Below are 56967 nucleotides of genomic sequence, written 5' to 3'. Positions count from 1 at the left end.
CGGCTCGCCCGGCTCTCTGCGCGCCACCGGTGGTGGCGCCCGCTGGTGGGCACCCTGGTCGTGGCCGTGCTCTACGTGATCGCCGTGGGCGTCCTCTACGGCGTCGTCGACGAAGTGGGCTCCCGGAAGGGTTACCCCCGGGACCCCGACGGTTGGGTGGAGTTCGGTCCCGTGCCGGACACCGCCGTCGACCTGCTGCTCATAGCCCTGGCGACCCCTGTCGTGCTGCTGGCGGTGCGCTGGCTCGGCCGGCGGCCGGCGGGCTCGGTCTCCTCCGTGGCCGGGAGGCTCCGGCGGCGCTGGCTGGCCCTGTGCATGCTGACGGCCCTGCCGATCGTCGCCCTGGCGATGGGCGGCATGTTCCTGCTGCCCGCCGACGGCGACGACGAGTTCCGGTGGGCGGGAGGGGAGGTCTTCGGGCCCGCGCCGGCCATGCTCGTCGTCCTGGTTCCCTTGCAGGCGGCCGCCGAGGAGTACGTCTTCCGGGGCTGGCTGACGCAGGCCGTCGGCGCCTTCGTGCGCTCGCCCTGGTGCGCGTTCCTGCCCCAGGCCGTCCTGTTCGCCGCCGCCCACGGCTGGGGCACCCCCTGGGGATTCGCCGACCTCGTGGTGTTCGGGGCGGCGGGGGGCTGGCTGACCTGGCGGACGGGCGGTCTGGAGGCGTCCATCGGGCTGCACACGGTCAACAACGTCCTTGCCTTCGCCGCCTCGGCGGCCACCGTCGACGGGCTCAGGAGCGACGAGACCGCCGCGGACGCGACCTGGCCGCTGGTCGTACTCGACGTCGCGAGCGTCGTGCTGTACACGGCAGCCGTGGTGTGGCTGCTGCGCCGCCGGTCACTGGACCGGACCGCCCCCGCACCACTCCCGCCCGTCCGGCCGCCCGCCCACGGCGCCCCGTACACACCTGTCACCGGCTTTCCCGTGGCGCCGCCCTGGGCAGGGCCTCCGATGCAGGGCACGCCCGTTCCGCCCCCGTACCCCGGCACCGAAGCGGACGTCGCCGACCGGCCGTGAGCGGCCGCTGCCGGTCAGGGGAAGACGGCGGCCGACTCGAAGCCGCCCGCTCGTCCCGCTCCCTCGCGCGCACCGGCACCAGGCCGTCAGGGACCGCAGGGCGCTCGGCGCAACCGCATCCGATCGATAGCCTGCTGATCGACCGACGTGCGCAACAGCGAGGTGAGAGATGCAGTTCACCACCCGACCCACCCTCCAGGGCACCTTCGGCATGGTGTCCTCCACCCACTGGCTGGCCTCCCAGTCGGCGATGGCGGTCCTGGAGGACGGCGGCAACGCCTTCGACGCGGCCGTGGCCGGCGCGTTCGTGCTGCATGTGGTGGAGCCGCACCTGAACGGGCCCGCCGGCGAGGTGCCGATCCTGCTGGCCCCGGCCGGCGGTGAGGTACAGGTGCTGTGCGGGCAGGGCGTGGCCCCGGCGGGCGCGACGGTCGCGCACTACAGGGGGCTCGGTCTGGACCTCGTCCCCGGTACCGGACCGCTCGCGGCCGCCGTGCCCGGCGCCTTCGACGCCTGGCTGCTGCTCCTGCGCGACCACGGCACCAAGCCCCTGGAGGACGTGCTGAAGTACGCCATCGGGTACGCCGAGCACGGGCACGCGCCCGTGGAGAACGTCGGCGCGACCGTGGAGAGCGTCCGGGAGCTGTTCGAGACCGAGTGGACCTCCTCGGCACAGGTCTACCTGCCCGGCGGCCGGGCGCCCCGACCCGGTGAGCTGCTGCGCAACCCCGCCCTCGCCGCCACCTGGAAGCGGCTGCTCGCCGAGACCGCCGGGGCCGGCGACCGGGAGGCGCGTATCGACGCGGCGCGCGCGGTGTGGCGCTCCGGCTTCATCGCCGAGGCCCTGGTACGGCAGTCCCGGCGGCCCACCCTGGACACCAGCGGCGAACGGCACACCGGCACGCTCACCGAGGCCGACCTCGCCGGCTGGTCGGCGAGCTACGAGGCACCGGTGACGTACGACTGGAACGGCTGGACGGTGTGCAAGGCGGGCCCCTGGAGCCAGGGCCCCGCCCTCCTCCAGCAGCTGGCCCTGCTCCCGCCCGAGCTGCCCGCCCACGGCTCGGCCGACTACGTCCACCTGCTCGTCGAGGGCTGCAAGCTCGCCATGGCCGACCGCGAGGCCTGGTACGGGGACGCGGCCGAGGTGCCGCTCGCCGAGCTGCTGTCGGACGGCTACAACACCGGGCGGCGGGCGCTCGTCGGCCCCAAGGCGTCGTACGAGCTGCGCCCCGGCAGCCCCGGCGGACGCACCCCGCGCCTTCCCGTGCACGCGCGCGTGGAGAGCGGCGAGGACACCGCGTTCAACCCGATGGGCGCGGGCGAGCCGACCGTCGCGGAGCTGTCCGGCGAGCCCCGGCCGGCCGCCGACGGCAGCACCCGCGGCGACACCTGCCACCTGGACGTCGTCGACCGCTGGGGCAACATGATCGCGGCCACGCCCAGCGGCGGCTGGCTGCAGTCCAACCCGGTCGTGCCGGAGCTGGGCTTCCCGCTCGGCACCCGGCTGCAGATGACCTGGCTGGAGGAGGGGCTGCCGAACTCCCTCACCCCCGGCCGCCGCCCCCGCACCACCCTGACCCCGTCCCTGGCACTGCGCGACGGCATCCCGGTGCTCGCGTTCGGCACGCCCGGCGGCGACCAGCAGGACCAGTGGCAGCTGCACTTCCTCCTCGCCGCCGTCCTGCGGGCCCCGGTCCGCGGCGGCCTCGACCTGCAGGGCGCCATCGACGCCCCGAACTGGCACAACGACAGCTTCCCCAGCTCCTTCTACCCGCGCGGCCGCCGCCCCGGGAGCGTGACCGTGGAGTCCCGGACGGACGCGGACGTGATCGAGGAGCTGCGGCGGCGCGGCCACGACGTCACCGTCGGTCCCGGCTGGTCGGAGGGCCGCCTGTGCGCGGTGGCCCGGGACCCGCGGACCGGTGTCCTGTCGGCCGCCGCGAACCCGCGCGGGATGCAGGGGTACGCGGTGGGCCGCTGAGTCCGCTGAGTCCGCTGAGTCCGCTGACTCCGCCTGCGCCGCTGCCGGGCGCTGTGGCACCCGCTCTTCATCCCGATTCCACCCTGCGTCCATGGGCCCGGCGGGGATTGTCAGTGGCGCGTGTTCTCATGGACGCATGATCGGAGACACGGAAACCATCGAAGAGTTTCTCATCCGCTGCTCGGCCGACGTCGAGGAAGCGGTCCGCAAGGCCGCCGCGGCCGAGATCCTGCCCCGCTTCCGCCGCCTGGCCGAGCACGAGGTCGACCAGAAGAGCGGACCGCACGACCTGGTGACCGACGCCGACCGCCTCGCCGAGCGGCAGCTCACCGAAGCCCTCGGGGCGCTGCTGCCGGGCTCGGTGGTGGTCGGTGAGGAGGCGGTGCACGCCAACCCCGTGACGTACGAGGCGATCCAGGGCGACGCGCCCGTCTGGATCATCGACCCGGTCGACGGCACCCGGCAGTTCGTCCACGGCGACGACGGGTTCTGCACCCTGGTCGCCTTCGCCCACCGGGGCACCGTCCTGGCCTCCTGGACCTACGCCCCCGTGCGCGACCAGTTCGCCACCGCCGTCCGCGGACAGGGCGCGTTCCTCGACGGCGAGCGGCTGTTCGCGGGCCCGCCGGCGCCCGGCCGCGACCTCGCCGTCGCCACCTCCCACCCCGACTACACCACCGACGAGCAGAAGCGCGCGCTGCGCGCCCTGTGGACCGACGGCCTCGCCCCGCGCCCCTGCGGCTCGGCGGGTTTGGAGTATCTCGCCGTGGCCCGGGGAGAGTTGGACGCCGTCGCGTTCTCCTGGGAGGCCGCCTGGGACCACGCGGCGGGCCTGCTCCTGGTCGAGGAGGCGGGCGGCGCCCACCTCACCCTGACCGGCGAGCCGTTCCGCGTGACCGGCGCCAACGCACTGCCGTTCACCGCCGCGAGGGACGCCGCCACGGCACGCCGGATCGCGGAGCTGCTGCGCACGGCCCCCTGAGGCACCCGGCCCGGGGGAGTGTCGGTCCTGCGGCATATCCTGATCCTGAGTGGCCATCGGCTGACGAAGGGGTCCGAAGGTGCCGTCGATGCTCGATGTGGTCGTGGTGGGTGCGGGGCCGAACGGCCTGACCGCAGCGGTGGAGCTGGCCCGCCGGGGCTTCTCCGTCGCCCTGTTCGAGGCACAGTCCACCGTCGGCGGCGGCGCCCGCACGGAGGAGCTGACCCTGCCCGGCTTCCGGCACGACCCGTGCTCGGCCGCCCACCCCCTCGGCATCAACTCGCCCGCGTTCCGCGCGCTGCCCCTCGACCGCTACGGCCTCGAGTGGCTGCACGCCGACCTGCCCATGGCGCACCCGTTCCCGGACGGCACCGCGGCCGTCCTGGCCCGCTCCGTGGCCGAGACGGCCGCCTCCTTCGGCCCGCGTGACGCGGGCGCGTACCGCAGGCTGGTCCGGCCGTTCCTGTCCCAGTGGGACACGCTCGCCCGGGACTTCATGTCCCTGCCGCTGACCGCGCTGCCGCGCGACCCGGTCACCCTCGCCCGCTTCGGCCTGGCCGGGCTGCCGCCGTCCACCCTGCTGATGCGCCGCTTCCACGACGAGCGGTTCAAGGCCCTCTTCTCCGGCCTCGTCGCCCACGTCATGGCCCCGCTGAACGGCCTGGCCACCAGTGCCGTCGGCCTGGTCTTCGCCCTGGCCGCGCACGCCCGCGGCTGGCCCGTGGCCCGCGGCGGCTCCCAGGCGATCTCCGACGCCCTCGCCGCCTACTTCGCGGACCTCGGCGGCGCCCTGCACACCGACTACGAGGTCAAGCGCCTGGACGACCTGCCGCCCGCGCGCGCGTACGTCTTCGACACGTCACCCACCGCACTCGCCCGCATCGCCGGCTTCGGCGGCTACTACGACCGCTACCGCTACGGCCCCGGCGTCTTCAAGATCGACTACGCGCTGGACGGCCCGGTCCCCTGGACCGCCCCCGAGGCCCGGGTCGCCGGCACCGTGCAGATCGGCGCGAGCCAGGCCGAGATCGGCGCCGCCCTGCGGGCCGCCTCCCGAGAGGGCCGCGCCCCCGACACGCCGTTCCTGATCACCGTGCAGCCCAGCGTGGCCGACCCCACCCGCGCCCCCGAGGGCAAGCACGTCTTCTGGGCGTACGGCCACGTCCCCCACGGCTGGCAGGGCGACCTCACGGATGCCATAGAACGCCAGCTGGAGCGCTTCGCCCCCGGCTTCCGGGACCGCGTCCTGGCCCGCGCCACGGCCGGCCCGGCCGAGATGGCCGCCCGCAACGCCAACTACGTCGGCGGCGACATCGCCTGCGGCGCGGCCTCCGGGCTCCAGCTGCTGCTGCGCCCCAGACTGTCCCTGTTCCCGTACCACACCCCGCATCCGGCCGTCTTCATCTGCTCCTCGGCCACCCCGCCGGGACCCGGCGTGCACGGTATGTCGGGGCACAACGCGGCCAAGGCCGTGTGGCGAAGGCTGAGGCAGACATGACCACCATCACCCTCGTCCAGGGCGACATCACCCGGCAGAGTGCCGACGCGATCGTCAACGCCGCCAACTCCTCGCTCCTGGGCGGCGGAGGCGTCGACGGCGCGATCCACCGGCGCGGCGGCCCCGCCATCCTGGAGGAGTGCCGCAAGCTGCGCGCCTCCCACTACGGCAAGGGCCTGCCCACGGGTCGTGCGGTCGCCACCACGGCGGGCAACCTGGACGCCCGCTGGGTCATCCACACCGTGGGCCCGGTCTGGCAGGCCGGCGGCGATGACTCGCTTCTCGCCTCCTGCTACCGGGAGTCGCTCCGCGTGGCCGACGAGCTGGGTGCCCGGACGGTCGCGTTCCCGGCGATCTCCACCGGCGTGTACCGGTGGCCGATGGACGATGCGGCTCGTATCGCGGTGGAGACGGTGCGGAACACTCCGACAGCAGTCGAAGAGGTGCGGTTCGTCCTCTTCGACGACCGGGCGTACGAGGCGTTCGCCCGGCAGGTCGGCTGAGGGGAGCGTCCCAGGACCCATCAGTCGACGTCCGCGTCGACCCGTGCTGCCGGCCCCGTCCGCGCGCCGCGCACAGAGGTGTCGAGGCCCCCGGCCAGCCGCAGTGTCGCAAGGGCCGCGAGCCCCGCCGCGATGCCGAAGGTGAGGGCGGCCGGGACGCCGTTGCCGATGCGTCCGGCCGCACGGCGGACACGGGGTGCTCGTCCGCCGACTCGGCTGACGGACAAGGGCCTTGACCTACCCGGTGTACACGCCGGTGCTCTCGGCGTGTTCGCGCAGTGCGATCCGGGCCAGCTTCGTCAGCATCATGCCGTTGCGGATCCGGACGACGTAGTCGACGGGGAGTCCGTGCATCCGGGTGCCGGGGCCGCGCAGGGGATGCCAGTCGAGGACGAAGAGCGTGTGTTCGCCCCAGGGGATCAGGTTCATGGCGATGCGGGCCGCGCCGAAGGGGTCCGCCTTCGCCTCCAGTTCCAGCCGGTGCTGCGGCTCGCAGATGCGTACGACGCAGGTGTCGTCGAGGGTCAAGGGGCCGACGCCGACCCGGACTCGGAGACGCGCGCCCACGTCCGGCCAGTGCCGGTCGGCGGCGAGTACCTGCTGGGTTCCCGTCACCCACTCCCCGTAGCGATGGCCGTCGGACAGCAGGCTCCAGACCTCGGACGGCGAGCTGAGGATCAGACGGCGGTTCCGGGCCATGCCGACCACACTCCTTCCACGGGGTGGGGGACGGGGCGGGCAGCACGCTCCTCGACCCCGGCCGCGCGGCCCGCCCCGGGCTTGCGGAGCCGGCCTGCGGCGGTGCCGTGCCCCTCCGGGACGCCGCGCGGGGAGGCAGAGCTGCTCGTACGGTGAAGGAAGGACGCCCTTTTCATCCGTTCGGGCGCACCCTTCAGGAGGTTGAACTCATGACAACCGCCGCAGAGATCATGCATCCCGGGGCCCAGTGGATCCCGGAGACCGAGACCCTCGACCGGGCCGCGCAGCTGATGGCGCGCCTGAACGTGGGCGCGCTGCCCGTCAGCGACGCCGACGAACGACTGTGCGGCATCGTCACGGACCGCGACATCGTCGTGAAGTGCGTGGCCAAGGGCCACGACCCGGCGAAGGTGACCTGCGGCGATCTGGCGCAGGGCACACCGCGCTGGATCGACGCGGACGCGAGCGTGGACGAGGTGCTGAACGAGATGCAGAGCCACCAGATCCGCCGGCTGCCGGTGATCCAGGACAAGCGCCTCGTGGGCATGATCAGCGAGGCCGATCTGGCCCAGCACCTGACGACCGGGCAGATCGCCGGCTTCGTGGAGAGGGTCTACGCGTCGAGCTGACCCTCTCGCCCGGGCCTTCCCGGTCAACCCAGGACCAGGCGCTTCTGGTTCTCGAACTCCTCGTCCGACAGAACTCCTTGGGCCTTCAGGTCGGCGAGCTGCTTGAGCTGGTCGATCTTGTGGGTCATGTCGTCGTCGGGCGCGACGGGCGCGACGGGCTGCGGTGCGGTGGGAGCCGGCGGCGCCGGCTCCTGCTGCTGTTCGTAGTCCTGCCGCGCCCAACGCCCCGCCTGCCGCCGTGAGACACGGTTGGACACGGCGGTGGCGGTACCGGCGACGACGGCCGTCCGTGCGACGCCCCGAAGCAGTCCGGGCATGTTCACTCATCTCCCCTGGGTCGGGCCTGAGCCGAGCCGAGTCGGGTGCAGGTCAGGCCACCGTCTCTTCCGTGGCCTCCAGCGCTGCCAGCAGGGCCTGCACGGGGATACGGCCGCTCGCGACGAGCTGCGCCCCGCTGCGCCTGAGCGCGATGGCCAGGGGCGCGGCCCACAGGTTCTCGTACACCAGCACCGCCGCCGAGTTGCCCGGCTCCAGTGCGTTGCCGGCCTCGTCCAGGTCACTCTGGTCCAGCACACCGGCCGAGGCTCCCTCGAAGACGGCCAGATCGACCTCGTCGCCGAGGTCCCGCAGCTCCATCGCGACGACCGAGCCGTCGGTCTCCTTCCGGACGAAGGCGAGGTCGATGATCCGGATGATGGCGCGCTCGGAGAGATCGACCAGCAGGGGGAACGCCTCGCCCGTCATACGGCTGCCGGGGAACTCGATGACCACGTAGTCGACGGGGCCCATCTCTTCGATGCCGTTCATGACCACTCCTCGGGAACGGGGGAAGCGCGGACCGTCCGCCCGTCCGGGTGGCGGCGCCCCCGCGCCGGCGGTCGTCAGCCCTCCCGGCCATTGCAGCACGCGGCGCGGGGCCTCGCATGTTCCGTGTTCCGGGGCCCCCGCGCCCCTGCTTCCGGGGTGCCGCCGGGCGCGCGGGCCCCCACCCTGGTCGCAGGGAAAGGAGCACCGCCATGCCGACCACCGCAGGGGCGCCGACCGCGACCGGGCGCCGGCCGCCGCGCCGCAGTGCCCTCGCGGGACTCTGATGGCACGGGGCGGGCACGGGAAGCGGCGTCCGGAGCCGGGGTGGTGGCAGCGGCGGGTCACCACGCTCGTGGCCCGGGCGAAGTCGATGCACCGACAGGCGGAGACCCGGTTTCCGGTCGTCACCCACCTCGCGGACCGCATGGTGTCCGTGAACATCTTCGACTCCGCCACCCGGCTGGCCGCGCAGTGTTTCCTGACCGCCGTCCCGCTGCTGTTCGTGGTAGCGGCCTACGCTCCGCCGACGTTCAGGCGCCAGCTGGTCAGGTCCGTGCACGCGGTGCTGGGCCTGACCGGTCCCGCCCAGGCCCAGCTGGAGCAGGCGCTCCAGCCGACCACGCAGGATCTCCGGCAGGCCACCGGAGTCATCGGCGGACTCATGGTGCTGCTGTCCGCCACCGCCGTCAGCCGGGCGATGCAGCGGCTGTGCAAACGCGCCTGGGAGATCCCCCGAGCGGGCACCCGTGTCGCCCCCTGGCGCTGGGTGGCCTGGCTCCTCCTGTGGCTCGGGGCGATGCTCCTCCAGGGCCCGATGCGCGGCGGGTTCGGCCTGGGCGCCTGGCTGGGCATCCCCCTCGCCCTGATCCTCCAGGTCGGCCTGTGGTGGTGGACGCAGCATCTGCTGCTCGGCGGCCGGATCGGCTGGAAACCCCTGCTGCCGGGCGCCGTCATCACGGCGGTCGCTCTCGTCGTCCTGACGAGCACCGCGCCGGTCTACATGCCCCGGGCCCTCAACCGGGCCCTGGCCGACTACGGCTCCCTCGGTTCCGTGTTCCTGCTGCTGTCCTGGCTGATCGTGGTCTGTGTCGCGGTCGCCGTCAGCATCAGCGTGGGCGCCGTCGTGGCCCAGGAACCCCTGCTGGCACGCCGCCTGGGCAGCCCGCCGCCCCGGCGGGGCCAGGAGACTTGACGCTGCGGCCCCCTCGTCCATTCGGCCTGCCCAGCGCGCGCAGTCTCCGCCGGGCTGACGCAATGGGGATGTTCAGGCAACCCACCGCGTCGGAGGCCCCGTGACCGAGCCGCCCGCCCCGCAGTCCCCGGGACCGGACCGTGAGCCCGCGGCCCGTGGCGAGGCAGAGGCACGCCGTGACGCGGGCGGAGCCGCCGGCCGGGTCGCCCGCAGCACCGCCTCGGCCGTGCTCATCGTGCTGACCTGCATCCTCGTCCCCGTCGCGCTGCTCGCGACCTGGGTGGAGGACATCGCACTCGACACCGACCGGTATGTCTCCACCGTGGCGCCGCTGGCCATGGACCCCGCCGTGCAGGACGCGGCGGTCCACCGGATCACCGAGGCGGTCGGCGCCCGGGTGGACGGTCCGCAGGTCGCCTCCGACATCGCCGGCTGGCTCCAGTCCCAGGGCCTGCCGCCACGCGCCGCCGACGCGCTCAAAAGACTGGGGCCGCAGATCGACTCCGCCGTGAACGAGGCGGTGACCAAGGTCGCCACCCGGGTGGTCGACAGCGACGCCTTCGAGACGACGTGGCGGTTCGCCAACCGAGAAGCCCACCAGGCCGTCGTGCACGCCCTGACCGGCAAGGGCCGCGGCGCCGTCGGGGTCAGCGACGGCACGGTCACCCTGGACGTCGGTACCGCCGTCGAGCGGGTGAAGAAGGAGCTGGTCGACGCGGGGCTGAAACCCGCTGACAAGATCCCGGACGTGGACAAGCAGATGGTGCTCTTCCAGTCCGACCAGCTCGCCAAGTTCCGCAAGGGCGCCCGCCTGCTCGACATCGTCGGGAACTGGTTCCCCGTCCTCGTCGTGCTCCTCGGCGCCCTGGGGGTGTTCCTCGCCCGACGGCGACGCCGGGCCCTGGCGCGCACCGCCCTGGGCGCCGCCCTCGCCTGCCTGGTGGTGGCGATCGGCCTGGTCGTGGCACGCCGGTACTACCTCGACCACCTGCCGCCCCAGGTGCAGTCCAAGGCCGCCGCGGCCGCCGTCTTCGACACCCTGCTCCGCTTCCTGCGGGTCAGCCTGCGGACGGCCGTCGTGCTGGGCGTCGTCATCGCCCTGGGGGCCTACCTCGTCGGGCCGGGACGGCTGCCCGTGGCCGTCCGGGGCGCCTCCGAGCACACCGCGGACTCCGCCGCCAGGTGGGCGGCCGCTCACCACCTCCGCACCGGGCGTGCCGGCACCTGGGCGCTGGCCTACCGGCGGGGCTTCACCCTCGCCGCACTGCTGGTCGTCGTGCTCGTCTTCGCGCTCTGGAACCACCCGACGGTGCTCACCATTCTGCTGCTGGTCGTCGTCCTGCTCGCCGTCCTCGCCGTCCTCGCGCTGCTGGCGGCCTCCGGCCGCACCGAGAACAGCACGGTACGGCCGGCGCCGGAGCCGCCCGCCGACGCGCCATGACGGGAAGGCGGCAGGGCCGCCGGTCCGGTGCGAACTGCGCAGGGGCACGAAGGCTGCGATTCTGATCGGGTAGAGCGTCTGATCGGGCAGAGCGCCGCCCACAGCCGCATGGACCGTGGTGGTGATCCAGTGGCCAGGAACGAGAACACACGGGGACCGGCCGTCGTGTACGCCGATCCGCTGGGGGAGCCGTTTCTCCGGACACGGTTCGCCCCGCCGGGCCGGCCGGCCACGTTCCTGAGCCGCCCCCGGCTGGTCAAGCATCTCGACCAGGCCCTGGACACCCCGCTGACGATGGTCAACGGCTCGGCCGGGGCGGGCAAGACCCTGCTGGTCGCGGACTGGGCCGCCGGGCTCGGTCAGCCGGTCGCCTGGTTCACCAACGAGGCGGGCGACCAGGGCGCGGGCACGTTCTGGGCCTACGTGCTGCAGGCCCTGCGCGCCGTCGGCGTACCGCTCCCCGCCGACATCGGCTGCCCCGCCGACGCGAGCCGGGTGGACCACAGGCTGCTGGCGCGCCTCGCCGACGAACTGAGCGGCCATGACCGGCCCGCGCTCCTCGTGCTGGACGAGTTCGACCGCCAGAACGACCCCGAGACAGCCGAGCAGCTGGAATTCGTGCTGCACCACTCCGGGCCGGGACTGCGGCTGATCCTCGTCACCCGGACCGAACCGCTGCTGCCGCTGCATCGCTACCGGGCGGCCGCGGCGATGACCGAGATCCGGGACGCCGAACTGGCCTTCACCCCCGACGAGGCGGCCGACCTGCTGGATCTGCACGGCCTGCGGCTTCCGGCCGAGGCCACGCGCGCTCTGGTGGAGCGCACCCGGGGCTGGGCCGCCGGACTGCGCCTGTGCGCCATGGCCGCCCGGGAGAACGAGGATCCCGAGGCGTACCTGAGGGAGTTCGAGGCCGGCCGGAGCACGGTCGCCGACTTCCTGCTCGCCGAGGTGCTGAAACAGCAGACCGCCCGGACGCAGGACCTCCTGCTGCGCGTCAGCGTCGTGGACCGTTTCTGTCCCGAACTGGCGCAGGCGCTCACCGGCCGCGGAGGTCTCGACGAGGTCCTGGCCGGGCTGCACCGGCAGAACGCGTTCGTCGAGGACCTCGGGCACTCCTGGTACCGGCTGCACCCGCTGTTCGGCGAGATCCTCCGCGCCCACCTGCGGGCACGCCATCCGGAGCTGGAGCCGGAGCTGCACCGGCGCGCCGGGCAGTGGCTGCGGGCCTCGGGGGCCCTGCCGGAGGCGCTGGCGCACGGCGCCGCCGCGGGCGACTGGGAGTTCACCGCCCGCGCCTTCGTCGACGACCTGGCGATCGGTCAGCTCTTCTCCGGCCTGCGCGCGGACGACCTCGCCGACCTGTTCGCGCGGATGGGCCCCGAGGTCGCGGGCGCGGCGCCCGACCTGGTGCGGGCGGCCCGCGACCTGTCCGCGCACGATCTGGACGGCGGCCTGACCCACCTGCGCCGCGCCGAGGAGTACCTGAGGGCCGAGGAGCCCGATCCCGCGGTCCGGATGAGCTGTGTCCTGCTGGAGGCCCTGGCGGCCCGGCTGACCGGGTCGCCCTCCCGGGCCGAGAAGGCCGTGGCTGCGGCCGGGGAACTGCGCCACGAGGTCGCGCCCCGGCTGCTGGCCAAGCACCCCGAACTCACCGCCCTCCTGCTCACCCACCTGGGGTCGGCCCGGGTGTGGGCCGGCAGCTTCGAGGACGCGCGGGCCGCGCTGTCCGAGGTGGTCGGCTGCCCGAGCGGCGTCGCGACCGCACTGCCCCGCCAGGACTCCCTCGGACACCTGGCGCTGATCGACTACCTCAACGGCTGGCTCGCCAGGGCCGAGAGCGAGGCGCTGGCGGCCATGACCGAAACGGAACAGTTCGGTCTGCACCGGCCCTTCGGCGCGGATCTCGGACGGCTGGTGCTGGCCGCCGTGGCCGTGGACCGGGACGATCTCGCACAGGCCCAGGCGCTCCTGGACGAGGCGGCCGGGGCCGGGCCCGACGCGCTCGACCCGGTGACGGCGGCGGGCAGGTCCCTCGTGACGGCGCGACTGCTGCTGGCGCGCGGTGACCCCCAGGCCGCCGTGGCGGCCGCCGACCCCGCCGTCCGGGCCGATGTGACCTCCCCGTGGGCCGAGGTCCACACGGCGCTCGTCACCTCCGCCGCCCATCTGGCCGAGGGCCGGCCGGACACCGCCGCGAAGGTCCTCGACGACGTGCCCCACAGCGCCGAGCCGCCGTACGCGGCGGAGATCGCGTGGGCCCAGCTCGCCGCGGGTCAGCGTGACACGGCCATCGACCTGGTCGACCAGGTGCGCACCCGCAGCCGTACCGGCCCGGGGGTGAGCGTCTGCGCCGCGCTGGTGCGCGCCCGCGCCGCCCAGGAGGCCGGGGACGTCGCCACCGCCCGCAAGCTGCTCGCCCGGGCCCTGCTGGAAGCCCGGCAGGAGCGGCTGCGGCGCCCGTTCCTCGAAGCCGGACCGCGGATCCGCCGCCTGCTGGACACCCCGCCGCTGCAGAGTCTGGCCGCGGGCTGGCTCACCCCGGGCGGCCCCGTACCACGGCACGGGCCGGGAGCCCACGAGGAGCGCGGACCGCTCGTCGTCGAGGAGCTGAGCGGACGCGAGCGCGAAGTGCTGCGGCGACTGGGCCAGATGATGTCCACCGAGGAGATCGCCGCCGACCTGTACGTCTCCGTGAACACGGTGAAGACCCATCTCAAGAGCGTCTACCGGAAGCTCGGCGTGAACCGGCGCGGTGACGCGGTACGGCAGGCCCGGGAGCGCGGACTGCTGTGAGCCTGTGTCGGCTGATGCGAGCCTGTGCCGGCCGTACGCCTCGCCTGCAGCGGGTGCGGCGCAGACCGGGCACCTCCGATGCGATGGAGACGGCGTCCGGGCACGCCCGGGCCGCCGCCGACGACGGGCCCGAGCCGGCGCCCCGAGGACTCGGCGAGGTGGAGACGTGGGACATTGGCGCGCACTGATGGTGCTCGGGACGGCCCAGTTCCTGATGGTCCTGGACACGTCCGTCATGAACGTCTCCATCAGCCAACTGGTCGAGGACTTCGACACCGAGGTCACCGCCATCCAGGCCGTCATCACGCTGTACGCGCTGGTCATGGCGGCATTCATGATCATCGGGGGCAGGCTCGGCGACATCCACGGTCGCCGGCGCCTTTTCCTGCTCGGCCTGGTCGTCTACGCGACCGGGTCGGCCCTGACCGCCCTGGCGCCCACCCTGTGGGTCCTCGTGCTCGGCTGGTCCGTCATCGAGGGACTCGGTGCCGCCATGGTCTTGCCGGCCATGGCGGCCCTGGTCGCCGAGGCCTACCGGGGCAGCGACCGTGCGGTCGCCTACGGCGTGATCGGCGGACTGGCCGGTGCCGGCATCGCGGTCGGCCCGCTGCTCGGTGGCTGGGTGACCACGTATCTCACCTGGCGGCTGGTCTTCGCCGGCGAGGTCGTGGTGGTCCTCGCCGTCCTGTGCTGCCACCGGTGGATCACGGAGTCCCCGCGGACCGGACCGCCGCCCCGGCTGGACGCGGTCGGCGCGGTGCTCTCGGCGGCCGGACTGGGGCTGGGCGTGCTCGGGGTGCTGCAGAGCAGCACCTGGGGCTGGGTGCAGCCGCGCAACCCGCCCTTCACCGTCCTCGGCTTCGCGCCCACCCTGTTCGTCGTCGCCGCCGGGGTCGCCGTGCTGGCCCTCTTCGTGCACGCGGAGCGCAGACGCGAGGCCACGGGCGCCGACCCTCTCGTACACCTGTCCCTGTTCGGTGTACCGGCTCTGCGCTCCGGCCTGCTGACCCTGGTGAGCCAGAACCTCATCCTGCTGGGGCTGTTCTTCGCCATCCCGCTGTACCTCCAGGTGGTGCAGGGGTTCGACGCCTTCCAGACCGGACTCCGGCTGCTGCCGGTGTCCCTCACGATGCTGGTCACCTCCCTCACGGCCGCCCGGCTCGGCCGGACCCTGGGACCGCGCCGGGTCGTACGGCTGGCCCTGCTCACGCTGGCAGCGGCCATCGTGTGGCTGCTGGCCACCATCGACCCCCTCATCGACGACGCCCAGTTCGCCGGGGCCATGGCGGTGCTCGGCATCGGCATGGGGCTGCTCGCCTCGCAGCTGGGCAACGTCGTCCAGTCCAGCGTGGGCGAGGCGGCACGCAGCGAGGCCGGCGGCCTGCAGTTCACGGCGCAGAACCTCGGCTCGGCGCTGGGCACCGCGCTCATCGGGTCGATCCTCATCGGCGCGCTCGCGCACGCGTTCACCACGCAGGTGGAGAGCCATCCTCGCCTGTCGGACCGGACCAAGCAGCAGACCGGTGTCGCCCTGGAAGCCGGCATCAGTTTCGTCTCCACCGACCAGGTGCGCTCGGCGGCCGAGGACGCCGGGCTGCCGCCGTCCGAGGTCGACGCCGTCACGGACTCGTACGCCTCGGCACAGCTCGACGGCCTGAAAGCGGCGATCCTCGCCACCGGCGCGATCACCCTCGCGAGCCTCCTCGTCACGCCTCACCTGCCGACCGCGCCGGCCCGCCGTCCGCAGCCGTCGAAGAGCGGCGCACCGGCCGGCGCCGACGAGTGAGTGCGAAAGGGTAACGATGTCCTCGACCGAAGCCGGCACGGCGCGGGAGCGCCGGGCCGAGCGCCGCGCCCACGCCGACTACACGGGTGCCGTGTACGGCTCGATGCTCGCCGCGTCGGTGGTGATCGGTGCCGGCGCCCTGGGCGAGTTCCCCCGCGTGCAGCTGGTGGTCCTGCTGCTGCTCACCGGCCTCGTCTTCTGGATCGGGCACGTGCACGCCCAGCTGTTCGGAGCACGCCTCGCGCAACGGTCCCTGGACGCTCCCACCGTGTTGCGGGTGTGCCGTGAGGAGTGGCCGATCGTCAAGGCGGCCGTCCCGCCGGCCCTCGCCGTCGCGGTGAGCCCGCTGCTGGGCCTGGACGTGGCGGGCACGGTCTGGCTGGCGGTCGCGGTGGCCGTGGCCGGGCAGGTGGGGTGGTCGGCGGCCGGAGCACGGCAGGCGGGGGCCTCCTGGCGGTTGGTGACGGTCAGTGCCGCGATCAATCTGCTGCTCGGCCTCGTGATCATCTCGTTCAAGCTGGCGCTGACGCACTGAGCCGTGACGCACTGAGCCGTGACGCGCTGCCCCGGGTGTCCCTATCACCTGTGCCGGGTGAGGCCGGGTGCCGCCGTGCGGAGCAGGATCGCAAGAAGACCGCAGCAGGCCCGCGGCGGGAGAACGGCACATGCGCTACGAGATCCGTGTCGATGGACTCATGTCGGAGACGCTGACCAAGGCCTTCCCGGAGCTGGAGCACGTCATGATGTCCGGTCAGACGGTGCTGTTCGGCCGCGTCATCGACGAGGCGCACCTGTACGGCCTGCTGGTCCGCTGCCAGTCGCTGGGGCTCAGGGTCGTCGAGCTGCGGCAGCTGCCGGAGTGACCCGGCCCGCACGGCACCGACGCCGCACCCCTCACGGCCCCGCCGCCACGATCCGGCCCGAGCGCGCTGCCTCGCCCAGCGCCTCGAAGTCCCGCTCGTTCTGGTCCGCATAGGCCTGCGCGAAGGCGGACAGCGCCCGGTCGAAGCGGTCGCCGCAGCCCAGGTAGGCGGCGATGGCGACGGGATCCCCGGAGCGGGCGTGGGCCCGGGCCAGGGAGGCTCCGCACACCTGGGCGAACAGGTTCAGCAGATCCGGGTCCATGGTGTCCGGCCGGGCGATGCCCTTCCAGTCGCGCAGCTGGCGCACGTAGAAGTCCCGGTCGCGCCCGTCGAAGCCCACGATGTGCGTCCAGCCCAGGAAGATGTCGCTGGTCGTCTGGATGAGCCGCTGCCCGGCCACCACCCGGCGGCCCTGGTTGTCGTAGCGTTCGCCCTCCGTGTGCGCCGCCAGCACCGACTCCCCGGCCTCCTTGGCCTGGAGCAGCAGGGGATCGTCGTCGTCCCGGCCGAGCAGGAGCACGATCCAGCACCGGGTGCCGACGCTGCCGACGCCCACCACCTTCCGGGCCATGTCCACCAGCCGGAAGTGGCGCAGCAGGTGCTTCCGGTCCGCGGGCAGGGTGCGCGCGTACCCCTCCAGCAGCGTCTGCAGCTCCCTGTCCTCGTCCTCCTCGCCGGCGGCTTCGCCCTGCACGTCCCGCAGCGGGGTGATCAGTGGCGGGTCGGCCGCGATCCGCCGGCCCTCGGGCGTGCGCGCGGTGAGCTGGGCGAAGGCCTGGAGGGAGGTGCGGGTACGGGCCCGCGCGGTCGCCTCGGCCGTACGGCGCCTGCCCGCCTTGTCCATCGCGGAGGCCAGCAGCGCGCGCATCCGGTCGGCGTCGTCCTGCTCGTACCAGATGTCCAGCGTGCGCATGCCCGCGAACTCCCGCATCCGCTCCCGGTAGGCCCGCACACACGTCCGCACCGCGGCGTTCTGATCGCCGACGGGGAAGCCGTTGGCGCGGGCCGCGATGACGAAGCTGGCCGCCAGCCGTTTGACGTCCCACTCGAACGGACCCGGGTAGGTCTCGTCGAAGTCGTTGATGTCGAAGACCAGATGCCGTTCCGGGGAGGCCAGCAGCCGGAAGTTGAGCAGATGGGCGTCGCCGCACAACTGCACCCGCAGCCCGGTGTCGGGCAGCGGGCCGAGGTCCGTCGCCATGACCGCGGCCGCGCCGCGGTAGAAGCGGAACGGCGACTCGAGCATGCGGCCGTAACGGATCGGCACCAACTCGGGCAGCCGCGTGGCCGACTGGCCCTCCAGGATGTCGATCACGTCCGGCCGGCCGGACGCGGGCTCGAACGCACCGTGGCTCGAACGCGGGACCCGCGTACGGACGTTCCTGCCGAAGGCCGCCCGGTCGGCCAGCGGCGAAGAGACGGTGGCGGCGCTCGGTACGGTCATGACTCACGCTCCTGGTCCGGCGGCCTGCCGCCCGCTCCCGGATCCGGCACCCGCGGGGCGTGGCGGACCTGGGGCCGTCGCTGCCCGTGAACCCCACCCCACCGCCCCGCCCCGACGGAGGGATCACCCGTGGTGGGTGATCCCGCCACCGGCCGTGCGCGGGACTCTGTCCCGGTGAGGGGTGCGCACGCCGCCCCGCCGGCGGTCCGGAGGCGACCCGTTCGATCACGCGAGGAGGAGCCATGACCGAGTCGCGTGGTCCGGCACCGCGTACCGGACCGCCGCACGTGACCGAGGGGGCAGCAAGCGGACCCGCGGACGCCGTCACGGCGCTCGCCCGGTCCTGGACCTGGATCCTCGGGTCGGCCGTCGTGACGCTGGTACCGGGTGTGCTGATCCTGGTCTGGCCGGACGAGACGCTGCACGTCCTGGCCGTTGTCATCGGCCTGTACCTGCTCCTCGCCGGCGCGTTCCGGTTCGTCTCGGCCTTCGCCCGGGAGGGACACGGCGAACGGTTCGCCGGAGTGCTGATCGCGGTGCTGTTCGTGCTGGCCGGCGTGCTCTGCCTGCGCAACCCGCTGCAGACCATCACCGCGCTGTCGCTGATCGTCGGGCTGGCCTGGCTGGTGTCCGGCATCCTCACCCTCTACACGGCGATCGCCGCCGAGGACCTCCCGCACCGCGGTGTCGTCCTGTGCGTCGGCGTGCTCGGCATAGTCGCCGGGATCGTGGTGCTGGCGCTGCCCACCGAGTCGGCGCGGGTGCTGACCCGGCTGCTCGGTCTGTGGCTCGTGCTGCTGGGCCTGGGCGAGCTGATGCTCGCCTTCGCCTGGCGGCACGCTCTGCGCAAGAGCGGCCTGCCGCCGGACACTACCGGCCCCGCGGAGTGAGCCGGTGGGCCGCGCCGCCGCCCGCCGTCATGACCCGGCCTCGATCACGCGTCATGGCCCCGCCACGATCACCCGCCTCGGGTGAGGACGCACCCGCCTCGCCGTGTGCACGCTGAAAACGGCAGAGACGGGCTTGCCGGGCTCGACGGGCCGGTGCCCCGGAACGGAGGAGAGAAATGAGCGCGCAGACCTACCTCGCGTACGACTATCCACTGCTGAGCGCCTTCTGGACCATGCTCTGGTTCTTCCTGTGGATCCTGTGGTTCGTCCTGTTGTTCCGGGTCATCGTCGACATCTTCCGTGACGACGACATGAGCGGCTGGGGCAAGGCCGGCTGGTTGGTCTTCGTGCTCGTGGTGCCCTTCCTGGGCGTCCTCGTCTACGTGATCGCCCGCGGCAAGGGCATGGGCAAGCGGGAGGTGGCGCAGGCACGCGCCCAGCAGGAGGCCTTCGACTCCTACGTCCGGGAGGCCGCGAAGGGGACCGCCCCGACCAGCAGCGCCGACGAACTGGCCAAGCTCTCCGAGATCCGGGCCCGCGGCGACATCACCGAAGACGAGTTCCGCCGGGCGAAGGAGCTGGTCCTGAGCGGCGCCGGAGCGGCGCAGCGCCCTGCCGGCACGCCCACCACGCCCGGGCACTGAGCACGACCCACGGATACGAATCGAGGCAGTCGCATGTCCGCAAATCCCACCCGTGCGCACACGCACACCGCCAAACAGCAGTGGGCCTACGGCCTGACGGCCTTCGCGGGCGTCATGCTCCTGATCGCCGGGCTGCTCAGTCTGTTCCGGGGCATCATGGCGATCGCCCAGGACGACGTCTTCGTCACGACGCCCAACTACGTCTTCAAGTTCGACCTCACCAGCTGGGGCTGGATCCACCTGGCCCTGGGCGTGGTCGCCGTGGTCGTCAGCTTCGGCCTGTTCGGGCCGTCGACGTGGGGACGCGTCGGAGGCGTGGCCATCGCCGGGCTGGTCATCATCGCCAACTTCCTCTCCCTGCCGTACTACCCGGTCTGGTCGGTCGTCATGATCGCGCTGTCCGCCTTCATCATCTGGGCCCTGTGCGTGGTCCCGGGGGAGAAGTCCGCCGCGGGCTCGTAGAACCCTGCCGCAGCAGAACACCGGCACGGGCCTGTCCGTGAAAGACCCCGCGGACGGGCCCGGTCGCAGCAGAACACATGGACCTGCGCAGCCCCGGGAGAGCACATGGAGCGGTATCCGCCCATCGCAGAGCACGGCATGGTCGGCGATCTCCAGACGGCGGCCCTGGTGTCGTCGGACGGAACGGTCGACTGGTGGTGCACACCCCGCTTCGACTCGCCCAGCGTCTTCGCCTCGCTCCTCGACAGTGAGCGGGGCGGCCACTGCCGGCTCGCGGCGGAGCACCCGGACGGGAACGGGATTTCGGTCCGGCAGTTGTACCTGTCCGACACGGCCGTCCTGATCACCCGGTTCATGGGACCCGGCGGCGTCGGCGAGGTCGCCGACTTCATGCCCCCCGTCGACTCACCGATGCCCACCGACCGGCACCGTCTGATCAGGGTCGCCCGGGTCGTGCGGGGCCGGCTGCCCTTCACCTTCGCCTGCCGGCCGCGCTTCGACTACGGGCGCGCCCCGCACACGCTCCGGCTCACCGACGACCACGCGGCCGTCCTGTGCGGCCCGGGCACGAACCTGCACGTCCAGTCCACCACCGGGGTCCCGCTGCGGGCCGAAGGCGACGACGTCACCGCCCGTTTCACCCTCTCCGCCGGACAGGCCGCCGCCTTCGTCCTGACCAGCGCGGCCGAGGGCGCCCCGCCCCCGCCCGCGCCGCTCCTGCAGGGGATCGCCGAGGACGTGGACGAGTGTCGCCTCTTCTGGCTGTCCTGGCTGCGCTCCTGCACCTACCGCGGACGCTGGCAGGACATGGTGAACCGGTCGGCGATCACCCTCAAGCTGCTCACCTACGCGCCGACGGGGGCACCCGTCGCCGCGGCCACCATGGGACTGCCCGAGCAGGTCGGCGGAGAGCGCAACTGGGACTACCGCTACACCTGGATCCGGGACGCCTCGCTGTCCGTGGGCGCCCTGATCGATCTGGGCTTCGAGACGGAGGCGTACACCTTCCGCCGCTGGCTGCGCGAGCGGGTCGAGGCCGGCGGCACCGCCTCGGGCGATCCGTTGCAGATCATGTACCGGGTGGACGGCGACCCTCATCTGACCGAGGAGATCCTCGACCACCTGGAGGGCTACCGGGGCTCGCGGCCGGTGCGGGCGGGCAACGCGGCCGCCGACCAGCTCCAGCTCGACATCTACGGCGAGGCCTCGGACGCGCTGGCAGTCGGTGGGGACATCGGCGCGGTCCGCGGCTGGACGGCGCTCAGCGGCGTACTGGACTGGCTGACCGACCACTGGGACCGGCCGGACGAGGGCATCTGGGAGACCCGGGGCGGCCGGCAGAACTTCACCTACAGCCGGCTGATGACCTGGGTGGCGTTCGACCGGGGCGTCCGCGCGGCCACCCGGTTCTCCCGTCCGGGCGACGTCCGCCGCTGGACGGAGGCTCGGGACACCGTCTTCCACCAGATCGTCCAACGGGGCTGGCACGAGAAACGGCAGGCCTACGTGCAGCATTTCGACACGGACGTCCTGGACGCCTCGCTGCTGCTCATGCCCCGGGTCGGCTTCCTCTCCCCGCACGACCCGGACTGGATCAGCACCCTCGACGCCATGGACGCGGAGCTGGTCAGCGACAGCCTGGTCTACCGGTACGACCCGGCGGCCTCACCGGACGGACTGCGCGGCTCCGAAGGCACGTTCAACCTGTGCAGCTTCCTCTACGTCGAGGCACTCGCCCGCACCGGCCGGCTCCTCCAGGCCCGGCACGCCTTCGACAAGATGCTCACCTACGCCAACCACGTCGGACTGTTCGCCGAGGAGATCGGCCCCTCGGGAGAGCAACTCGGCAACTTCCCGCAGGCGTTCACCCATCTCTCCCTGGTCACCGCTGCCATGGCACTCGACGAGGAGCTGGGCCGGACCACGAACAGAGCCGACGCGGGCAGAACCCGGAGCCTCGCCGTCCTCGGCCTCACGGCGCCCCCCGAAAGCGCGGACGGAGGCACCGGGGGTGGCTGACCGAGCAGGGCCGACGCAGGCGCCGCCGGAGCGGCGGCGGGTCCTGGCCGCGCTGGCCCTCGCCCAGTTCATCTGCAGCTTCGCCGGCTCCAACATGAACGTGATGATCAACGACATCAGCAGGGACCTGGACACCACCGTCCAGGGCGTCCAAGTGGCCATCACCGTCTTCCTGCTGGTCATGGCCGCGCTGATGATCCCCGGAGGCAAGCTCACCGATCGCTACGGCCGCAAGCGGTGCTTCGTCGTCGGTCTCGTCGTCTACGCCGTCGGCGCGCTCCTGAGCGCGGCGGCACCGGGACTCGGTGTCCTCATCCTGGGCAACTCGATCCTGGAGGGAATCGGCACCGCCCTGCTCATCCCGCCCGTCTACATCCTCACCACGCTGCTCCACCCGGACCTGACCTCCCGCGCCCGGGCGTTCGGGATCATCATGGCGCTGGGCGGCGTCGGTGCCGCCGCGGGACCGCTCATCGGCGGGCTCATCACCACCGCCATCAGCTGGCGCGCGGCCTTCGTCTTCCAGGCGCTGGTCATCGCACTGATCGTCTGGCTGAGCCGGGGCATCGAGGACCCCCTGCCCCCGGACCCGACCCGCACCTTCGACACCTCCGGAGCGGTCCTGTCCGCGGCGGGCCTGGTCCTGGTCGTCATGGGCATCCTGGCGGCGGACAACAACGTCTGGCTGATGATCGCCCTCATCGTCCTCGGCGTCCTCGTCCTCGGCTGGTTCTTCCGCTCGGCGTGTGCCAAGGAGCGGGCGGGCCAGGAACCGCTCCTCTCGCTCGGTCTGTTCCGCAACCGCACGTCCAACTTCGGCCTGGTCACCCAGAACGTCCAGTGGCTGCTGCTCATGGGCACGTCCTTCACGGTGGCCGCCTACCTCCAGGTGGTCCGCGGCTACGACGCCATCCAGACCGGAGTGATCTTCACGGCGGCCACGCTCGGCCTGCTCGCGACGTCGCTGTCCGCCGAGGCCCTGGCACGGCGACGGTCCCAGCGGACGCTGATCATGACCGGCTTCGTGCTCTCCGTCGCGGGTGTGGCGGTGCTGGTCGGTCTGGTCGGCAGCTTCTCCACGGCCTGGGCCTTCGTTCCCGGACTCCTGCTCATCGGGCTCGGCCTGGGCGTGATGCTGACCCCGTCGGTGAACGTCGTCCAGTCGAGCTTCCCCGAGGACCAGCAGGGCGAGATCTCCGGCCTGTCCCGCAGCGTGTCCAACCTCGGTTCGTCCTTCGGTACCGCGATCGCCGGCACCATCCTGGTCTCCGGACTCACCCAGGGCGCCTACGCCGCCGCGATGATCACGCTGGCGGTGATCGGCCTCGGCGGCCTCGCCGCGGCGGCACTCCTGCCGGGCCGACCGAGCCGCACGGCGAGCCACGCCACACCCGCCGCCGAGCCGGACAGGTCCTAGCCGGCCGGTCCCTGCCCGGACGCTCCCCCCTGTCCCACGGCACCCACGGTCCGCGTGACATCATCGGCCGAGGTCAGGACCGAAGCCGTGAGGAGCACGATGAACCCCGTCGTCACCGCCCCGCCCGCGGTCGGCGCCTCGCTGCTGGACGACTTCTCCCTGGAGATGACCGGCAAGGACGTGCCGAAGCTGGAGGAGGCCCACGCCGCCATCCCCCGGGGCACCCGGATCAACGTCACCTTCCTCGGCAACGAGGACCTCGGCATGCGGCTGGCCGCCGCCCGCTCCGTCAAACGGCTCGGCTTCGTGCCCGTCCCGCACATCTCCGCCCGCCGGCTGCCCTCCCGGCGGGACCTGGAGGAGTTCCTGGCCGGCCTCGCCTGCGACGGCACCGCCGACAACGTCTTCGTCGTCGGCGGCGACCCCGCCCGCCCCGAGGGCCCGTTCGAGGACGCCCTCGCCGTCATCCGCACCGGACTGCTCCAGCACCACGGCGTACGGCACGTCGGCATCAGCGGCTATCCGGAGGGCCACCCGGCGATCGCCGAGCACTCCCTGTGGTCGGCGCTCAGCGACAAGAGCGCGGTGCTCGGGGCGCAGCGGATCGCCGGCGACGTCATCACCCAGTTCGGCTTCGACGCCGACGCGGTGCTCCGCTGGGTGGAGGCCGTCCGTGCCAGGGGCGTCGGACTGCCGATCCGCATCGGCGTCCCCGGCCCGGCCGGTGTCCGCCGCCTGGTGACCTACGCCACCCGCTTCGGCGTCGGCACCAGCGCCTCCATAGCCCGCAAGTACGGCTTCTCGCTGACCAACCTCATGGGCACGGCCGGCCCCGACCGCTTCCTGCACGCGCTCGCCCAGGGATACGACCCCGCGCGGCACGGCGAGCTGAAGGTGCACTTCTACACCTTCGGAGGCCTGCGGGCCACCTCGGAGTGGATCGCCCGCTTCCGCCGGGGAGACCGGGAGGACTGACGCCCTCCTGTTCGGTATTTCGGTCGTCCGCCGGTGAGTCGATGGCCATATCCGATCGGTGGGCACATGGCGCGGCCACCGCCCGCCCTGGACGCGTCGTCACTGCTCGTCGCTCTTGCGCTGCTCATGCCAGGGCTCTATAACGTCTCCAGCAGGTATCGGCGGGGATGGCCGGAAATGGCAGTTGCCGCCGACCAGGGGGGATCCTCGGCTCCGCCGCGATCGGCATCAGCGCCCGCAGACCGACGGAGACCGAACCATGACCGACGACGCCTATCGTGCTGCCCTGACCCGCCTCGCCGTCGACCCGGACTTCCGGGTCCAACTGGACGGCGACACCGACGAGGTGGCACGAAGACTCGGCCTGACACCCGCGCAGGTCGCCGAACTCCGCTCCCTCCGTGTCGAGTCCGGCACCGACGGGGGACCGGCCGCACTCGACCCACGGCTGTCCAAGTCGTCCCTGTTCTTCGGCGGCGCGGCGCATGCGCTGGCGCAGCACGACGCCATGGCCGACCACAACGTTCCCACGGACCACATCTCCGCGGCGACGCACGACGTCTCCACGTCCCACGACGCTGCCACGGCCCACGCCGTCCCGGCGGACCAGTTGTCCGCCGACCATTCGTCCGGCCTGTCGGGTCCCACCGAGAGCGCAGAGGGCGTCGGCGGCCTCGAGGATTCCTCGACCGGCTCCCACAGCCTGCTCGGCGGCCCACTGCTGGACCGGTCTCCGGCCGAAGCGGCGGGAGGACCGGGCGCGTTCGGCGACTTCGGTGACTCCGGGGGGATCGGTGGGCAGCTCGGCGGGGCTGCGGAGGGAGGCTTCGGTGACTTCGGAGACTTCGGCGTAGGGGGCGACGGCGGGTTCGGCGGGACCGATGGCGGCTTCGGCGGCTTCGGCGACGGTGTCGATGGCGGGTTCGGTGGTGCCGACGGCGGTTTCGGCGGTGGGGCCGAGGGCGGTCTCGGTGATGGCGGACTGGGTGCCGGCGGTTTCGGTGACGGCGGTGTCGGTTCCGGCGGATTCGGTGACCTTGGTGGGCACGGCGGGTTCGGCGGCGCCGGTGGCGACGGCGGCTTCGGCGGTGTAAGTGGGGAAGGCGGCGGGGACGCCGGTCATTTCGGTCACGGAGGCATCTACGACCGCGACGGCGGTGACGGCGGTGGTGACAGTGGCGGTGGCGAAGGCGGTGGTGAGGGCGGCGGCGGAGCCGGAGACGGTGGCTCCGGTCATGGCGGCTCCGGTGGTGGCGGTGAAGAGGGTGGCGGTGGCGAAGGTGGCGGCCACGGCGGCTCCGGCGGTGGCGGGGGCGGTGGCGGTGGCGGTGAAGAGGGTGGCGGCCACGGCGGTGGTGACGGCGGCGAAGGTGGCGGCCACGGCGGCGGTGGCGGCGGTGAAGGCGGCGGCGGTGGCGGCGAGGACGGCGGCGGCCACGGTCACGAGGGCGGCTCCGGCGGTCACGGCGGAGGAGAAGGAGGCGGAGGAGGCGGAGGCAGCGAGGAGAACGGCAACCGTCCCTCCGGCGGCGGCGGAGGAGGCAGCGAGGAGAACGGCAACCGTCCCTCCGGCGGCGGCGAGAACGGCAACCGACCCTCCGGCGGCGGCGAACCGGGCGGCGGCGAGAACGGCGGCCGCGGCCGTGCAACCATCGGCGGTGGCTCCGAGACCGTGCGCGGCGGTGTGAACCTCCCCGGTGCCCTCGGCACCGGCGGCGCGGCCACCCACCTGTCGCCCTCCGCCCCCGACGCGGACGGCGGCTTCAACGGCGGTACGTTCCTCAGCGGTTCCGGCGGAGGCTGAGCCACCGCATGCTCTGCCACGTCTGCCGCGTCCACGTGCGGCGCGACTTCCCGTACTGCCTGCACTGCGGCACCCCGCGCCGGGGTGCCGCACCGACCTCGTACGCCGCGCCCCAGCTGCGCGGCCTCGACGCCCCGACGCTCCTCGTCGCGCTGACCGCCCCGGTCACCACGCTGGGCCGGGGCGAGGACAACGACGTCGTCCTGTCCGACGGGAGCGTCTCGCGCAGTCACGCCCGCATCGTCCGCGACGCCGACGGCTTCCGGATCGAGGACCTGGACTCCTTCAACGGCACCGCGGTCGCCGGCGTCGACCTGCACGGCGGCGCCGCCCGGTTGGCCGACGGCACCGAGCTGTCCGTGGGCGACGTACGCCTGGTGTTCGAGCAGCCCCGCGACGCCCGGATCGGGTCCCGCACGATGGTGGTCGGCACCCAGCTGACCCACCTGCCCACCGCCGGACAGGAGGAGGCCCCGGAGGCAGGCGGCCCGCTCACCGCGCGCCCCCGCCGCCGTTCCGGCTGGGCCCTCAAGCAGATCCCCACCGAACGCGGTGCACCTCGCTGGGTGCTCAGCAGCACCCGCACCGGCCGCTATCTGGAACTGGACGAGCGCCAGGTCTTCCTCTGGCACGCCGCCGACGGCGAGAACACCGTACGGGACCTGCTCTTCGCGTACGCCGAGCGGTACGGCGAACTCGCCCTGCCCCGCATCGAGTCCGCGCTGTCCGCGTTCGCCGACGCGGGGCTGCTGCGCGGCCTTCCGGGCCGGCCCGAGCAGGAGCGGCCGCGGGGCTGGCGCCGGGCGGCCCGCGCGGTGTACCGGGCGCTGCTGAAGCTGGAGGTGTCCGTCCCCGGCCTCGACCGGCTGGTGACCCGGCTCTACCAGGCCTTCGGCTGGCGGCTGTTCACCCGGACCGGCGTGCTCCTCGCCTGGCTCTCGGTCGCCGGCGGGCTCGTCGCGTTCCTCGCCGCCCAGGGCCGTCACCACCTGCTGGACTTCGGCGGTGCGGGCGTGTGGGGCCCGGTCCTGCTGGCCGCCGGATACGTGACCGCGCTGCTCGTCCACGAGCTGACGCACGCGCTGGCCGTGAAGTCGTACGGCCGCAAGGTCCGGCGCGGCGGGTTCCTGCTGATGATGGGCATGCCGTTCGCGTTCGTGGACACCAGTGACATGTGGTTCGGCTCGCGCCGGTCGCGGGTCGTGGTGGCCCTGTCCGGACCGCTGTCCACGGCGGCGCTGGCCGGCTGGTGCGCCACGGGCGCGGCCCTCCTGCCCGCGGGATCCGCCTCGGCCGTCCTCTACCACCTGGCCTTCGGCCTCTATCTGAACACCCTCTACAACTTCAACCCGCTGATGCCGCTGGACGGTTACCAGGCGCTGACCGACGCCCTGCGCGTGCCCCGGCTGCGCGAGGAGGCCGGCGCCTACTTCCGCACGGGCCTGTGGCGCGACCTGCGCGCAGGCAAGCGGCCCGGCCCCCGCCAGACGGGCATGGCCGCCTACGGCCTCGCGGTCGTCGTCGGCACCTACGGCTTGCTCGCCCTCGCCCTGCTGGCCTGGCGCTCCCGGATCGGCGACCTGCTCGCGGGCCGGCTGGCCGAGCCGTGGACCACGGTGATCGAGGCGGCCGTCGTCGCCCTGGTCGCGTTCCCGGTGTGGACCGCCCCCGTGCGCTGGCTGCTGCGCAGGATCCGGCGCCGGCGGGACACGAAGGACCTGCCACCGCAGGATGGCGGGTTCACCACGCCCGTGGAGGGGGCGGCATGACCCAGGACGACCACACCGAGGGCGGCTGGGCCGTCCCCGGCCACGAGACCGTCCGCACGCTCGGCGAGGGAGCCGGCGGCCGGGTCGTCCTCGCCCGGCACACCGCGACCGGCGTGCCCGTCGCGATCAAATACCTGAGCGAACTCCTCCGCACGGACCGGGAGTTCCTGGCCCGCTTCCGGGCCGAGGCCCGGCTGCTCGGCGAGCTGCGGCACCCGTGCGTGGTGCGGCTGTACGAGTACGTCGAGGCACGCGCCGGCGCCGCGATCGTGATGGAGGCGGTGGACGGCGTCAGCCTGCGGCACCTGCTGCGCCGGCACGGGGCCACCGGCCCCGAGGCCGCGCTCGTCCTGCTCAAGGGCTCCCTGCTCGGGCTCGGCGCGGCCCACACGGCCGGGGTGGTGCACCGCGACTACAAGCCGGAGAACGTCCTGGTCCGCGCCGACGGCACCAGCGCCCTCGCCGACTTCGGTATCGCGGTGCGCAGCGGCCGGGAGGCCGAGGCCGCGGGCACACCTGCCTACATGGCGCCCGAGCAGTGGAACGGCGAGCCCGCCGGCCCGGCCGCCGACGTCTACGCGGCCTCCGTGGTGTTCTACGAGTGCCTGACCGGACGGCGGCCCTTCCCCGGTGACGACGTGACCGCGCTGCGCCTCCAGCACCTGCGCGCACCGGCCCCGCTGGACGACGTACCCGGGCCGGTGCGCGGGCTGCTGCGCGCGGGCCTGGCGAAGGACCCGGCCGACCGGCCCGGCGTCGAGGCGTTCCTCGCCGACCTGGAACGCGCCGCCACCGAGGGCTACGGCGCCGGCTGGGAGGAGCGCGGCCGCAGCCGGCTGGCCGAACTCGCCGCACTGCTCGCCCTGTTGTTCCCCTTCACCACGACGGCGACGCTCGACGGCTCGGCCGGTGCGCTGACCCTGCTGGGCCGGCTGAAGCGCGGGGGATGGAGGGCGGCGACCGGCGGTGTGGCCGCGCTGGTGGTCGTCGCGGGCGGAGCGACGTACGCGACGGGTCGCCCGCACGACACATCGACGACGGCGGCGACCTCGACGCCGTCACCGGTCGACTCGTCCATGACGCCGGCCACTTCACCCTCCCTGTCCGTCACGCCCGGCACCGCCCCGCCCACGACCGACGCCTCGCCCTCCGCCACCCCCGTGGACAGCCCTTCGTCCTCGTCCTCACCCACGCCGTCCACGGAGGCGACCGCACCGGCCGGGACACCCACCGCCACCGTGTCCCCCGACCCGGCAACCCCCGGCACGGTCACGATCACCATCGGCTCCTGGCAGCGCGGGCAGAGACCGGGCACGCTCGTCGCGGCGGTGACGGTCGTGACGACGGGCACCGGTCCGCTGACCGTCACCGCGAACTACTACGTCGACACACCGGCCGACCCGTACGGCTCCCAGGCCCGGCCCCTGTCCGGGAGCACGCGGTACGACCTGACCTTCGAGGCCGACTTCTCCAACCACCCCTGCCGGGGGACCTGGAACGTCACGCTCAGCAGCGACCCGGCGGCCGCTGACGGACCCCAGACGGCGTCCCTGGACGCACCGCCGTGCTGAACACCGTCCGACCAGAACGGATCGACATGACGACAGCCACCACAGTGGCCGGCCGGCCCCTGTCCGGCTGGTCACGGGACACCCGCTTCGGCACCTGGCACGCCCTGCTGCCCGCCCGCTCCGGCGAGCCGGTGCTCGGTGCGTTGCGCATCGACCCGGCCCTGCTCGGGCCTTCGGGCACGCGCGAGCGGCTGGCGGCCGTGGTGCTCGCCACGGCAAGGCTCCGGCTGCCCGGACTGCTCGGCACGGTCGATCTCGTGGCCGAGGCCGACGAGGTGTGGCTGCTCACGGCCCGGCCGCCGGCCCCCGTGCTCGCCGACGTCCTGTCCGCCGGCGGCACCCGCCCGGACGCGGGCAGCGCGGCGAGCATTCTCAACGAGACCGCACAGACCCTGCTGGCCCTGCACTCGGCAGGCCTGGCCCACGGCTCCCTCGACGCGGACACCGTGGTCCTCGCCCCGGACGGTGTCGCGCTGCTCGCCGAGGGGGCGCTGAGCACGGTGCTCGGTGACGCGCTGCACGCTCCCCGTCGGGCGGCGGACACGGACGCTGCGGCCGTACCGCTTCCGGGCGATGCGCTGCAGGTTCCGGGTGATGCGCAGGACGGTTCGGGTGATGCGCCGCGCGCCGACCGCAGGTCGGCCGACACCGCCGCCTGGGCCGCCCTGGCCCGCACCCTGGGCGCCGCCTGGACGATGCCCGGACCCCCCGCCGCGGACCTGTTCGCCCGCTGTGCCACCACCGCCGAGACCGAGGGGCTGGCGGCGGCCCGAGCCACGCTCGTGGCCGGGCGCGAGGCGCTCCCGGCGGACTTCCTGCGCCGTACGGCACTGCGTGCGGCGGCCGCCGCGTCGGCGCCGGAGTTCACCGCACCACCGCCGTCACCGGCACACTCCGCAGCTGCACCCTCCGATCACCCTGCTCACGTGGGGGAGGACGGCCACCCGGCACCGGCCTCAGCGGTCACCACGCCGGATCCGGCGCCCGACCGGACCCCCTTCGCGACAGCCCCTGCCGATTCCGAGAGCCCGGCCCGGCGAGCCACCGCACCTCACCCACCGGCCGCCGCCGACCAGCCCACCACGGTCGGTCGTGCCCGCCCCTCCGCCGCCCCGGACACCCGGGCCACCGTGCTCGGCAGGCGCAACCGTGGCGCCACGCCCCTGGTACCCGCCGGGGAGGAATCCGACGAGGTCCTGCTCCGGTTCGGACCCGGGGTTCCCGCCGACGAGCAGGACGTCCTGCGCGCCCGGTGGCACACCGGCGCGGCGGTACCCGCGGCGCAGCGACCGCGCCGAGGACGCCGGGGCCGGCTCGTCACCACCGCCTTCCTGGCGATCGCCGCCGTCCTGCTCTGGCTGCTGCTGCGACCGGATCCCGCCCCGGCGGTCGTAGCCGTCCGGGTCCAGGCGCCCGCAGGGCCGTTGCACTGCGGTCAGACCGCCGACCTGGTCGGCGTGGTCACCACCGACGGCCACGGCGGCCCGGTCACGTACCGGTGGCTGCGCGGGGGCGGCCAGGAGTCGGGCGAGCTGGTTCGCACCGCCCGCCGGGGTGAGCGCCAGGTCCGGGTGCATCTACGGTGGACGGTCCGCGGTCCCGGCCGCTTCCGGGGGACCGCCCGGCTGCTGATCGGACACCGGCCGGCCCCGATGGAGGCCCGGGCGAGCTTCACCTACGTCTGCCCCTGAGCACCGCCGGGTCCCTGGCCACCGCCAGGTACGTGTCGGATTCTCGCCAGCGGGCGCCTCCCGCGATGGTCGATCCTGGACGCATGCAGACAGGGATGCACTTCGACCGGGAGCACTGCGTGCGCGCGGTGCAGTCCAAGGACGCGCGGTTCGACGGCTGGTTCTACACGGCCGTTCTGACCACCCGTATCTACTGCCGGCCCAGCTGCCCGGTGGTCCCGCCCAAGCCGGAGAACATGACCTTCTACCCGAGCGCTGCCGCCTGCCAGCAGGCCGGCTTCCGGGCCTGCAAGCGCTGTCGCCCCGACACCAGCCCCGGCTCCCCGGAGTGGAACCTGCGCGCCGACCTGGTGGCCCGGGCCATGCGGCTGATCGCCGACGGCGTCGTGGACCGCGAGGGCGTGCCCGGTCTCGCCGCCAGGCTCGGCTACAGCACCCGGCAGGTGGAACGGCAGCTGCTCGCCGAGCTGGGCGCGGGCCCCCTCGCGCTGGCCCGCGCCCAGCGCGCCCAGACCGCGCGGCTGCTGGTCGAGACGACCCCGCTGCCGATGGCGGAGATCGCCTTCGCGGCCGGCTTCTCCTCGATCCGCACCTTCAACGACACCGTCCGCGAGGTCTTCGCCCTCTCCCCGAGCGAACTGCGCGCCCGGGTGCCGAAGAACAGTGCCGCGAGCACGCCCGGGACCCTCGCGCTGCGACTGCCGTTCCGCGCCCCGCTCAACCCCGACAACCTCTTCGGCCACCTGGCCGCCACGGCCGTACCGGGCGTGGAGGAGTGGCGGGACGGCGCCTACCGGCGCACGCTGCGGCTGCCGTACGGGCACGGGATCGTCGCGCTCGCCCCGCGCCCCGACCACATCGCCTGCCGGCTCACCCTGAGCGACCTGCGCGATCTGACCGTGGCCATCAGCCGCTGCCGGCGCATGCTCGACCTGGACGCCGACCCGGTCGCCGTGGACGACCGGCTGCGCGCGGACCCGGTGCTCGCGCCGCTCGTGGACCGGGCGCCGGGCCGCCGGGTGCCGCGCACGGTGGACGAGGCCGAGTTCGCGGTCCGGGCGGTGCTCGGCCAGCAGGTCTCCACGGCCGCCGCCCGCACCCACGCGGCCCGCCTGGTCACCGCCCACGGCAAGCCCCTGGACGACCCCGAGGGCGGCCTCACTCACCTCTTCCCGTCCCCCGACGCGCTGGCCGCCGTGGACCCCGAGACCCTGGCCATGCCCCGCACCCGGCGCACCACCTTCACCACCCTCGTCCGTCAACTCGCCGACGGCACACTCCACTTGGGGGTGGAATCCGACTGGGCGGAAGCCCGCGCACGGCTGCTCGGTCTGCCCGGGTTCGGACCCTGGACGGTCGACGTCATCGCCATGCGGGCCCTCGGCGACCCCGACGCCTTCCTCCCCACCGACCTCGGAATCCGGCGCGCCGCCCAGGAGCTGGGCCTGCCCGGCACCCCGGCCGCGCTCACCGCCCGGGCCGAGGCCTGGCGCCCCTGGCGGGCCTACGCGGTGCAGTACCTGTGGGCGACCGACAGCCACCCGATCAACTTCCTTCCCGTGTAAGGATCTTCTCGATGAAGCAGCACACCGTCATCGACAGCCCCTACGGCCCCCTCACCCTCGTCGCCGACGACGGCGTCCTGTGCGGTCTCTACATGACCGACCAGCGCCACCGCCCGCCGGAGGAAAGCTTCGGCGGCCTCGACGACACCCCCTTCGCCGAGGCCGAGGAACAGCTGTCGGCCTACTTCGCGGGAGAGTCGAAGGAGTTCACTCTCGAACTCCGCCTCGACGGCACCCCGTTCCAGCGCAGCGTCTGGGACCAGCTGATCCGCATCCCGTACGGCGAGACCCGCTCCTACGGCGAACTCGCCGACGCGCTCGGCAACCCCAAGGCGTCCCGCGCCGTCGGCCTCGCCAACGGAAAGAACCCGGTCGGCATCATCGTGCCCTGCCACCGGGTCGTCGGAGCGGGCGGCGGCCTCACCGGATACGGCGGCGGCCTGGACCGCAAGCGCCGGCTGCTGGACTTCGAGCGCGGGACGGCCCTGTTCTAGCCGCCGCTGCAGCCCCGCAGCCATGTCTGTTCCAAACATGCCACAAACGCGCTGCCACCAGCCCCGCAGTCACCCCGGCCCGATCTCCATGCGTAAGGTCTTGGGAATTCGCCTGCCCTTCCCAGGAGGTTTCCATGGACTTCAACTCCGGTATGTCCCCCACCCGTCGGGGACTTCTGCGCACCGGCGCGGGCGCCTCACTCGCCGCGCTCGGTCTCGGACTCGGTGCCCAGAGCGCGTCGGCGGCGGTGACCGCGACCAAGCGTTTCGACCTGTCCAAGCCCTCCTACGACCTGTTCCGCAACAAGGTGCTGCACAGCAAGCGGGTCCAGCAGAGCTTTGCCTTCGACTCCGCCAACAAGCGCCTCTTCGTGGCCGCCAAGCGGTCCGGGAGCCCGGAGTCGGCCGGTGACCTGTGCATCAGCCAGCTCGACTTCCACGGCAACTACAAGTCGTACATGCACCTCAACGGCTTCGGCCACGGCGTCTCCTTCGGCGTCGTCGCGAGCGGCGGCAGCAGCTGGCTGTGGATCGAGTGCGACACGAACAGGCACGGCTACGGCACCAAGCTGGCTTTCGTCAAGTACCAGGCGGGCAAGACCCTCGACTCGTCGTCCACCACCTTCGGCAGGTTCCGGCCGGTCTCCGGTGCCTCGGAGTACACCTGTTCCATCGACCCGGTGTACAACCGCATGATCGTCCGCTACCACAAGGACGGCGCCAAGCACATCGCCATCTACAAGATGTCCGACGTCGAGCGGGGCGACTTCAGCAGGCCCCTCGTCAAGTTCACCCCGCCGGCGATCTCCGGGACGCCCCAGGGCTACACCCTCTACGGCTCCTACATGTACTTCCAGACGGGCGACCACTACTCGTCCACCAACAAGGCCCCCGGCAACACCAAACTCACCAGCATCAACGTCAACACCGGCAAGATCGCCCAGGGCCCGCTCCTGACCAAGGCCGGCTCCACACTGCACTGGCGCGAGCCCGAGGGCCTCGCGGTCTACCGCACCGACTCGGGCCAGTCCCGCCTCTTCATAGGCTTCGCCACCGGCGACGAGGGCGACCGCCGCTCCAGCATCTTCTACAAGAAGGACCTGGTCTGACAGGACGGTTGAGCACCGGCCCCGGCGGCATGGTCGTCGTCGGCCGTCCTCAGGCGTCCGGGGTTCCCGGACCGTGGTGGTCGGCTCGGCGCGTGGCCGCGCTCAGGGTGCGCAGCAGTTCGGGGAGCGCGGTGCCGATGGGTGCACGGATCACCTCGTCGGCCAGGTCGTCGTACGGTGTCGGCTCGGCGTTGACGATGACGAGTCGTGCGCCGTTGTCGGCGGCGACGCCGGCGAGGCCCGCGGCCGGCTGGACCTGGAGGCTGGTGCCGACGGCGATGAACACGGTGCAGGCCTTGGCGACGGCCAGAGCCTCGCCGAGGACCATCGGGTCCAGCTGCTGCCCGAACATCACGGTCGCCGACTTCAGGATCCCGCCGCACTCCAGGCAGGGCGGATCTTCCTCGCCGGCCTCGACCCGGGCCAGCACGTCCTCCATGGGCCCGCGCACGTGACACTTCGTGCACACCACACTGCGGGCGGTGCCGTGGAGTTCCAGCACCTTGCGGGCGGGCATGCCGGCGAGTTGATGCAGCCCGTCCACGTTCTGGGTGATGACCCGCACCGGGATCCCGGACTTCTCCAGTTCGGCGATGGCCAGGTGCCCGGCGTTCGGCTCGGCCTCCAGCGCCCGATTCCTCCGCCGCATCTGCCACGACCGGCGCCGGATCTCCGAGTCGCCCATGTAGTACTCGTACGTCACGAGCTTCTCGGCCTCGGCATCCTTCCGCCACAGCCCGTTCGGGCCGCGGTAGTCGGGGATCCCGGAATCGGTGGAGATGCCTGCACCACTGAGGACGGCGACGAGTGGCCTGTTCATGGGCCGAGGGTAGGACGGCTGCTTGCTCGGGGCGAACGGATATCCGGCGCGCGGCATGGGTCATGGGTCCTCCGGCCAGGTGTCGCGTCGCCGTGCCACCCCCCGCCGACCGCCGGGCCGGGAGGAACGGAAGGGTCGCGAACGGGGACCGCGGGGAGGAACATCGGAGTCACGTAGGCAAGGTGGTGGCTATGGGGACGCCGTCGATGCATTTCAGCGAGAATCCCGAGGATCCGTTCGCCCTCGGGCGCGGCGCCTCGGCTGTGCTCGACGATCAAGGCACCGTCGTCGGCTGGAGCGCACGTGCACAGGCGTTGCTGGGCTACCCGGCCAAGGAAGTGATCGGACGGGCATGGCAGGACCTCCTGGTGGACGCCCGTGACCTGCTCGTCGTCCGGTCCGTCGTCGTGGACGCCATCAGGACGGGGGGCTGGTTCGGGGTCCTGCCCGTCAGGCACCGCGACGGACGGCGTGTGGAGATGGGTTTCCGGGCCCGCGCGATCACTCGGGACGGGGACAGCCAGGAGTGGGTCCTGGTAGGAGCACCCGCCGCGGAGGTCATCGCCTGGCAGCGGGACCGTGCCCTGCTGGACGGCCTGTACCGCCGGTCCCCGATCGGTCTGGTCACCTACGGCCCGGACAGGAAGGTCATCCGGGTCAACCGTGCGGTCGAGAAGGCGAGCGGCGTCCCGGCCGATGCGCCGGTGGGCCATCGCCCCAGCGAATTCATGGTCGACGAGGACGCAGGCCCGGCGGAGGAGCGGGTACGGCACGTCCTGGAGACCGGCGAGCCGTTGATCTTCACGGAGCAGTCCGCCCGGGCACGCCACGATCCGGGCCGCGAACGGATCGTGTCCGTCTCGGCGTTCCGGATGGAAGACCCCTCGGGCCGGGTGCTCGGCGTGGCCGAGACGATCGAGGACGTGACCGACCGCCACCGGGCCCAACGCAGGCTCGCCCTGCTGAACGAGGCGAGCGCCCGGATCGGAACCTCACTGGACGTGGCGCAGACGGCCCGGGAACTGGCCGAGGTGGCCACCCACGGCCTGGCCGACCACTGCTCGGTGGACCTTCTGAAGTCGGTGACACTTGGTGACGAACCACCCCCCGGTGTGACAGGTCCGCTGCTCCGCGTAGCCCTCTCACCCCCGGAACACCGGGTCCCGTACCAGGAGGGCGAGGTGGTCCCGCTCCTTCCGGAATCTCCGCAGGCGCGGTGCCTGTCCGAGCGTCGCCCGATTCTCGACCGGCTGCTGTCCCTGCGCCCCGAGTGGTACTCCATGGACCGGCGGCGGGTCGAGATCGCCCTGGGTCTCGGAGTTCATTCGCTGATCGTGGTGCCCTTGGTGGCGCGCGGCCTGGTACTGGGCGTGGTGAGCCTGTGGCGAGTGCGCCATTCGGAGCCTTTCGAGGACGACGATGCCGCGGTGGCCCATGAGTTTTCCTCGCGTGCGGCTGTCTGCATCGACAACGCGCGCCGCTTCACCCAGCAGCAGAGTGCCGCTCTGACTCTGCAGCGCAGTCTGCTGCCGAGCGCGGTGTCCGACCTGCCGGCCGTCGAGGTGGCCTGCCGCTATCTCCCGGCGAGCGGTGAACCGGGCATCGGCGGTGACTGGTTCGACGTGATCCCGTTGTCAGGGGCCCGGGTCGCGCTCGTCGTGGGCGACGTGGTCGGCCACGGGATCCACGCTGCGGCCTCCATGGGCCGCCTGCGCGCCGCCGTGCGCACCCTGGCCAGCCTCGACCTGGAACCGGACGAGGTGGTGGCGCGGCTGGACGATCTGGTCAGTCTGCTGGCCACCGAGCTGGAGGCGAACGCCCACGGCAGCGGGTCCGCGGTGGAGCAGGTGCTCGGGGCCACCTGCGTGTACGCGGTCTACGATCCGGTCTCCCGGCACTGCTCCCTGGCCCGCGCCGGTCACCCGGCACCGCTGGTGTCCACCCCGGACGGCCAGGTGATCGTGCTCGACCTGCCCGCGGGTCCGCCGCTGGGTCTGGGCGGGCTGCCCTTCGAGACGTACGACCTCGACCTCCCCGAAGGCAGCCTGCTCACGCTCTACACCAACGGTCTTCTGGAGGCGCGCAACGGGGACATCGACGCCGCGCTGGAGCACCTGCACGAATGTCTCACCCCCTCCGCCGGTCCTCTGGACAGCACCTGCCACGCCGTGGTCGAAGCGCTGCTGCCGAAGGAACACCTCCCCATCGACGACGTCGCGCTGCTCATCGCCCGTACCCGGGTGCTGCCGCCACAGGATGTCGCCGCCTGGCAGCTGCCCCTGGAAGCGACCGCCGCTGCCCGTGCCAGGGAGCTGACCACGGCGAAACTCGCCGAATGGGGGCTGACGGAGCTGGCCTTCACCACCGAGCTGGTCGCCAGCGAGCTCGTCACCAACAGCTACCGGTACGCGGCCGGCCCCGTCACCCTGCGCCTCATCCGCTCGCAGTGCCTGATCTGTGAGGTGTCCGACAGCAGCCACACGTCCCCTCACCTCCGGCGGGCCCTCAGCACGGACGAGGGCGGACGCGGGCTCTTCCTGGTCGCGCAGCTCACGGAGCGGTGGGGCACCCGCTACAGCCACGACGGCAAGACCGTCTGGACGGAGCAGCCTCTGCCACACGCATGACCCGCCACCGGGGACGCCCGGCACCCCGGCGGCGCTCAGGCCACCCGGTCGCCGTTCTCCAGCTCCACCGTGCCCGCGTCCTGCGCCAGTACGTCCAGCGCGGCCAGCACGCGGCGGCCGAGCGCGCCGGGCAGGTGGTCGGGGATCTCCTCGGGGGTGACCAGCCGCCAGGACAGGAGTTCCTCCTCCTGGAGGCGGATCGCCTTGAACTCGGACTCGGTGAGGACACCGCCGTCGTAGAGGTAGGCCACCAGCGGCGGCCGGCCCGGCCCGTGCGCCCAGTCCACCGCCAGCAGCCGGCCGAGTTCCCGGTCCAGGCCGATCTCCTCGAGCGTCTCGCGGCGCGCACCCTGACGGGGCGTCTCACCGTCGTCCGACTCGATCGTGCCGCCCGGAAGGGCCCAGCCCTCGCGGTAGTTGGGCTCGACGAGCAGCACGCGTCCCTCGACGTCCCGGAAGAGCGCGCCCGCGCCGGCGAGGACACGGGGCAGACTCGCGATGTACGCGGCGAAGTCGTCAGTCGTGGTCATTGAGGAAGGGTAACCAGCCGCCGGACGGCTACGGCGCGGTCGTCGCCAGGCGCAGGGTGCGCTCGGCCAGCGCACTGATCCGTACGCCGTCGAACCCGAACACCGCGCTCCGCACCGTGTCCTCCAGCGGGTCCGTCCACCGGGCGGGGACGGCCGCCGCTCCGGTGAGCACCCCGGCCACCGAGCCGGCAGTGGCGCCGTTGGAGTCGGTGTCCAGGCCGCCGCGGACGGTGAGGGCGATGGTCCGGGTGAAGTCGCCGTCGCCGTACAGCAGCCCGGCCGTGAGGACGGCCGCGTTCGGGACGGTGTGGATCCAGCCGAGGCCCGCGGTCTCCGCGGACAGCGTGGCCAGCGTCTCCTCCCAGGGCAGACGGGTCTCGTGCAGGGACACCACCCGGCGCACGGTACGCGCCAGCCGGCTGCTCGCCGGGACCACGGCGAGCGCGGTCTCCAGCGCCTCCCGCACATCCGGCGCGGTGAAGGCCGCCGAGATCAGCGCGGCCGCGAACATCGCGCCGTAGACGCCGTTGCCGGTGTGCGAGAGCACCGCGTCCCGGCGGGCCAGCGAGGCGGCGCGGCACGGGTCGCCGGGGCAGGTCCAGCCGTAGACGTCGGCGCGGATCAGCGCGCCGATCCACTCCTGGTACGGGTTGTCGTACGTCGCCGTCAGCGGTGGCTTCAGACCGTTCGCGAGATTGCGGTACGCGGCCCGTTCCGCCGTGAAGGTCTGCAGGTACGGCAGCCTGAGCAGCCACAGGTCGCCGACCTGCTCGGTGCTGAAGCCGAAGCCGTGGGTCTCCAGCAGGTGCAGGCCGAGGACGGCGTAGTCGACGTCGTCGTCGCGGCAGCTGCCGTGGATCCTGCCGCGCACGCACTGACGCCACTCCGGGCGCAGCACGGCGCCGTCGGCCGCGTCGGCGGGCTCGGGCAGGTAGTCGGTGAGCGGCAGGGCCGCGGCCCGCCGCAGATAGCCGTCGATGCGCTCGCGTGTCCACACCTCGCCCTGCTCGACCGGTTTGCCGAGCATGTTGCCCGCGATCCGGCCGAGCCAGCCTCCGTGGATGCGGTCGGCGAGGTCCGGCCCGGTGCCCTGGTTGCTCATGGCTGGGGTCTACCCGTTTTCCCCGCCGGCTCCCAGGGGCTGCCCAGGGTTCGGTCGGGGCATGACGGCGGGGGTGTCCTCCGGTTATGGTCGCAGCGGCGCGACTGGCCCTGACGTGCGCGGGGCCCGGAGAGCAAGGGGAAAGCAAGGTGGCGGACGCTGCAGTGAACGAGACCCGTCGGGTGCTCATCGCCGCGGACAAGTTCAAGGGCTCGCTGACGGCCGTGCAGGTCGCCGAGCGGGTCACGGCCGGGCTGCGCCGGGTCGTACCCGGCGTCGAGGTCGAGGCGCTGCCGGTGGCCGACGGCGGTGACGGGACCGTGGACGCGGCGGTCGCGGCCGGCTTCGAGCGCCGGGAGATCCGGGTCGCCGGGCCGCTGGGCCAGGAGGTCACGGCCGCGTTCGCGCTGCGCGGCGACACCGCGGTCGTGGAGATGGCCGAGGCGAGCGGTCTGCAGCGGCTGCCCGCCGGTGTCTTCGCGCCGCTGACGTCGTCCACGTACGGCTCCGGTGAGCTGCTGCGGGCCGCGCTGGACGCGGGCGCGCGGACGATCGTGTTCGGCGTCGGCGGCAGCGCCACGACGGACGGCGGCGCCGGGATGCTGACGGCGCTGGGCGCCCGGTTCCTGGACGCGGACGGCGAGCCGGTACCGCCGGGCGGCGGCGGCCTCGCCGAGCTGGCGCGGGCCGACCTGTCCGGCCTCGACGCGCGCCTGTCCGAGGTGGAACTGGTGCTCGCCAGCGACGTCGACAATCCGCTGACCGGGCCGAAGGGCGCGCCCGCGGTGTACGGCCCGCAGAAGGGGGCCTCGCCGGACGACGTGGCGACGCTGGACGCGGCCCTCGCTCACTTCGCCAAGGTCCTGGAGGCAGCCGTGGGGCCGCGTGCCGCCGAGCATGCGGCAGCGCCGGGTGCGGGTGCGGCAGGCGGCATCGGTTACGGCGCACTGCTCCTGGGCGCGCGCTTCCGGCCCGGTATCGAGGTCATGCTGGACGTGCTGGGCTTCGCTCCGGCGCTGGAGCGGGCCTCGCTGGTGATCACCGGTGAGGGGTCGCTGGACGAGCAGACCCTGCACGGCAAGGCACCCGCAGGGGTCGCCGCCGCTGCCCGGGCCGCGGGCAAGGAGGTTGTCGCGGTGTGCGGTCGGCTGGCTCTGCCGGAGGAGGCGTTGCTGCGGGCCGGTATCGGGCGGGCCTACCCCCTCACCTCGGTCGAGCCCGACGTCGCCAAGTGCATCGCGGACGCCGGCCCGATCCTGGAGCGCGTCGCCGCCCGCATCGCCGGGGACTACTTGGGCTGAACCCTTGGGAGCTCCGCCCCCAAACCCCCGCTGCCCATCCGACCGACCGAGTCGGGTGGTGGGTGGGCAGAGGCCGGGGGGCTGGGGGCTCCGCCCCCAGCCAGGTCCGTAGGGACAGCGAAGGGCCCCGAACCCAAACACGGTCCGGGGCCCTCGGCATAAGCGCCGCTACGGCAATTGCGTCGCCCGCGCCTCACGCCGGTTGTCGCGGAAGTTGTTCACCCGGCGGGCCGTGGCGAACAGCGGGATCACCGCGCCCATGACCAGCTGCAGGGCGCAGCCCGTCTGGAGCAGCAGCTGACCGCTCGGGGCGTCGAAGGCCCAGGCGGCCAGAAGGCCCATGGACAGGACGATCCAGGAAAGCATGGCGCCGGCGAGGCGGCCCCGCGGCTTCGGGTACTCCACGCGGCTCACCATCAGCCACGCGGTGCCCAGGATCGCCAGCAGGGTCGCCACGAAGGGCAGCTCCAGCAGGACGATCGAGACGACCGTCAGCGCGCCGAACGGCGAGGGCATGCCCTGGAACATGCCGTTCCTCGGCGTCACGCACGAGAAGCGTGCCAGACGCAGGACGACGGCCAGGAGCACCACGATTGCCCCGAGCGCCGCCATTCTCTGGTGCGCGTCGTCCGCGACCATGCCGTAGACGAGGACGAAGTACGCGGGCGCGAGGCCGAAGCTGATCAGGTCGGACAGGTTGTCCAGCTCGGCGCCCATCGGGGAGGAGCGCAGCTTCCGTGCGACCAGGCCGTCGAACAGGTCGAAGACGGCCGCGCAGAGCATCAGGATGACCGCCGTGGCCGCGCTGTGGCGGGCCATGCCCGTCTCCTGGTCGCCCGTGAGGTGCGGGATCAGGATGCCGGTGGTGGTGAAGTACACCGCCATGAAGCCGCACGTGGCATTGCCCAGCGTGAGGGTGTCCGCTATCGAGAGGCGCAGAGAGAGGGGCATCTCCTCCTCTTCGTCCACCTCGTCGGCCTCGGGCACCCAGCCCGCCTGGGTCTCCGGATCAATCACGGTCAATGCGAGTCACCCCAGCCACGGTCTTCTGGCCGACCTCGACCGCGACCTCCACGCCCTCGGGCAGGTAGAGGTCGACACGCGAGCCGAAGCGGATCAGACCGATACGGTCACCCTGCTCGACCTTCGTGCCTTCCGGGATGTAGGGCACGATGCGGCGGGCCACCGCGCCGGCGATCTGGATCATCTCGATGTCGCCGAGTTCGGTGTCGAAATGCCAGACTACGCGCTCGTTGTTCTCGCTCTCCTTGTTGAACGCGGGAACGAAGCCACCGGGGACGTGCTCGACCGACGTCACCGTGCCCGCGAGGGGCGCGCGGTTGACGTGGACGTTGAGCGGGCTCATGAAGATCGCGACGCGGGTGCGGCCGTCCTTCCAGGGCATGATGCTCTGCACCACACCGTCGGCGGGGGAGATGACCCGGCCCGGGGCGATCTCGCGCTCGGGGTCGCGGAAGAACCACAGCATGCCCGCCGCGAGCGCGGTGGCGGGCACGGCGACGGCCTTGGCGACGCCCGAGCGGCGGGCGCGGGCCAGGCTGAGGGCTGCGGTGGCGACGGTCGGAAGAAGCCACGGCGATGCTCCGCGCGCAAGGCGTACGCCGCTTCGGCTGTCGCGAGGTGCAGAGGTTTGGCTGTGGGGCATGGATGACCTTCGTAGCGGATGATGCCGCGCTCTATCGGGGGACGGCGGCTTTCCCGGGATCGTACCGGTCGCGGGCTACAACTGGGCAAGCCAGTCAGCCGAGTCGGCGGCTGACCGGCGCCTACGGGGTGTGATCTTCTTCTCGAAGAAAACACCCCGTATCCGGACAATCAGCCCTGGAATCGATACTCTTCGAGCAACCTGCGCCCGATGATCATTTTCTGGATCTCGGCGGTCCCTTCACCGATGAGCAGCATCGGGGCCTCGCGGTAGAGGCGCTCGATCTCGTACTCCTTGGAGAAGCCGTAGCCGCCGTGGATCCGGAAGGCATCCTCCACGACCTCCTTGCAGTACTCGGAGGCGAGGTACTTCGCCATCCCGGCCTCGAGGTCGTTTCGCTCTCCGGAGTCCTTTTTGCGTGCAGCGTTGACCATCATGGCATGCGCGGCCTCGACCTTGGTAGCCATCTCGGCCAGCTTGAACTGGATGGCCTGGTGCTGGGCGATCGGCTTGCCGAAGGTGTGCCGCTGCTGGGCGTACCGGACACCCAGCTCGAACGCGCGCTGGGCGACGCCGCAGCCGCGCGCCGCCACGTTGACGCGGCCGACCTCCACGCCGTCCATCATTTGGTAAAAACCTCGGCCGGTGACGCCGCCGAGCACCCGATCGGCCGGAACCCGCAGGCCGTCCATGATCAGCTCGGTGGTGTCGACGCCCTTGTAGCCCATCTTGTCGATCTTGCCCGGGATCGTCAGGCCGGGGCGGACCTCGCCGAAGCCGGGCTCCTTCTCGACCAGGAAGGTCGTCATCGACTTGTGGGGCGCCGTGCCCTCGGGGTGTCCTTCGTCACTTCGGACCAGAACGGCCACCAGGGACGACGTGCCGCCGTTCGTCAGCCACATCTTCTGGCCGTTGAGGACGTACTCGTCGCCGTCCCTGACCGCCTTCGACGTGATCGCCGACACATCGGAGCCCAGGCCCGGCTCCGACATCGAGAACGCGCCCCGGATGTCGCCGGCGGCCATGCGCGGCAGGAAGTGGTCCTTCTGCTCCTGCGTGCCGTGCTGCTTGAGCATGTACGCGACGATGAAGTGCGTGTTGATGATGCCGGACACCGACATCCAGCCGCGGGCGATCTCCTCCACACACAGCGCGTAGGTGAGGAGCGACTCGCCCAGGCCCCCGTACTCCTCGGGGATCATCAGACCGAACAGGCCGAGTTCCTTCAGGCCGTCCACGATCTGCTGCGGGTACTCGTCGCGGTGCTCCAGTTCGGTCGCGACAGGAATGATCTCCTTGTCGACGAAGTCCCGAACGGTGGAGAGGATCTCCTGCTGGATGTCGGTCAGACCGGCGGTCTGGGCGAGGCGTGCCATTACTTCTCCTGCTGCTTCAGCTCCGGGCGGCCGGGCTGCTCGCCGCCGCGCTCCTTGATGTACGTCTCGGTGGGCACCATGACCTTGCGGCGGAAGACGCACACCAGGGTGCCGTCCTGCTTGTAGCCCTTGGTCTCGACGTAGACGATCCCGCGGTCGTTCTTCGACTTGGACGGCCACTTGTCGAGCACCGTCGTCTGACCGTAGATCGTGTCGCCGTGGAAGGTCGGCGCCACGTGCTTGAGCGACTCGATCTCCAGGTTGGCGATCGCCTTGCCGGAGATGTCCGGGACGGACATGCCGAGCAGCAGGGAGTAGATGTAGTTCCCGACGACGACGTTCTTGCCGAAGTCCGTCGTCTTCTCCGCATAGTTCGTGTCCATGTGGAGCGGGTGGTGGTTCATGGTGAGGAGACAGAACAGGTGGTCGTCGTACTCCGTGACCGTCTTGCCCGGCCAGTGCTTGTACGTCGCCCCGACCTCGAACTCCTCGTAGGTGCGTCCGAACTGCATCGCGCTCAGGCCTCCGGGATCTCGAACTTGCTGGTGCGCTGCAGGCCGGCGGCGCGCCCCTTGCCGGAGACGACCAGGGCCATCTTGCGGCTGGCCTCGTCGATCATCTCGTCGCCGAGCATCGCGGAGCCCTTCTTGCCGCCCGCCTCGGACGTGTAGTAGTCGTACGCGTCCAGGATCAGCTCGGCGTGGTCGTAGTCCTCCTGGGAGGGCGAGAAGATCTCGTTGGACGCCTCGACCTGGCCCGGGTGCAGCACCCACTTGCCGTCGAAGCCGAGCGCGGCGGCGCGCTGGGCGACCGCGCGGTAGCCGTCGATGTTGCGGATCTGCAGGTAGGGACCGTCGATCGCCTGGAGGTTGTTGGCGCGGGCGGCCATCAGGATCTTCATCAGGATGTAGTGGTAGGCGTCCGCCGGGTAGCCGGGCGGCTGCTCGCCCACGACCAGCGACTTCATGTTGATGGACGCCATGAAGTCGGCCGGGCCGAAGATGATCGTCTCGACGCGCGGGGAGGCCTGCGCGATCGCGTTGACGTTGTTCAGGCCCTGTGCGTTCTCGATCTGCGCCTCGATGCCGATCTTGCCGACCTCGAAGCCCATGGTCTTCTCGATCTGCGTGAGCAGCAGGTCCAGGGCGACGATCTGCTCGGCGCTCTGCACCTTCGGCAGCATGATGCAGTCGAGGTTCTGGCCCGCGCCCTCGACGACGGTCACGACGTCACGGTACGTCCACTCGGTCGTCCAGTCGTTGACGCGCACCACCCGCGTCTTGCCCGTCCAGTCACCCTCGTTGAGGAACTTGACGATGGTGTGCCGCGCCTCGGGCTTGGCGAGCGGCGCGCACGCGTCCTCCAGGTCCAGGAAGACCTGGTCGGCGGGGAGGCCCTGCGCCTTCTCCAGGAAGCGGGGGTTGCTTCCGGGGACCGCGAGGCAGGAGCGTCGCGGACGCAGACGGTTGACGGGCGTGGTCATGCGGGGACCTCCAGGGGGTCGAGCTTGTTCGCTTTCCGGATCTCGTCGACGATGCGGCCGATGATTCCGGTGATGTCGAAGTCCTTCGGGGTGAAGACCGCGGCCACTCCGGCGGCCCGGAGCTCCTCGGCGTCACCATTCGGGATGATGCCACCGGCGATCACCGGTATATCTGTGGCACCGGCCACACGGAGCCGTTCCAGCACGTCCGGCACCAGCTGGGCGTGCGAGCCGGAGAGGATGGACAGGCCCACGGCGTGGACGTCCTCCGCCAGCGCGGCGTCCACGATCTGCTCCGGCGTCAGCCGGATGCCCTGGTAGACCACCTCGAAGCCGGCGTCACGGGCGCGGACGGCGATCTGCTCGGCGCCGTTGGAGTGCCCGTCCAGGCCCGGCTTGCCGACCAGGAAGCGCAGCTTGCCGGAGCCCAGGTCGCGGGCGGTGGCGTCCACCTTGGCGCGGACCTCGGCGAGCGCCGAGCCCTCCTCGACGGGGACGGCGATCGGCGCGGAGGAGACACCGGTCGGCGCCCGGAACTCGCCGAAGACCTCGCGCAGGGCACCGGCCCACTCGCCGGTCGTGACCCCGGCGCGGGCGCACTCCAGGGTGGCCTCCATGAGGTTGGCGGTGCCCTTGGCGGCCTCCTTCAGCCGCTCCAGCGCCTTGCACGGGCGCGGGTGGTTGAAGGGCGGCTGGTAGCGCGTGTCGCGCCAGGTCCCGATCGCCTCGACGACCCGGGCCTCGACCGCCGGGTCGACCGTCTGGATCGCGGCGTCCAGGTCGGCGGTGAGCGGGTTCGGCTCGGTCGTCTCGAAGATGTTGACGCCGACGATCTTCTCCTGGCCGGACTCGATCCGGCCCCGGCGCTCGGCGTGCGAGGCGACCAGCTGCGACTTGAGGTAGCCGGACTCGACGGCCGCCATCGCGCCGCCCATCTCCTGGATCCGGTCGATCTCCGCGAGGGAGTCCTCGACCAGCTGGGCCACCTTCGCCTCGATGACGTGCGAGCCCTCGAAGATGTCCTCGTACTCCAGCAGGTCGCTCTCGTGCGCGAGGACCTGCTGGATGCGCAGCGACCACTGCTGGTCCCAGGGCCGGGGCAGGCCCAGCGCCTCGTTCCAGGCCGGCAGCTGCACGGCACGCGCGCGGGCGTCCTTCGACAGGGTCACCGCCAGCATCTCCAGCACGATCCGCTGGACGTTGTTCTCCGGCTGCGCCTCGGTCAGCCCGAGGGAGTTGACCTGGACGCCGTAGCGGAACCGGCGCTGCTTGGTGTTCTCGATGCCGTACCGCTCGCGCGTGACCTTGTCCCAGATGCGGCCGAACGCCCGCATCTTGCACATCTCCTCGACGAAGCGGACGCCCGCGTTCACGAAGAAGGAGATCCGCGCGACCACGTCGCCCATGCGCTCCTGCGGCACCTGGCCGGAGTCGCGCACGGCGTCGAGGACGGCGATCGCGGTGGACATCGCGTACGCGATCTCCTGCACCGGCGTGGCCCCGGCCTCCTGCAGGTGGTAGCTGCAGATGTTGATCGGGTTCCACTTCGGTATGTGGGAGACCGTGTACGCGATCATGTCCGTCGTCAGGCGGAGCGACGGCCCCGGCGGGAACACATGGGTGCCCCGGGACAGGTACTCCTTGACGATGTCGTTCTGGGTCGTGCCCTGGAGCTGGGTGATGTCCGCGCCCTGCTCCTCGGCGACGACCTGGTAGAGCGCCAGCAGCCACATGGCGGTGGCGTTGATCGTCATCGAGGTGTTCATCTGCTCCAGGGGGATGTCCTGGAACAGCCGGCGCATGTCACCGAGGTGCGAGACCGGCACGCCGACCCGGCCGACCTCGCCGCGGGCGAGGATGTGGTCGGGGTCGTATCCGGTCTGCGTCGGCAGGTCGAACGCCACCGACAGACCGGTCTGGCCCTTGGCGAGGTTGCGCCGGTACAGCTCGTTGGACGCCTCGGCCGTGGAGTGGCCGGCGTACGTCCGCATGAGCCACGGACGGTCCTTCTGACGCTCTGTCATCTATGGCTCTCAGATGTTCCGGAAGCGGTTGATGGCGTCGATGTGCTTGGCGCGCATCTCCTCGTCGCGCACGCCCAGGCCCTCCTCGGGGGCGAGGCACAGCACACCGACCTTGCCCTGGTGCAGGTTGCGGTGGACGTCGTACGCCGCCTGGCCCGTGTCCTCGAGGGAGTACGTCTTCGACAGGGTCGGGTGGATCTTGCCCTTGGCGATGAGGCGGTTGGCCTCCCAGGCCTCGCGGTAGTTGGCGAAGTGCGAGCCGATGATCCGCTTCAGGGACATCCACAGGTAGCGGTTGTCGTACTCGTGCATGTAGCCCGAGGTCGAGGCGCAGGTGGTGATGGTGCCGCCCTTGCGGGTGACGTAGACCGAGGCGCCGAAGGTCTCGCGGCCCGGGTGCTCGAAGACGATGTCGATGTCCTCGCCGCCGGTGAACTCGCGGATGCGCTTGCCGAAGCGCTTCCACTCCTTCGGGTCCTGGGTGTGCTCGTCCTTCCAGAACTTGTAGCCCTCGGCGTTGCGGTCGATGATCGCCTCGGCGCCCATCGAGCGGCAGATGTCCGCCTTCTGGTCGCTGGAGACGACACAGATCGGGTTGGCGCCGCCGGCCAGCGCGAACTGGGTGGCGTACGAGCCGAGGCCGCCGCTGGCGCCCCAGATCAGGACGTTGTCGCCCTGCTTCATGCCGGCGCCGTTGCGGGAGACCAGCTGGCGGTAGGCGGTCGAGTTGACCAGGCCCGGGGCGGCGGCCTCCTCCCAACTGAGGTGCTTGGGCTTCGGCATCAGCTGGTTGGACTTGACGAGCGCGATCTCGGCGAGGCCACCGAAGTTGGTCTCGAAGCCCCAGATGCGCTGCTCGGGGTCGAGCATCGTGTCGTTGTGGCCGTCGGACGACTCCAGCTCGACGGAGAGGCAGTGCGCGACGACCTCGTCACCGGGGTTCCAGGCGTTGACGCCCGGGCCGGTGCGCAGGACGACGCCCGCGAGGTCGGAGCCGATGATGTGGTACGGCAGGTCGTGGCGCTTGGTGAGCTCGCTGAGCCGGCCGTAGCGCTCCAGGAACCCGAAGGTGGACAGCGGCTCGAAGATCGAGGTCCACACCGAGTTGTAGTTGACCGAGGAGGCCATGACGGCCACCAGGGCCTCGCCCGGTCCCAGCTCGGGCACCGGCACCTCGTCCAGGTGGATCGACTTGCGCGGGTCCTTGTCACGGGTCTCCAGGCCCGCGAACATCTCCGTCTCGTCCTTGTGCACGGTGATCGCGCGGTACGAGTCGGGGAGCGGCAGAGCGGCGAAGTCGGCGGACGTGGCGTCCTTCGACTGGATCGCGTCCAGGATGTCCTTCACGGTCACGGTGTTGCCTCCGGCGGTGAGCGCCCTGAGGGAGGGGCGCTGAGGGTTCGTCGGTGCTGCTGAGAGAGCTGCTGAGGGTTTGGGTGAAACGTGCCGTCGGTTCGGCGGGTGGTGCTTCGGCAGCGCTTTGTGGCGCGGGAGGTTGCCTGTGACGCAGGCGTCCGGGCGCGCAGGCCGTCGGCTTGCGGGGACAGCCGACGAGCGATCGGTCTCTGCTCGCCGGCCGCCCGGACTCCTTCAACGTATGACACCGCGTGTCAGAGGACAAGGCACTGAGTGCCAGAACTTGCTCTCAGATGAAATCTTTACGTAACAAATGAGCGATGATCGATCAAACCTACTGTCGAGTAGGTGACAATGAGCGGTCTTGTCGGGGTCTGGGTGCGGTCCGGCAGAAGTCGTGCCTCCCCGCGACGCCGTACGCGGCATCGGGGGCTTTGCCGGGCTCGGAGGGCGCCCGGGGCGTCGCCCGGCCGGGGTGGACCGGGGTGCGTCGAGGGCTGCCGGGCGGCGTGCGGCTCGATCTCGTGCCCTGCAAGGGCGTCGGGTTCTCCGTGCCGGCCGAGCCGCTGCCCCGTCGGCCGGTCCGCGGGAGCGGGGCGAGCAGGAGTGGAGGGGGCCCTGCCCGATGGCCCCGGGGCGGGCGTCTGCCGAGCGGCCCGCGGCCGCGCCGCCCCAGGGGCCTGCATGCGACCGGACACGACCCGGGCCTGATGCCGGCCCCGCCGGCGTCCCCGGTGAGAGGGGGCGGCTGGTGGCCGGCCCGGTGACCGGCGAGGCGGGCCCGCACCTCGCGGCGTTCTTCGGGCCCGCCCGGCGTCAGCGCTCCTTCAGCGCCTGCTCGATCGTGCGCATCACCTCGTCGAGGGGCGCGTCGGTGCGCGCGACGGTCACCAGGACCTCGCCCTGCGAGGTCACGGCAGCCGCGGGGGCCGGCCGCGGGGAGGACTGACGCCCGGCCCCGATGCCGTTGCCGAAGGTCTTGCGGACGATGGCGAAGGCGTGGTCGAGCTGGGCCTCCACGTCGCCCTGTCCGCCGGCCCGCAGCCAGCGCCTGAGGACGTGGTTGTGAGCGGTGACGACGGCGGAGGCGGCGACCTCGGCGAGCAGCGGGTCGTCGTTGGCGTCGTCCGCGTGCGCGTGCTCGTCGAAGTGACCGAGCAGATAGCGGGTGAACAGGCGCTCGTAGCGGGCGACCGAGGCGATCTCGGCCTCGCGCAGGGTGGGCACCTCGCGCGTGAGCTTGTAGCGGGCGACCGAGATCTCCGGCCGGGCCGCGTACATCTTCATGACTTCCTTGATGCCGCGGCACACGGTGTCGAGCGGGTGCTCGTGGGCCGGGGCGGCGTTGAGGACGGCCTCGGCACGGATCAGCGTGTCGTCGTGGTCCGGGAAGATCGCCTCTTCCTTGGAACGGAAGTGGCGGAAGAAGGTGCGCCGCGCGACCCCGGCCGCCGCCGCGATCTCGTCGACGGTGGTCGCCTCGTACCCCTTGGTCGCGAACAGTTCCATCGCTGCGGCCGCCAGTTCTCGGCGCATTTTCAGCCGCTGGGCGGCGGCGCGACTGCCTGCGGCACTTTCCGGTGCGTCGGGCGTGGCTGGTGTACGTGAGGACTTGGCGGGCTGGGGCATGACCTGAACGTACTGCATGTGCGCAGCTCGATGCGCAGGTCCGGGGTTTCCCCCGCCCGCCGGGGGCGGGGGGCCGCCGGGCCGGGCGGGCGGGGGAAACCCGCCCGGATCGAGCAGTCCGCCCCAGTCCGCCGGGTCGGTGGCGTCGTCGAACCAGTCGCCGACGCCGTCAGCGACGGGCATACTCGCGGAAGCCGCGGCCGGTCTTGCGGCCGAGGCAGCCCGCGGCCACCAGGTGCTCCAGCAGCGGGGCCGGGGCCAGACCCGGGTCCCGGAACTCGCGGTGCAGCACCTTCTCGATCGCGAGCGAGACGTCCAGGCCGACGACGTCCAGCAGCTCGAAGGGGCCCATCGGGTAGCCGCCGCCCAGCTTCATCGCCGCGTCGATGTCGTCCAGGGACGCGTAGTGCTCCTGGACCATCTTGACCGCGTTGTTGAGGTACGGGAACAGCAGCGCGTTCACGATGAACCCGGCCCGGTCGCCGCAGTCCACGGCGTGCTTGCGGATCTTCAGGCAGACCTCGCGGACGGTGGCGTGGACGTCGTCGGCCGTCAGGACGGTGCGCACGACCTCGACCAGCTTCATCGCCGGGGCGGGGTTGAAGAAGTGCATGCCGATCACGTCCTGCGGGCGCGAGGTGGCGCGGGCGCAGGCGACCACGGGCAGCGAGGAGGTGGTGGTGGCGAGCACCGCGCCCGGCTTGCAGACCTTGTCCAGCGCCGCGAACAGCTGCTGCTTGACCTCCAGGTCCTCGGCGACCGCCTCGACCGCCAGGTCGACGTCGGCGAAGGCGTCGTAGGAGCCGGCCGCGGTGATCCGCTCCAGGGTCTCGGCGGCAGCCTCGGCGGTCAGCCGGCCCTTGTCGACGGAGCGCGCGAGGGACTTGCCGATCCGGGCCCTGGCGGTCTGGGCCTTCTCCTCGCTGCGGGCGGCGAGGACGACCTCGTACCCGGCCTTGGCGAACACCTCGGCGATACCGGAGGCCATGGTGCCGGAGCCGGCCACCCCGACGGAGCGGACGGTACGGCCGGCGGCCTGTGCGTTCCCCTGCGCCGGAGTCAGCGCGTCCGGCACGACCGTGGCGCTGCCCGGCGCCTCGTACGTGTAGAAGCCGCGCCCCGACTTGCGGCCGGTCAGGCCCGCCTCGCTGAGCTGCTTCAGGATCGGGGCGGGGGCGTGCAGCCGGTCGCGGGACTCGGTGTACATGGCCTCCAGGACCGTGCGCGCGGTGTCGACGCCGATGAGGTCCAGCAGCGCGAGCGGGCCCATGGGCAGACCGCAGCCGAGCCGCATCGCCGCGTCGATGTCCTCGCGGGAGGCGTACCGGGCCTCGTACATCGCGGCCGCCTGGTTGAGGTAGCCGAACAGCAGCCCGTCCGCGACGAACCCGGGGCGGTCGCCGACCGCGACCGGCTCCTTGCCCAGCTCGATGGCCAGGTCCGTGACCGCGGCGACGGCCTGCGGCGCGGTCAGCACCGAGGAGACGACCTCGACCAGCTTCATCGCGGGGGCGGGGTTGAAGAAGTGCAGGCCGAGCACGCGCTCCGGGCGGGCCGAGTCGGCGGCGAGCCGGGTGACGGACAGGGCGTTGGTGCCGGTCGCGAGGATCGTCTCCGGGCGGACGATGCCGTCCAGCGCGCGGAAGATCTGCTGCTTGATCTCGTACGACTCCGGGGCCACCTCGATGACCAGGTCGGCGTCGGCCGCCGCGCCGAGGTCGGTGGAGGTGCGGACCCGGGCCAGGACGCCGGCGCGCTCCTGCTCGGTCAGCCGGCCGCGCTCGACGGCGCGGGCGGTGGCGGCTTCGAGGGCGGCGAGGGACCGCGCGGCCTGGGCCTCGCTGACGTCGATGCCGATCACCTCGCGGCCCGCCTTCGCGAGGACCTCGGTGATGCCGGTGCCCATGGTGCCGAGGCCGACGACGGCGATCGTCTTGAGCGGGGACAGAGGGGTGTCGGACAGGGGAGTGGCCATCGCGGGACTCCAGGAATGAGGGTGACGACTGGGAACGCGCCGGGTGCGCCCGAAGGCGCACGCCGGGGCGGGAAGGAGTGCGGGTGTTGCCGGGCTGCGAGCGCACACGCCCGGTGCCGTCGCCGCGGGCGTACACACGCCCGGGTGCGGCTGGATCCGACCGGCTCTGTCCCGAAGCCGGGTCGTACTGCGGTACCGATGTACCGAACCGACCAACGCTCACGACGGCTGCGTCACCAAACCGTCGTCAGCGGAAACGCGAGAGGGTTACTCGCTCGTATGAGCTTAACCCGCCAGTAACGAGCGCGCCAGACCTGGGGCGGACCGAGTTTGTGATGTAGCTCCCTGAGCGGGTGCGGCCCGCCTACGCTGGTCTTCGTGGACGAAGAGTTGCGATCGCTCACGGAACGCGTACGGCAGGAGTCGCGCGGCTCGGCGGCGTACGACCTGCTGGTGGCGACCGAGGACCACGACGAACTGGCGGAGGTGCTCACCGCCCCGGGACAGCCCTTGTGGGCCAGGGAGCTGGCCGCGTTCCGGCTGGGCGTCGCCGGCGACCGGCGCGCCTTCGAGTCCCTGGTCCTGCTGCTCAACCACCGTGACCCGCCGCGCTGCGCCTCGGCCGCCCATGCCCTCGCCCGGCTCGGGGACCCGCGCACGGCCCGCGCGGCCGCCGCTCTCGCCACCAACGAACTGCGCGTCGCCTACGCCCTGCACCCGGTACGGCTCCTGGTCGAACTGCGCGCCCCCGAGGCCGTGCCCGCACTGATCACCACCCTGGAGCGCCGGCTGCGCCCGCGCGACCCGTACCGCGTGGTGGCCCTCGCCTGCGTGGAGGGCCTGGGCGCCCTCGGCGACGACCGCGCGCGCCGCGTCCTGAACGAGGCCCTCGCGCATCCGGCGCTCGCGGAGGCGGCGGTGCACGCCCTGGCCCGCATCCCGCAGCAGAAGCAGAGGTGAGGGCGGGACGGAGGTGCCGGTGGTGACAGAGGTGACGCCCGCTCAGCGGCCGCCGACGTACCGCACCTCGGGCACGGCCACGCCGTCCACGTCGAAGGGCTCCTCGGCGCCGTCCGGACGGAAACCGGCCCCCTCGTAGAAGCGGCGGGCTCCTGCGTTCTCCTTCAGGACCCACAGGAACATGCGCGGGTACCGGGAGCACCGCTCGACCGACTCGGCCAGCAGCGCCCGCCCGATCCCGCTGCCGATGTGCGCGGGGTCGAGATAGAGGGCGTACAACTCGGCGTCCGCCGTGCGCACTTCACCGTCCCGGTACGGCCCGTACGCGGCCCAGCCGGCGATTTCCCCGTCCCGTTCGGCGACCAGGTTCACCACCGAGCCGTTCCCCCGGGCGAACCGGGCGCGCCGCTTCTCGGCGTCCTGCGCCACGCTCAGTGCGTCGAGGTACGGCTGCGGCATGAGCCCGCGGTAGGCGTGCTGCCAGCCGCGGATGCGGATCTCCGAGACGCGGTCGCAGTCGGCGAGGGTCATCGGGCGGATGTGCGGGAACCGGTCGTCCATGGCGGCACCCTAGAGAGCCGCTTCCGTGCGCGCCCGTGATTATTCGCCGACCACCGCGAACGCCTCGACCTCCAGCAGGAACTCCGGAGCGACCAGGGCGGCCACCTGGACGGCCGAGGCCGCCGGAAGCCGGTCGTCGGGTATGAACGGGGCGCGGGCCGCGCGGATCGCCGGCAGGTGGGCCATGTCCGTGACGAAGTAGGTCAGCTTGACGACGTCCTGGAAGCCGGCCTCGGCGGCGGCCAGGCAGCGGCTCAGGTTCTCGAACACCTGCCGGGCCTGCGCGGCCGGATCGTCCGCGCCGACGAGCCTGCCGTCCTCGTCGAGGGCGAGCTGGCCGGAGACGGCGACGAAACGGCCGGTGGCGGTGACGACGTGGGCGTACTGGGCCGCGGGGGCGACCCCGTCGGGGGCGGGGATCCTGGTCGGTTCACTCATGCGCTCCATGGTGGACCACGGGTCCGACAACGTCCCCGACGGGCCGTCAGGGTCGGTCAGCGGCGGAACCCCAGCAGACGGTGCAGGGTCGAGCCGCGGGACGCGGTCGAGGCCGCCTTCGCCGTGAGCGGCTTCGGGTCCGGGGACTTCTGGCACACCGCGTCGGCCACGCCCGTGCCCGTGCCGTGCGGGACCTTGCCGTTCGCCAGATAGGCGGCGAGGTACGTGTCCAGGCACGCGTTGCCGCTCAGCGCGATGCCGTGGTTGCCGCCGCCCTGCTCGACCACCAGGCTGGAACCGGCCAGCAGACGGTGGGCCGTCACCCCGCCCGGGTACGGGGTCGCCGCGTCGTCGGTCGCCTGGAACAGCAGCGACGGCGGCAGTTTGCCGTTGGCGATGCTCACCGGCGCCTGTGTGTCCCCCGGCCAGAACGCGCACGGTGCGTTGTACCAGGTGTTGCTCCAGGCCATGAAGGGTGCCTTCGCGTACGCCGCCCAGGTGTCCGTCCGCCACCGGTCCCACGAGCGCGGCCAGGAGGCGTCACGGCACTGCACCGCCGTGTAGACGCTGTAGCCGTTGTCGCCCGAGGCGTCCACGGCGCCGAGGTTCCGGTACGCCTCAACCAGCGGCCCGGTGTTCTTCTCGTGGACGTAGGCCGCGAACGCCTGGGCGAGGTGGGGCCAGTAGCCGTTGTAGTAGCCGCCGGGGATGAAGGTGTCCTCCAGCTCCGCGGCGCCGACCGTGCCGTCCGCCGGCTTCTTCGCCAGGGCTGCCCGCATCGCGTACCACTCGGCCTCGACCTTTGCGGGATCCTTGCCGAGCCGGTACGACGCGTCGTACCTGGCGATCCACGCCATCAGCGCGCGGTGGCGGTCGTTGAAGGCGTAGTCCTGGCCGAGGTTGTCCTCGTACCAGACGCCCGTCGGGTCCACGATCGAGTCCAGCACCAGGCGGCGGACGCGGTCGGGGAAGAGCTTCGCGTAGACCGCACCGAGGTAGGTGCCGTAGGAGTAGCCGAAGTAGCTGATCTTCTTGGCGCCCAGGGCCTGCCGGACCGCGTCCATGTCCTGCACCGCGGCGACCGTGTTGATGTACGGCAGCACGGTCGCGTACGTGCGGCCGCAGGCGGTGGCGAAGGACTGGGCGCGCGTCAGGTTCTGCTGCTCCAGCGCGGCCGTGGCGGGCACCGTGTCGGGGCGCACCGCCTTGAAGTGGCGCGGCGAGCAGTCGAGGGACGGGGTGCTCCTGCCCACCCCGCGCGGGTCGAAGCCGATGACGTCGTACTGCGCCGCCACCTTCGCGGGCAGCGCGGAGGCGACGAACCCGGCCAGTGTCAGACCGCTGCCGCCGGGGCCGCCGGGGTTGACCAGCAGCGGGCCCTGGGAGATCTCCGCGGTGTGCGGGACGCGGGACAGGGCGAGCGTGATCTGCTCCCCGGAAGGGTGCGCGTGGTCCAGCGGCACCTGCAGGGACGCGCACTGGAGGGTCGGATACTCACTGGTGGCGCACTTCTTCCAGGCGGGCTTCGCCGCCGGAGCGGTGCCGGCCGCGCCTGCGGGCACGGCCGTGACCGAGCCGGCCAGCACGGCGGCGACGGCGCACAGCACGGCTGCGCGTGTTCCCATGGGTCCTCCCGGGACGGAGGGTGCTGCGAACCGCGCGGGTCACGGCTCTCGCCGCATCGTCCCGGGAGGAGAGCCCTGAAGAACGTACTATGTCCATAGTTGACCCAATTGGGTCGAGGGATGCCCTCTAACGCGCTCACATGAGAGTGAGTTGGGTCGGTTCCGGCAGGGCCGGGGGTTCGGTGGCCTCCGGGGGCTCGACCGGCCGGATCCGCCGGGTCGTCCCCGCGCGCGTGGGCCCGATGCCGTACTCCTGGGCCAGCTCGTGCACCTGACGGGTGATCCGGCGCTGGTACCACTTCGGCGCGTAGGCGCCCTCCGCGTACAGCCGCTCGTAGCGGCGAACGAGGTGCGGGTGGTGCCGTCCGAGCCAGGCCGTGAACCACTCCCGGGCGCCCGGCCGCAGATGCAGCACCAGGGGCGTGACCGAGGTGGCCCCGGCCGCCGCGATCGCCCGTACGGTGTCCCGCAGTTGGGCCGGGTGGTCGCTCAGGAACGGGATGACCGGCGCCATCAGCACCCCGCAGCCGATCCCGTGCTCGCCGAGGGTCCGCACGACGTCCAGGCGGCGCTCGGGCGCCGGGGTGCCCGGCTCCACCGTGCGCCACAGCCGGGTGTCGGTGAAGCCCACCGAGACCGAGATGCCGACGTCCGTCACCCGGGCGGCCCGGGTCAGAAGGTCCAGGTCCCGCAGGATCAGCGTGCCCTTGGTCAGGATCGAGAACGGGTTCGCGTACTCGGTGAGGGCCGAGATGATGCCCGGCATCAGCTGGTAGCGGCCCTCGGCGCGCTGGTAGCAGTCGACGTTGGTGCCCATCGCCACGTGGTCGCCCTGCCAGCGGCGCGAGGCCAGCTGGCGGCGCAGCAGCTCGGGCGCGTTCACCTTCACCACGATCTGCGTGTCGAAGCCGAGCCCCGTGTCGAGGTCCAGGTAGCTGTGCGTCTTGCGGGCGAAGCAGTACACGCATGCGTGCGAGCAGCCACGGTACGGATTGACCGTCCACTCGAACGGCATGCGCGAGGCGCCCGGCACCCGGTTCAGGATCGAGCGGGCCCGGACCTCGTGGAAGGTGATGCCGCGGAACTCGGGCGTGTCGAACGTGCGGGTGGTGACGGCGTCCGCGCCGAACAGCGCGGCGTCGGCGGCCCGGCCGTGACCGCCGGACTCCTCGGGCTCCCTGGATTCCACGGTGAGGTTCTCCCAGCGCATGACGCCTCCTCGGTAGCGCTCGCCACAGAATAGAACATACGTTCCCATGATCGTGCGACCCCGATTTGGGCGGCCGGGTGCCGGGGTGGTTGGCTTGCCCCAACCCCGAGAAACCAGGTCCTGGAGGAACGCAATGGCGCAGGTCGAGGCCACTACTGAGCGGGTCGTCGCGGCGGACGCGGAGAAGGTGTTCGACGCCCTCGCCGACTACAGCGGCACGCGACAGCAGCTGC

50 protein-coding genes (2 of these 50 cut by a window edge) are annotated in these 56967 nt (G+C 72.3%); 28 read left to right on the top strand and 22 right to left on the bottom strand.

Going from position 1 to position 56967, the window contains the following annotated elements; genetic code table 11:
- The 5 genes from ABZ471_RS00725 to ABZ471_RS00705 form a co-directional block, all read left to right on the top strand.
- Positions 1–1017, top strand: the 3' portion of a protein-coding gene (locus tag ABZ471_RS00725; protein ID WP_359060871.1) for a CPBP family intramembrane glutamic endopeptidase. The gene continues 39 nt to the left of window position 1, outside the view; only the last 1017 of its 1056 coding nucleotides appear in the window; the start codon falls outside the window, past its left edge; its stop codon occupies positions 1015–1017.
- Positions 1018–1186: 169 nt separating this feature from the next.
- Positions 1187–3001, top strand: coding sequence for a gamma-glutamyltransferase (locus tag ABZ471_RS00720; protein WP_359060869.1), 1815 nt, complete (start codon positions 1187–1189; stop codon positions 2999–3001).
- 136 nt (positions 3002–3137) lie between these two features.
- On the top strand, positions 3138–3983 hold the full coding sequence (locus ABZ471_RS00715; protein ID WP_359060866.1) for an inositol monophosphatase family protein: 846 nt from the start codon (positions 3138–3140) through the stop codon (positions 3981–3983).
- A 79-nt stretch (positions 3984–4062) separates the two neighbouring features.
- Complete coding sequence (locus ABZ471_RS00710) at positions 4063–5481, top strand: NAD(P)/FAD-dependent oxidoreductase (RefSeq protein ID WP_359060864.1); 1419 nt, start codon at positions 4063–4065, stop codon at positions 5479–5481.
- Positions 5478–5984: an O-acetyl-ADP-ribose deacetylase gene (locus ABZ471_RS00705; RefSeq protein WP_359060862.1), complete on the top strand. Its 507-nt coding sequence runs from the start codon at positions 5478–5480 to the stop codon at positions 5982–5984. The genes ABZ471_RS00710 and ABZ471_RS00705 overlap by 4 nt, the downstream gene beginning before the upstream one ends.
- Positions 5985–6004: 20 nt before the next feature.
- Here ABZ471_RS00705 and ABZ471_RS00700 read toward each other — a convergent pair whose 3' ends face one another.
- Both ABZ471_RS00700 and ABZ471_RS00695 read right to left on the bottom strand, forming a co-directional pair.
- Entirely contained in the window at positions 6005–6211 is a 207-nt protein-coding gene (locus tag ABZ471_RS00700; RefSeq protein WP_359060860.1) for a hypothetical protein, read from the bottom strand.
- 10 nt (positions 6212–6221) lie between these two features.
- Entirely contained in the window at positions 6222–6683 is a 462-nt protein-coding gene (locus ABZ471_RS00695; RefSeq protein WP_359060858.1) for an SRPBCC family protein, read from the bottom strand.
- A gap of 209 nt (positions 6684–6892) precedes the next feature.
- On the opposite strand from ABZ471_RS00695, the gene ABZ471_RS00690 reads away from it, so the two are divergent.
- The gene (locus ABZ471_RS00690) at positions 6893–7312 is read left to right on the top strand and encodes a CBS domain-containing protein (RefSeq protein WP_359060856.1); all 420 of its coding nucleotides are present in this window, start codon (positions 6893–6895) and stop codon (positions 7310–7312) included.
- A gap of 23 nt (positions 7313–7335) precedes the next feature.
- On the opposite strand, the gene ABZ471_RS00685 is transcribed toward ABZ471_RS00690, so the two are convergent.
- Positions 7336–7629, bottom strand: a complete 294-nt coding sequence (locus tag ABZ471_RS00685) for an SHOCT domain-containing protein (protein ID WP_359060854.1) — start codon at positions 7627–7629, stop codon at positions 7336–7338.
- 52 nt (positions 7630–7681) lie between these two features.
- A complete protein-coding gene (locus tag ABZ471_RS00680; protein WP_359060852.1) occupies positions 7682–8119 on the bottom strand; it encodes a DUF6325 family protein in 438 nt (145 codons plus the stop codon).
- Positions 8120–8402: 283 nt separating this feature from the next.
- Here ABZ471_RS00680 and ABZ471_RS00675 point away from each other — a divergent pair, with 283 nt between their 5' ends.
- From ABZ471_RS00675 to ABZ471_RS00650, 6 genes are all read left to right on the top strand, one after another.
- A complete protein-coding gene (locus tag ABZ471_RS00675) occupies positions 8403–9311 on the top strand; it encodes a YhjD/YihY/BrkB family envelope integrity protein (protein WP_359060850.1) in 909 nt (302 codons plus the stop codon).
- A gap of 100 nt (positions 9312–9411) precedes the next feature.
- The gene (locus tag ABZ471_RS00670; protein WP_359060848.1) at positions 9412–10752 is read left to right on the top strand and encodes a hypothetical protein; all 1341 of its coding nucleotides are present in this window, start codon (positions 9412–9414) and stop codon (positions 10750–10752) included.
- A 129-nt stretch (positions 10753–10881) separates the two neighbouring features.
- A complete protein-coding gene (locus ABZ471_RS00665) occupies positions 10882–13548 on the top strand; it encodes a LuxR C-terminal-related transcriptional regulator (RefSeq protein WP_359060846.1) in 2667 nt (888 codons plus the stop codon).
- A 166-nt stretch (positions 13549–13714) separates the two neighbouring features.
- A complete protein-coding gene (locus ABZ471_RS00660; RefSeq protein ID WP_359060844.1) occupies positions 13715–15334 on the top strand; it encodes an MFS transporter in 1620 nt (539 codons plus the stop codon).
- Positions 15335–15350: 16 nt separating this feature from the next.
- Positions 15351–15869, top strand: a complete 519-nt coding sequence (locus tag ABZ471_RS00655) for a hypothetical protein (protein WP_359060842.1) — start codon at positions 15351–15353, stop codon at positions 15867–15869.
- 130 nt (positions 15870–15999) lie between these two features.
- On the top strand, positions 16000–16197 hold the full coding sequence (locus ABZ471_RS00650; protein WP_359060840.1) for a hypothetical protein: 198 nt from the start codon (positions 16000–16002) through the stop codon (positions 16195–16197).
- Between the two features lie 31 nt (positions 16198–16228).
- On the opposite strand, the gene ABZ471_RS00645 is transcribed toward ABZ471_RS00650, so the two are convergent.
- A complete protein-coding gene (locus tag ABZ471_RS00645; RefSeq protein WP_359060838.1) occupies positions 16229–17641 on the bottom strand; it encodes a DUF2252 domain-containing protein in 1413 nt (470 codons plus the stop codon).
- A gap of 242 nt (positions 17642–17883) precedes the next feature.
- Between ABZ471_RS00645 and ABZ471_RS00640 the strand changes: the two genes are divergently transcribed.
- The 6 genes from ABZ471_RS00640 to ABZ471_RS00615 all read left to right on the top strand — a co-directional run bounded on the left by ABZ471_RS00640 (position 17884) and on the right by ABZ471_RS00615 (position 24048).
- Positions 17884–18531 (top strand): HdeD family acid-resistance protein, encoded by a 648-nt coding sequence (locus ABZ471_RS00640; protein WP_359060836.1) that lies wholly within the window; start codon positions 17884–17886, stop codon positions 18529–18531.
- Positions 18532–18707: 176 nt separating this feature from the next.
- Entirely contained in the window at positions 18708–19175 is a 468-nt protein-coding gene (locus ABZ471_RS00635; RefSeq protein WP_359060834.1) for an SHOCT domain-containing protein, read from the top strand.
- Positions 19176–19208: 33 nt separating this feature from the next.
- Complete coding sequence (locus ABZ471_RS00630; RefSeq protein WP_359060832.1) at positions 19209–19637, top strand: hypothetical protein; 429 nt, start codon at positions 19209–19211, stop codon at positions 19635–19637.
- A gap of 105 nt (positions 19638–19742) precedes the next feature.
- The gene (locus ABZ471_RS00625; RefSeq protein ID WP_359060830.1) at positions 19743–21656 is read left to right on the top strand and encodes a glycoside hydrolase family 15 protein; all 1914 of its coding nucleotides are present in this window, start codon (positions 19743–19745) and stop codon (positions 21654–21656) included.
- Positions 21649–23073 (top strand): MFS transporter, encoded by a 1425-nt coding sequence (locus ABZ471_RS00620; RefSeq protein ID WP_359060827.1) that lies wholly within the window; start codon positions 21649–21651, stop codon positions 23071–23073. Before ABZ471_RS00625 ends, ABZ471_RS00620 begins: the two co-directional genes overlap by 8 nt.
- Before the next feature lie 99 nt (positions 23074–23172).
- Positions 23173–24048: a methylenetetrahydrofolate reductase gene (locus ABZ471_RS00615; RefSeq protein WP_359060825.1), complete on the top strand. Its 876-nt coding sequence runs from the start codon at positions 23173–23175 to the stop codon at positions 24046–24048.
- Between the two features lie 124 nt (positions 24049–24172).
- Here the strand turns inward: ABZ471_RS00615 and ABZ471_RS00610 are convergent, their stop codons facing one another.
- Entirely contained in the window at positions 24173–25777 is a 1605-nt protein-coding gene (locus tag ABZ471_RS00610) for a hypothetical protein (protein ID WP_359060823.1), read from the bottom strand.
- An 83-nt stretch (positions 25778–25860) separates the two neighbouring features.
- Here ABZ471_RS00610 and ABZ471_RS00605 point away from each other — a divergent pair, with 83 nt between their 5' ends.
- The 6 genes from ABZ471_RS00605 (at position 25861) to ABZ471_RS00580 (ending at position 34051) form a co-directional block, all read left to right on the top strand.
- Positions 25861–27621 carry an FHA domain-containing protein gene (locus tag ABZ471_RS00605; RefSeq protein WP_359060821.1) on the top strand — a complete coding sequence of 587 codons (1761 nt, stop codon included), beginning with the start codon at positions 25861–25863 and terminating at the stop codon, positions 27619–27621.
- Positions 27618–29192, top strand: a complete 1575-nt coding sequence (locus tag ABZ471_RS00600; RefSeq protein WP_359060819.1) for a protein kinase — start codon at positions 27618–27620, stop codon at positions 29190–29192. Before ABZ471_RS00605 ends, ABZ471_RS00600 begins: the two co-directional genes overlap by 4 nt.
- 26 nt (positions 29193–29218) lie before the next feature.
- A complete protein-coding gene (locus ABZ471_RS00595) occupies positions 29219–30883 on the top strand; it encodes a hypothetical protein (protein WP_359060817.1) in 1665 nt (554 codons plus the stop codon).
- Between the two features lie 83 nt (positions 30884–30966).
- The gene (locus tag ABZ471_RS00590; RefSeq protein ID WP_359060815.1) at positions 30967–32448 is read left to right on the top strand and encodes an AlkA N-terminal domain-containing protein; all 1482 of its coding nucleotides are present in this window, start codon (positions 30967–30969) and stop codon (positions 32446–32448) included.
- 11 nt (positions 32449–32459) lie between these two features.
- Positions 32460–32942: a methylated-DNA--[protein]-cysteine S-methyltransferase gene (locus ABZ471_RS00585; RefSeq protein WP_359060813.1), complete on the top strand. Its 483-nt coding sequence runs from the start codon at positions 32460–32462 to the stop codon at positions 32940–32942.
- Positions 32943–33076: 134 nt separating this feature from the next.
- Positions 33077–34051: a teichoic acid biosynthesis protein C gene (locus tag ABZ471_RS00580; RefSeq protein WP_359060811.1), complete on the top strand. Its 975-nt coding sequence runs from the start codon at positions 33077–33079 to the stop codon at positions 34049–34051.
- A 49-nt stretch (positions 34052–34100) separates the two neighbouring features.
- On the opposite strand, the gene ABZ471_RS00575 is transcribed toward ABZ471_RS00580, so the two are convergent.
- Complete coding sequence (locus tag ABZ471_RS00575) at positions 34101–34871, bottom strand: Sir2 family NAD-dependent protein deacetylase (RefSeq protein ID WP_359060809.1); 771 nt, start codon at positions 34869–34871, stop codon at positions 34101–34103.
- 191 nt (positions 34872–35062) lie between these two features.
- On the opposite strand from ABZ471_RS00575, the gene ABZ471_RS00570 reads away from it, so the two are divergent.
- Complete coding sequence (locus ABZ471_RS00570) at positions 35063–37498, top strand: SpoIIE family protein phosphatase (protein WP_359060807.1); 2436 nt, start codon at positions 35063–35065, stop codon at positions 37496–37498.
- A gap of 35 nt (positions 37499–37533) precedes the next feature.
- Here ABZ471_RS00570 and ABZ471_RS00565 read toward each other — a convergent pair whose 3' ends face one another.
- The gene (locus ABZ471_RS00565) at positions 37534–38028 is read right to left on the bottom strand and encodes an NUDIX hydrolase (protein WP_359060805.1); all 495 of its coding nucleotides are present in this window, start codon (positions 38026–38028) and stop codon (positions 37534–37536) included.
- 28 nt (positions 38029–38056) lie between these two features.
- Positions 38057–39130, bottom strand: coding sequence for an ADP-ribosylglycohydrolase family protein (locus tag ABZ471_RS00560; protein WP_359060803.1), 1074 nt, complete (start codon positions 39128–39130; stop codon positions 38057–38059).
- A 164-nt stretch (positions 39131–39294) separates the two neighbouring features.
- Here ABZ471_RS00560 and ABZ471_RS00555 point away from each other — a divergent pair, with 164 nt between their 5' ends.
- On the top strand, positions 39295–40431 hold the full coding sequence (locus ABZ471_RS00555) for a glycerate kinase (RefSeq protein WP_359060801.1): 1137 nt from the start codon (positions 39295–39297) through the stop codon (positions 40429–40431).
- 168 nt (positions 40432–40599) lie between these two features.
- On the opposite strand, the gene pssA is transcribed toward ABZ471_RS00555, so the two are convergent.
- The 9 genes from pssA to ABZ471_RS00510 all read right to left on the bottom strand — a co-directional run bounded on the left by pssA (position 40600) and on the right by ABZ471_RS00510 (position 51940).
- Positions 40600–41418, bottom strand: coding sequence for a CDP-diacylglycerol--serine O-phosphatidyltransferase (pssA, locus tag ABZ471_RS00550; protein WP_359061274.1), 819 nt, complete (start codon positions 41416–41418; stop codon positions 40600–40602).
- Between the two features lie 22 nt (positions 41419–41440).
- A complete protein-coding gene (locus ABZ471_RS00545) occupies positions 41441–42097 on the bottom strand; it encodes a phosphatidylserine decarboxylase (protein WP_359060799.1) in 657 nt (218 codons plus the stop codon).
- Between the two features lie 170 nt (positions 42098–42267).
- The gene (locus tag ABZ471_RS00540) at positions 42268–43473 is read right to left on the bottom strand and encodes an acyl-CoA dehydrogenase family protein (RefSeq protein WP_359060797.1); all 1206 of its coding nucleotides are present in this window, start codon (positions 43471–43473) and stop codon (positions 42268–42270) included.
- Entirely contained in the window at positions 43473–43985 is a 513-nt protein-coding gene (locus tag ABZ471_RS00535) for a MaoC family dehydratase (RefSeq protein WP_062716551.1), read from the bottom strand. Before ABZ471_RS00535 ends, ABZ471_RS00540 begins: the two co-directional genes overlap by 1 nt.
- 5 nt (positions 43986–43990) lie before the next feature.
- Entirely contained in the window at positions 43991–44956 is a 966-nt protein-coding gene (locus tag ABZ471_RS00530; protein ID WP_359060794.1) for a CoA ester lyase, read from the bottom strand.
- The gene (locus tag ABZ471_RS00525) at positions 44953–46980 is read right to left on the bottom strand and encodes a protein meaA (protein ID WP_359060792.1); all 2028 of its coding nucleotides are present in this window, start codon (positions 46978–46980) and stop codon (positions 44953–44955) included. The genes ABZ471_RS00530 and ABZ471_RS00525 overlap by 4 nt, the downstream gene beginning before the upstream one ends.
- A gap of 9 nt (positions 46981–46989) precedes the next feature.
- Positions 46990–48327: a crotonyl-CoA carboxylase/reductase gene (gene ccrA, locus ABZ471_RS00520; RefSeq protein WP_359061272.1), complete on the bottom strand. Its 1338-nt coding sequence runs from the start codon at positions 48325–48327 to the stop codon at positions 46990–46992.
- An 825-nt stretch (positions 48328–49152) separates the two neighbouring features.
- On the bottom strand, positions 49153–49983 hold the full coding sequence (locus ABZ471_RS00515; protein WP_359061270.1) for a TetR family transcriptional regulator: 831 nt from the start codon (positions 49981–49983) through the stop codon (positions 49153–49155).
- A gap of 151 nt (positions 49984–50134) precedes the next feature.
- The gene (locus ABZ471_RS00510) at positions 50135–51940 is read right to left on the bottom strand and encodes a 3-hydroxybutyryl-CoA dehydrogenase (protein WP_359060790.1); all 1806 of its coding nucleotides are present in this window, start codon (positions 51938–51940) and stop codon (positions 50135–50137) included.
- A 378-nt stretch (positions 51941–52318) separates the two neighbouring features.
- On the opposite strand from ABZ471_RS00510, the gene ABZ471_RS00505 reads away from it, so the two are divergent.
- Positions 52319–52900: an adenylosuccinate lyase gene (locus ABZ471_RS00505; protein WP_359060788.1), complete on the top strand. Its 582-nt coding sequence runs from the start codon at positions 52319–52321 to the stop codon at positions 52898–52900.
- Between the two features lie 42 nt (positions 52901–52942).
- Here the strand turns inward: ABZ471_RS00505 and ABZ471_RS00500 are convergent, their stop codons facing one another.
- From ABZ471_RS00500 to ABZ471_RS00485, 4 genes are all read right to left on the bottom strand, one after another.
- Entirely contained in the window at positions 52943–53461 is a 519-nt protein-coding gene (locus tag ABZ471_RS00500) for a GNAT family N-acetyltransferase (protein WP_359060786.1), read from the bottom strand.
- A 39-nt stretch (positions 53462–53500) separates the two neighbouring features.
- Positions 53501–53899: a RidA family protein gene (locus ABZ471_RS00495; protein ID WP_359060784.1), complete on the bottom strand. Its 399-nt coding sequence runs from the start codon at positions 53897–53899 to the stop codon at positions 53501–53503.
- 56 nt (positions 53900–53955) lie between these two features.
- Positions 53956–55524, bottom strand: a complete 1569-nt coding sequence (locus ABZ471_RS00490; RefSeq protein ID WP_359060782.1) for an alpha/beta hydrolase — start codon at positions 55522–55524, stop codon at positions 53956–53958.
- 136 nt (positions 55525–55660) lie between these two features.
- Complete coding sequence (locus tag ABZ471_RS00485; RefSeq protein WP_359060780.1) at positions 55661–56734, bottom strand: Rv2578c family radical SAM protein; 1074 nt, start codon at positions 56732–56734, stop codon at positions 55661–55663.
- A 133-nt stretch (positions 56735–56867) separates the two neighbouring features.
- Here ABZ471_RS00485 and ABZ471_RS00480 point away from each other — a divergent pair, with 133 nt between their 5' ends.
- A protein-coding gene (locus ABZ471_RS00480; protein WP_359060778.1) for an SRPBCC family protein crosses the window boundary here: on the top strand, positions 56868–56967 show its start. Its footprint extends 344 nt past the window's final position; only the first 100 of its 444 coding nucleotides appear in the window; the start codon lies at positions 56868–56870; its stop codon lies off the right edge, out of view.

Origin of the sequence: Streptomyces sp. NPDC005728, assembly GCF_040630895.1 — a bacterium.
Taxonomy (GTDB): Bacteria; Actinomycetota; Actinomycetes; order Streptomycetales; family Streptomycetaceae; genus Streptomyces.
Note: the sequence above shows the minus strand (reverse complement) of the source record. Positions and strands in the feature narration are given on the sequence as shown.

Excerpts from the sequence above, each read along its gene's own strand:
- ABZ471_RS00655 (WP_359060842.1), top strand. The coding sequence starts at position 15,351 with ATGTCCTCGACCGAAGCCGGCACGGCGCGGGAGCGCCGGGCCGAGCGC.
- ABZ471_RS00720 (WP_359060869.1), top strand. The coding sequence starts at position 1,187 with ATGCAGTTCACCACCCGACCCACCCTCCAGGGCACCTTCGGCATGGTG.
- ABZ471_RS00600 (WP_359060819.1), top strand. The coding sequence starts at position 27,618 with ATGACCCAGGACGACCACACCGAGGGCGGCTGGGCCGTCCCCGGCCAC.
- ABZ471_RS00630 (WP_359060832.1), top strand. The coding sequence starts at position 19,209 with ATGTCCGCAAATCCCACCCGTGCGCACACGCACACCGCCAAACAGCAG.
- ABZ471_RS00540 (WP_359060797.1), bottom strand. The coding sequence starts at position 43,473 with ATGGCACGCCTCGCCCAGACCGCCGGTCTGACCGACATCCAGCAGGAG.
- ABZ471_RS00510 (WP_359060790.1), bottom strand. The coding sequence starts at position 51,940 with ATGGCCACTCCCCTGTCCGACACCCCTCTGTCCCCGCTCAAGACGATC.
- ABZ471_RS00625 (WP_359060830.1), top strand. The coding sequence starts at position 19,743 with ATGGAGCGGTATCCGCCCATCGCAGAGCACGGCATGGTCGGCGATCTC.
- ABZ471_RS00705 (WP_359060862.1), top strand. The coding sequence starts at position 5,478 with ATGACCACCATCACCCTCGTCCAGGGCGACATCACCCGGCAGAGTGCC.
- ABZ471_RS00560 (WP_359060803.1), bottom strand. The coding sequence starts at position 39,130 with ATGAGCAACCAGGGCACCGGGCCGGACCTCGCCGACCGCATCCACGGA.
- ABZ471_RS00585 (WP_359060813.1), top strand. The coding sequence starts at position 32,460 with ATGAAGCAGCACACCGTCATCGACAGCCCCTACGGCCCCCTCACCCTC.
- ABZ471_RS00715 (WP_359060866.1), top strand. The coding sequence starts at position 3,138 with ATGATCGGAGACACGGAAACCATCGAAGAGTTTCTCATCCGCTGCTCG.
- ABZ471_RS00565 (WP_359060805.1), bottom strand. The coding sequence starts at position 38,028 with ATGACCACGACTGACGACTTCGCCGCGTACATCGCGAGTCTGCCCCGT.
- ABZ471_RS00580 (WP_359060811.1), top strand. The coding sequence starts at position 33,077 with ATGGACTTCAACTCCGGTATGTCCCCCACCCGTCGGGGACTTCTGCGC.
- ABZ471_RS00635 (WP_359060834.1), top strand. The coding sequence starts at position 18,708 with ATGAGCGCGCAGACCTACCTCGCGTACGACTATCCACTGCTGAGCGCC.
- ABZ471_RS00575 (WP_359060809.1), bottom strand. The coding sequence starts at position 34,871 with ATGAACAGGCCACTCGTCGCCGTCCTCAGTGGTGCAGGCATCTCCACC.
- ABZ471_RS00535 (WP_062716551.1), bottom strand. The coding sequence starts at position 43,985 with ATGCAGTTCGGACGCACCTACGAGGAGTTCGAGGTCGGGGCGACGTAC.
- ABZ471_RS00590 (WP_359060815.1), top strand. The coding sequence starts at position 30,967 with ATGCAGACAGGGATGCACTTCGACCGGGAGCACTGCGTGCGCGCGGTG.
- ABZ471_RS00570 (WP_359060807.1), top strand. The coding sequence starts at position 35,063 with ATGGGGACGCCGTCGATGCATTTCAGCGAGAATCCCGAGGATCCGTTC.
- ABZ471_RS00690 (WP_359060856.1), top strand. The coding sequence starts at position 6,893 with ATGACAACCGCCGCAGAGATCATGCATCCCGGGGCCCAGTGGATCCCG.
- ABZ471_RS00650 (WP_359060840.1), top strand. The coding sequence starts at position 16,000 with ATGCGCTACGAGATCCGTGTCGATGGACTCATGTCGGAGACGCTGACC.
- ABZ471_RS00515 (WP_359061270.1), bottom strand. The coding sequence starts at position 49,983 with ATGCAGTACGTTCAGGTCATGCCCCAGCCCGCCAAGTCCTCACGTACA.
- ABZ471_RS00675 (WP_359060850.1), top strand. The coding sequence starts at position 8,403 with ATGGCACGGGGCGGGCACGGGAAGCGGCGTCCGGAGCCGGGGTGGTGG.
- ABZ471_RS00680 (WP_359060852.1), bottom strand. The coding sequence starts at position 8,119 with ATGAACGGCATCGAAGAGATGGGCCCCGTCGACTACGTGGTCATCGAG.
- ABZ471_RS00645 (WP_359060838.1), bottom strand. The coding sequence starts at position 17,641 with ATGACCGTACCGAGCGCCGCCACCGTCTCTTCGCCGCTGGCCGACCGG.
- ABZ471_RS00485 (WP_359060780.1), bottom strand. The coding sequence starts at position 56,734 with ATGCGCTGGGAGAACCTCACCGTGGAATCCAGGGAGCCCGAGGAGTCC.
- ABZ471_RS00530 (WP_359060794.1), bottom strand. The coding sequence starts at position 44,956 with ATGACCACGCCCGTCAACCGTCTGCGTCCGCGACGCTCCTGCCTCGCG.
- ABZ471_RS00615 (WP_359060825.1), top strand. The coding sequence starts at position 23,173 with ATGAACCCCGTCGTCACCGCCCCGCCCGCGGTCGGCGCCTCGCTGCTG.
- ABZ471_RS00525 (WP_359060792.1), bottom strand. The coding sequence starts at position 46,980 with ATGACAGAGCGTCAGAAGGACCGTCCGTGGCTCATGCGGACGTACGCC.
- ABZ471_RS00640 (WP_359060836.1), top strand. The coding sequence starts at position 17,884 with ATGACCGAGTCGCGTGGTCCGGCACCGCGTACCGGACCGCCGCACGTG.
- ABZ471_RS00545 (WP_359060799.1), bottom strand. The coding sequence starts at position 42,097 with ATGCCCCACAGCCAAACCTCTGCACCTCGCGACAGCCGAAGCGGCGTA.
- ABZ471_RS00500 (WP_359060786.1), bottom strand. The coding sequence starts at position 53,461 with ATGGACGACCGGTTCCCGCACATCCGCCCGATGACCCTCGCCGACTGC.
- ABZ471_RS00595 (WP_359060817.1), top strand. The coding sequence starts at position 29,219 with ATGACGACAGCCACCACAGTGGCCGGCCGGCCCCTGTCCGGCTGGTCA.
- ABZ471_RS00695 (WP_359060858.1), bottom strand. The coding sequence starts at position 6,683 with ATGGCCCGGAACCGCCGTCTGATCCTCAGCTCGCCGTCCGAGGTCTGG.
- ABZ471_RS00685 (WP_359060854.1), bottom strand. The coding sequence starts at position 7,629 with ATGCCCGGACTGCTTCGGGGCGTCGCACGGACGGCCGTCGTCGCCGGT.
- ABZ471_RS00605 (WP_359060821.1), top strand. The coding sequence starts at position 25,861 with ATGCTCTGCCACGTCTGCCGCGTCCACGTGCGGCGCGACTTCCCGTAC.
- ABZ471_RS00490 (WP_359060782.1), bottom strand. The coding sequence starts at position 55,524 with ATGGGAACACGCGCAGCCGTGCTGTGCGCCGTCGCCGCCGTGCTGGCC.
- ABZ471_RS00495 (WP_359060784.1), bottom strand. The coding sequence starts at position 53,899 with ATGAGTGAACCGACCAGGATCCCCGCCCCCGACGGGGTCGCCCCCGCG.